Source organism: Halodesulfovibrio sp. (assembly GCF_025210605.1).
Lineage (GTDB): Bacteria > Desulfobacterota > Desulfovibrionia > Desulfovibrionales > Desulfovibrionaceae > Halodesulfovibrio.
On sequence record NZ_JAOARI010000017.1, the window covers coordinates 230,687 to 288,357 of the forward strand.

A 57,671-nucleotide genomic window follows, 5' to 3' on the forward strand; every position below is an offset into this window, starting at 1 on the left:
ATTGTTGGTGGAGACAGAACAGATTTGCAGCTTATCGCTATGGAAGGCGGATGTCCTTGTCTTATTGTGACAGGAAACATCACCCCTAACGAAATTGTACGTGCCCGTTCCGAACAGCTTGGCGTTCCTGTTATTCAGGTTCCAGATGATACCTACTCCGTTGCTCGAAGCATGGAGCTTATTCTGAACAGTCAAAAACTTCGTGAACTGGTCAAAATCAAACGCGGCGCTGAACTTGTTGACAACTCGTTTGATTACAATAAGCTATGTAAAAAACTGGCTCGTCAATCTGAATAGTGCAGACCCTGCCCCACTCAGTTGCCACAAAGCAAGTACGGATTGCACCACTGCATATGCATTTCTTTTCTACCGCAATTCTAGACAAAGGTAGAAAAGGTGAATGTCCGTACGAGCAAAGCTTAGTGTTGCCGCTTTGCTGAATTTGTCCGGAAGACCAAATTCTGTACGACATTCATCCGTTGAGGAGATTCTACAACCATTACGGTTGCTGTTTTGCATGCACGAACCCGCCTGAATATCAGGATGCAGCGGTGGACGGTATGCTCAGCGGTGTTCTTACTGAACACCATAGTTTCAGGAGTGTCACATGAGCGACCTCAAACAGCTTTTTCGCGAAAAAGCAGAATTGGTAGCTGCTAAAGTTACCAGCATTAAATCCATGGACGAAGCATACGCATACGCTGCAAAGTATGTTGCTGAAAAAAATCCATGCGAACTTCTCATTCCTTCCAGCCCTAATGCTCCACAGCCAGAGTTTGCTGCTGAAAAAATTATGGCTGCTCCAGAACTTTCCGATGAACAATACGCTGCACTTGAAAAAGAGTGTGAAGCAAATAACGTAAAGCTCATTAAATCCGGCATGCGTGACTACATGGCTGGTATTGATGCAGGCTTTACCATTGCAAACGCTGGTTTTGTTGAAACTGGTTCTATTGTTCAACAGTCCAACGGAGAAGAACTGCGCCTCGCAACTATGGTTTCAGAAGCACACATTGCAGTGCTCTCTGCTTCCACAATTTATGAGGACTCCATCGCAGCAGAAAAACTTCTGCTCGAGTTGATGAGCGGCGTTGCATACACCGCTGTAATCACCGGCCCAAGCCGTACTGCTGACATCGAACGCACACTTGCTATCGGTGCACACGGCCCACTCGAACTCCACATTCTTCTCCTGGAGGACTAATCATGCATAAAGCTGAAAATCTCAAAGAATACCGCGAAGACATGCAGGAAGCTCTTGATAACGAGTTTCTGCGCAAAGCTATGGATGCATTTGCTGTTGGCTACCGTGAAAACCGTGCAAAAGCATTCGCAGATATCAACGAAAAAGAACTCATTAAGAAAATTGCAGACTGTAAAGACTACGCTGTAAAAAACAATGCAGCACTTTTAAAGCAGTTTACTGAAGAAGCTGAAAAACGCGGTGTTCATGTTCACCTTGCAAAAGATGCGGAAGAGGCTAACTACCTCATCGCTAAAATTGCTAAAGAGAACAACGTTAAAAAAATCATCAAATCCAAGTCTATGACTTCTGAGGAAACTCTCCTCAACCACTACCTCGAAGACGAACGATTTGAAGTTGTTGAAACTGACCTCGGCGAATGGATTATTCAGATGCGCCATGAGGGACCTTCCCACATGGTTATGCCTGCAATTCACCTTTCCCGTTATCAGGTACAGGATCTTTTCTCCAAAAGAACCGGTCAGGAACTTGAGTCCGACCCTGTTAAACTGACCAAAGTTGCTCGCCGCGAACTGCGCCGTGACTTTGCAGATGCAGACATGGGTATCTCCGGTGCAAACTTCTGTGTGGCAGAAAACGGTCACATCGGCATCGCTACTAACGAAGGTAACGCACGCCTTACTACAACAGCTCCTCGTGTACACGTTGCGATTGCTGGTATCGATAAGCTTGTTCCTAAGCTTACAGATGCTCTTACAGCACTTAAAGCACTTCCTCGTAACGCAACCGGTCAGGCTCTGACATCCTACGTTACATGGATTGGCGGTGCTACAGAGTGTGCACTGAATGAAGACCAGAAAAAAGAAATGCACATTGTATTCCTTGATAACGGTCGTTCTAAAATTGCAGAAGACGAAATGTTCTCTCAGATTTTCCGCTGTGTACGCTGTGGTGCCTGTGCGAACGTATGTCCTGTTTACCGTCTTGTTGGCGGTCACCAGATGGGTCACATTTACATTGGTGCAATCGGTCTTATCCTCACCTACTTCTTCCATGGTGAAGACAAAGCTAAAAACCTTGTGCACAACTGCATTAACTGTGGTGCATGTAAAAACATCTGTGCTGGCGGCATTGACCTTCCAGGTCTTATTAAAGAGCTGCGCGCACGTATTAACGAAGATAACGGCATGCCGGTTGAAACCAACCTCCTTGGTAAGGTTCTTAAAAACCGCAAGCTCTTCCACTCTCTCCTGCGCTTCGGTAAATGGGCACAGACTCCTGTAAAACAGGGACCATACCTGCGTCACTTACCGCTCATGTTCATGAAAGATCAGGGCTTCCGTTCCTTCCCGACTATTGCAGACAAGCCGTTCCGTGATCGCTTTAAAGAGATCAAGCCAATGGTACACAACCCAGTGCACCGTGTTGCTCTCTTCTCCGGTTGTGTTCAAGACTTTGTATACCCAGAGCAGATGGAAGCTGCTGTAAAAGTTATGGCACGCCATAACGTTGCTATCGACTTCCCAATGGATCAGAGCTGCTGTGGTCTTCCTGTACAGATGATGGGCGAAAAACAGGCGACCATCGACGTTGCAAAACAAAACGTTGATGCGTTCGAAGGCACTAACTGCGACTACATCGTAACACTTTGTGCTTCCTGTGCTTCCCACTTGAAAGAATCCTATGCAGAGCTGCTTGCTGGTGATCGCAAATACAAAGAGAAAGTAAAACGCTTCTCTGCTAAGATCATCGACTTCTCTTCATATGTTCATGACGTACTTGGTGTATCAGCTGACGATTTCAATAAGTCTAATGAAAAAGTTGCGTACCACGCATCTTGTCACCTCTGCCGTGAACTCAAAGTTGTTGAGCAGCCTCGTAACCTTATCGAAATGGCAGGCGACTACGCTCCTTCCGCAGAAGAAGACGTATGTTGCGGCTTCGGTGGTACATTCACAGTTAAGTTCCCAGAACTGTCCTCAACACTGCTGGATAAAAAACTTACCAATATCGAAGCAACCGGTGCTAAACGCCTTGTAGCAGACTGCCCGGGCTGTCTCCTGCACCTGCGCGGTGGTTCTAATGTTCGTAAAAACGACATGAAAGTAACTCACATCGCAGAACTTCTCGCAGAAAACCTCAAGTAATCTGCGCAGTATCATGCACTATTAAAAAGGAGGACACATTTGTGTCCTCCTTTTTTTATTGCAGCCCTGCCACTGGGTTTTATTCTCCACTAAATACATGCGGACAGACTCTGCAACAAAAGTTCACGTATCTATATCAAGAACTAAAGTAACTTTTGCACCAATGTAACAGAGATACTCCTTACAAAAAAAGTACTACTTTACTCCATATTCCATTCTTTTACGGCTAAATATAAACGCACCCCTTCCAATTCTTCCATACACACAACAAGGGAGTACATATATACACTTACCGTTTTTATTACTTGGAGAATTTTAGATTGTATTTTTCTTTAAATACACTTTAGACAGCAACAACATAATAAAAATAGACTCATATTTTTATACTACTACATAATTTTACTCTGCATTTTTATAAAAATAGATAGTCATTACAGATATTACCTACCCGCAATACCGTATAAAGAAAAACTATAATAAATTATTTGTAACTCAAACTAAAGATACACAACTCACTGTTTTTCTTGATTTTTCATCTACAGGAATATTAATATTTATCCCGTAATGCCGATAAGCATATACCAGCGACAGCCATGACCAGACAGCTAAAGGGGATAACATGTTTAGAAGATTAACAATTCGTGTGCGTGTATTTTTACTTTTATCAGTAGTTTTACTTTTCATTGCAGGCATTCTTTTAATTAATGTACGTTTTGCAATACAATCAAATGAAGCAACAATTCACCATTTACAATCCGTCATGCTTGAAGATGAGAAGCAGACACTGCAAGTTGCAACACATTCGTTAGCACTCACTCTCAGTGCTGAACTTTCCACTATTGACAGCAAAGAAGAGCAACATCGCGTCATCCAGAATGCTCTTGAAAAAATTCGTTTTAAGGAAGATCAGTCAGGGTACTTTTTTGTTTTTGACGATACTACCAACGTAGCGCTTCCCACTAAAAAAACTGCTGTTGGCAAAGACATGGGGCAGTCACAGGACACCAACGGAATATACTACGTCCGTGAGCTCAAAAAAGCTGCATCGGCGGGTGGCGGATTTGTAGAATATGTATTCAACAAACCGGGGCAAGGTGACCAGCCAAAACTTGCTTACGCTGAAAGCATTCCACAAACCTCCTACTGGATTGGAACAGGAAGCTATATCGACAACATAGAGAAACAAGGACAAATCGTTCGAGAAGAAGATGAGCAAATATTGTGGGAAAATATGATGTTGCAACTCTCTATCATCGCGACGGTACTTCTGTTTGTCTTTGCCCCATTTTGTCTTTTTCTTGTGCGTTCCATCGTTACTCCTGTATCAGAAGCAAATTCAGTCGCGCGTCAAATCGCAGCAGGAAACCTTGATGTAGTTGTTGAAGCAACCGGAAATGATGAAATTTCCGCCCTGCAAGCATCACTCGGCGTTATGGCAGAAACACTCCGAAACAATATTGAAGACATGGCTGCAAAAGAACAAGAAGCACAACATCAGGCTTCATTGGCGAGGGAAGCAGCCGCACGAGCAGAAGAGGCTATGCAGCAGGCTGCCGTTGCAACCAGTCAAGGTATCAATACTGCGGCAGAGCGTCTTACAGGGCTTGTAGGAAGCATTAACGCCAACTCCACAGACCTTGCTGCAACCAGCAGACAACTTGAGCACGGGGCGGAAATCCAGCTGAACCGGATCAGCGAAACAGCTACCGCTATGGAAGAAATGAACGCCACAGTCCTTGAAGTTGCACGCAATGCTGGAGACGCAGCTGAGCGTACAGAACAATCCCGTCAACAGGCGGCAGAGGGACAAGCTGTCGTAAACGACACGATTCAGTCTATCGACACACTGCGAGAAATGACAGAGACACTTCGAGAAAACATGAACCAACTTGGCAGCGAGTCTGATGCTATCGGGGAAGTCATGACCATAATTAACGACATCGCCGATCAGACCAACCTGCTTGCGCTTAACGCAGCCATTGAAGCTGCAAGAGCTGGCGAGGCAGGCAGAGGCTTTGCGGTTGTAGCTGACGAAGTGCGTAAGCTTGCAGAAAAAACTATGGGTGCCACCAGTGAAGTTGGCAACAGCATCAGCACAATCCAACAGCTTGCACAAAAGAATATAAAAGGAATGGAAGAATCTACAGCAGCCATGCAATCAACAGCTGAACGCTCGAAGACCTCAGGTGATATGCTTCAGTCAATTGTAGAAATGGCGAACGCAGCCGCAGCACAGGTGCAGTCCATTGCCGCAGCAGCCGAAGAACAGTCAGCGGCATCTGAGGAGATCACAAGGTCTATTGAAGAAATTAATGGCATAGCCAATGAATCACGCTCAATGGCAGGCAATGCAGAACAAAGTGTATCTGCCTTGCACACTGAGGCTAGAAACCTTCAAGAGATTATCCACGAATTGAAAGAGGAAGCCTCTAGCTAACATATAGAAATACAGAAAAACTCAGAGATACGGTCTACACATTCGTACACTTCGAGCATATCCCCACACAACTGGCTGTAAGACGAGTTCTTGCAGCCAGTTTGCATATGCAGCAGCTAACTTGCAATAAATTGAGCCAGAAAAAAGAATCGCCCCATCAAAAAAACGAGAGCAGCTATGAAAAATAAAAGCTAACGAATAGTGCGCCCGCTACTTTTAGCAGCAAACTTTGCAAGAAGGTACATCTTAGTGCCAAGCCAATCTACTACAAGTGGCGGGGATACGAGTGCATTAAGAGAATCCTGACATTCACTCAGTACTTCATCCAACTTGCGCTGACGTCCCATATCAAGCTGTGCAAACAGACGTGCAAGCTCGCCACCTTTTCTACCAGTTATGGCACTTGCAAGCTCATGCTGACAATGCACCAAGAGTTGCATGGCAAGAGTTGCATCCAGCGCACCGCGAGTTCCTGTTTTAGCTAGCAGCCCTGTACCTTCCACCATGAATGTTGCGAGTACATCTGCCCATTCGCGCACTTCTTCTGAACGAGCTGAAGAGTCACCCACAGGCCATGCAAGAGTCACTACCCAACTCCGTGATACCAAAGTAGGCAGCAATCGTTCGCGCTGCGGTGCGAGAAGAAGAAAACTGGTGTTTGGACGTGGTTCTTCGAGGGATTTAAGTAAGGCATTTGCGGATGCAATGCTCAAGGATTGTGCTTCGAACAAAACAACCACACGTTTTCTTTCTGAACGTGGCGGCTCACCAAGAATAGTGCGTAATTCCCGTATCCATTCTATTTTAATAGTTCCGGTAGCATTCGGTTCACCATCATAACCGATGGAACCGGCACGCCCATCGAAAAAAAACAAATCGCGTGATGCTTTGGTAATCATCTGTCTGCATGCACTACAATCCATGCACGGTGCAGGAGAATTCAGACAATTAATACGCGCAGCCCAATAGAGCGCCACGGCTTCGCGTTCTTCGGCGGTTCCACCTTCGAACAAAACAACTTGTGGCGGGTCTTCTGCGAGCTGCTCAATAAAGCCCCGCACTCTGGCATGACGAGCATCCAGAGACGGGGCTATAATATCATGAGGCTCCAGAGCGGACTGGGTGGATTGGTCTTTTGACGTACCCAAACCGTTACCTCCGGTTAGTTAGCGCATGATGGTCTGATCGCGTTCCGGCCCTACGGAGATGATGCTTACACGCACACCAGTAAGGTCTTCAATGCGTTCAATGTACTTCTGACAATTCTCAGGAAGGTCTTCCCATTTGGTTGCCTTCGTAATGTCTTCATCCCAACCCGGTACGGTTTCGTAAATCGGGGTGCAGTCGCCAAGAGCGCCCTGTCCTTGCGGGATTACAGTAACACGTTCGCCTTTGTAATCATATGCGGTGCAAATTTTAATTTCTTTCATACCGCTGAGTACGTCAAGCTTAGTAAGAGCAATGTCAGTAGGACCGTTAAGACGTGCAGTCTCAGCAAGCACTACAAGATCAAGCCAACCGCAACGACGGCGACGACCGGTGGTAGCACCGAACTCGTGACCTTTTTCCTGCAAGTAGCTTCCGTCTTCATCAAAAAGCTCTGTAGGGAAAGGACCTGCGCCTACGCGGGTTGTGTATGCTTTAACGATTGCAATAATGCGATCCAGACGGGTAGCCGGAATACCAGCACCTGCTGAAGCATTACCTGCAACAGTATTGGAAGAGGTTACGAACGGGTAAGTACCGTGATCGATGTCCAGATGGATACCCTGAGCACCTTCAAACATCACGTTTTTACCAGAGTCGAATGCTTCCCAGATTTCACTAGTCACATCGGCAAGGTATGGCACAAGGCAATCACCTGCGGCCACAACTTCTTCGAATACTGCGTCAACGGAAACAGCTTCACGACCGTAAAGAGCTGTAAACAGAGCATTCTTTTCAACCAGAGCTGCTTCGATTTTAGTGCGGAGCAAATCATGATCGGCAAGATCGCCTGCACGAATGCCGATACGCGCTGCTTTATCTTCATAGCACGGACCGATACCGCGACCGGTTGTACCAATCTTATTATCTGCTGATTTATGATCTTCACGAGCACCATCAAGCGCACAATGGTACGGCATGATTAAGTGTGTTTTCTTGCTGATTTTCAGGCGTTCAGGACTTACATCAAGTCCTTTTTCACGAAGCCCTTCAATCTCTTTCCAAAATACGCCCGGATCAAGCACAACACCGTTACCAATGAGGCACTTTTTGCCTTCGTGCAGGATGCCTGAAGGGATGAGATGAAGGATATATTCCTTATCACCTACGATTACTGTATGACCGGCGTTATTTCCGCCCTGAAAGCGGACGATTACGTCGATGTCGCGGGTAAGGAGGTCAACAATTTTACCTTTGCCTTCGTCTCCCCACTGAGCGCCCATCACGATTACGTTTGACATTAGCCTCTCCTTCTGGAATGAAACTGCTTTTTCGCAACCTTGCCTATCCAAGGAACGCAAAAAATGCATCTTCTCTTAATACACTCTTTATAGTGCCGTCAATTGATTCCGAGAGAATTTTTTCACTAGCGACCTGTTAGATTCCTGTTATAATACGTATACGGAGAAAAAATCTGACGGTACGCCCCGTTATCTAACTTCGGAGAATCAATGAAGAGACGCTTTTTCACCTCAAAAGAAGCCTACTTCCTGTTCCTGCTTATTGCAGCGCAAGCGGTAATCATGCTGGGTACAGAAGTTGTGACGTATCTCTACCGGATGCCACCGGTGCGAGTCGTTGTGCCGAACGTCTCTCAATTTTCCTCTCTTGTTTCCCCATATGGTCTTGGTGTCGATGGCGAATTACTGAGTAGCTTTGCCAAAGATAAAGGCTACACCATCGCTATTCTTCGAGCCAAAAGTGCAAATGAAGCATGGACACTGATTGCAAATGACGAGGCAGACATGCTCGTAGGGTTCGGAGGAGAAATTCCAGAAGAATATGCCCATAAAATATCAGCCGGACCTGCATACGACGAATACCGCTCCGTCACCATCCAAGACACAAAACTTACAGACAATAAAGAGCTACAGGCGCTTTGTACCAGTCTACTCAAGACTGTTCCGCATGGTGTAGATCGAGAAATCTACCGCGAAAATGCCACATTCCTGTCTTCGGTTGCCGATGCACTCCCGCAAGTAATGTCTCCTAGAGAAGACAGCGAGCCGTCAGGGCATACACCGTACGCCAAAGAAAAACTCTTTGGTGCGACTGTCAGCGTTGACGCCGACACAAAACAAGAAAAAGCGGCTGTGACCAAACAACTTCCAGCCGATGAAATTCCAGCCACTGAAGCTCCCGAAACAGAATCTCTCGACGACGAAGACTGCGTCGATTTTGACCGATTCCACATGTACCATCTCATGTCATTCGATAATGATAAGAACGGCACTGCGGAAATCGATATCCGCAACTTCACCATGCTCCAGCCATTTTTTCTCGATGTTGTCCCCAAAGCACAGACCAGAGCACCGCGCTCGTATCACTGGTTTTGGCGTAATGTATTCTTTGCCGGAGCAGGACTGCAAAAAGATTTAGCGGAGTTCTGGGAAGAAGTGCAGGCTAGCCATACCGTAGAAAAACTCATCGAGAAACATTACGGATTTTTCCCCGAAAAATTAAACTACTACGTTATTGCTAAACTTAAAAAAGCACTGCGCCGGAAGGTTCCACGATATTTAAAGACAATGCAGACCGCGAGTCAGAAAAACAATATCGACCCGCTTCTTTTAACTGCTGTCATATTTCAGGAATCACATTTTAGAAGCAGTGCGCGCAGCAGAACCGGTGTTCGCGGCTTAATGCAGATAACGCAAACAACAGCCAAAGAGCTGGGCATTAACCGGCTTGACCCGCACCAGTCTATTCTGGGCGGCGCAACTTATCTGCGTAAATTATGGGACAGATTTGAAAAGTACAATCTGGCAGACTGGGACAGATGGTTCTTTACTCTTGCGGCATACAACCAAGGGTTTGGACATGTTACCGACGCGATTAAACTTTCGAAGAAACGCGGCGGCACTGGAAAAACATGGCAGGAACTCAAAGAAATTTTACCGCTTCTGGCCTGGAAGCGTTACTACTCTCAGACCAGACACGGTTATTGTCGCGGCTACGAAGCCGTTACATACGTGGAAAATATTCGGTACTACTATTATCTTCTTAACGGGCTAGTCGCTCTTTCGCGGCCGGAAGGGAAGAACCTTGGCAAGCTTCGGAGCAGCCTTAACCTCACCGCTTCCAGCATTTGATGCAGTTTGTGCATCTGATTTTTTTTCTACAATATCAAATGCTGCCTGTGGCGGCATACTGTGCATATTTGCCTGTTCAGACTCAGCCCAGTTATGATTAAAAAGCTGGTTTTTCCAGCGCAATGCCTGAATCAGAGAAAAAATTAACGCAGATTCTTCCCACTCTCGGGTAGGTTCAAACTCATCTGTTTTATGTGCGTACTTTTCCCACAGATCCATAAGGGATGCTTCATCGAAGCTATTAAGCTGTGAAGCCAGCTTTCGGAGGGCGCGTTCCATAACAGCAAATTGCTCCTTTCTACATGTGAATAATGATGGTACCGAATCCTTACTGCAATCTGCCATTGCCTTCAAATGAAAATTGCCCCCCGTGCTACTGTATGATACTTTCTTGCGCCTCTAGGGGGTGTTGTTGCCGAGTTCTGGCAACTGAACTCGGCGATGCACCACATGTTTGTGTTTTATTTGGGCTACTAACATAAGACAAGCGGAGTCAAAACCTCATGAGCGACTTGAAGAATATGTACAAAACCATTCTCGGTGATCCTTTTCCATCCGAGATGAAAGTTCAACTGGGCGATCAAGAGCTTGTGTATCGCAAGCGCACGTGGGAAATTGACGGGGAAGAAAAAGGGCTTCGTTACGGCGAAAACCCTGACCAGCCAGCAGCTGTGTACGAGCTGGCGGAAGGCTCCCTAACTCTTGGTGGTATGGAGTTTCGTGGACCGGGGAAAGGTCTTGTTTCTGCGTTAACTGAAGAAAATATGATTCAGGCAGGCAAGCATCCCGGCAAAACCAACCTGACAGATGTTGATAACGCCATTAACATTTTGCAGTACCTCACTGCAAAACCGGCTGCCCTCATCTTAAAACACAATAACCCTTGCGGTGCCGCATGGTCAGACAAGGGTGTTGCAGACGCGCTTAACAAAGCGTTCTGGAGCGACCGCATTGCAGCCTTCGGCGGCGCAGTGGTGGTAAACCGACCTATGGATTTAGAGTGTGCCAAAGTTATTAACAGCGCATACTTTGAAGTAGTAGCAGCACCTGCTTTTGAAGAAGGCGTTGTTGAAGAACTGAAAAAACGCAAGAACCTGCGCATTCTCGAAATTCCGGGAATGGCGCATCTTGAAGAACTGGTTAACGTACCTATGCTGGACTTCAAGAGCCTCATCGACGGCGGCATTGTTATGCAGCAGTCCTTCCGTAACCGCATCCTCACAGCAGACGACTTTATTCCTGCAACAGCAGAAAAAGACGGCGTAGAAGTAGCAGCACGCAAACCGACAGCGCAGGAAGCAGACGACCTTCTTTTTGCATGGGCTGTCGAAGCCGGTGTTACCTCCAACTCCATCATTTTTGCCCGCAATGGTGCTACCGTTTCTATCGGCACCGGCGAGCAGGACAGAGTGGGCTGCGTAGAACTTACTATCCACAAAGCATACACAAAATTTGCAGATATGCTGGCGTTTAAAGAACACGGTATTTCTTTGTACGAGCTTAAGCTTAAAGCTCTTGCAGATAAAGAATCGCAGGCAATTCTGGACGACATTGAAGCCCGCACCCGCGCTGAAAAAGGTGGACTGATGGGAACCGCTATGGTTTCTGACGGTTTCTTCCCGTTCCGCGACGGTGTTGATGCAGCACTTGCACACGGTGTAAGCGCAATTGCACAGCCGGGCGGCTCTATTCGTGACCACGAAGTTATCGAAGCTGTAAACGAAGCTTCACCACAGGTAGCTATGGTCTTTACCGCGCAGCGTTCCTTTAAACATTAATATCTTACTTCCCGCAGGTACGGTGTTACCTGCGGGAAGTTACCATATGCTGCATCAAAAAAATTTTGCTTCTTACTTGGAAGCACCCGAAAAATACTCGGTGACTAGCTCACCGCATTGATACAAATGAATACCGGCGCTGTCGGTTCCAAATAAAGCAGGTTATATGAGTGCTTCTTCTCTGGTTCGGTATCCCGGACCGGGCTGTGTTGTAGAGTTCATGCACGGTAACAAGGCTCAGCAAGGCTGGGTACTGGACGAACAAGGTGGAAAACTACGAATTCTGACGATTAACAAACGCGAGATGAAGCTTGCTTCCTCACGCGTTCTTCCTTGGGCAGGACCATCGTACAGCGGTGAGCGCTCCCGACAGGAAATCGGTACGCTGTTAGAAGAGCACCGTGCAAAACGTGATGCTCTAAGCGCAGAAATCGACGCTCTGGAACTATGGGATTTTGCACAGGGCGAAGTCGACAAAGAATCCATCCTGTGGTTCGCAGAACTGCTTTGGGAAGATCCTAGCATAGACCAACTTGCAGGTCTTGGCAGTGCGATGCTGGCTTGCAAAACCCATTTCAAATTTCAGCCGCCTGAATTCGAAATCTATCCTGCTGAAAAAGTTGAAAAGCGCCTCGAAGAAGATCGAAAACGTCAAGAACGTGAAGCACTTGTCACTCAAGGCATGGGCTTTTTCCGCTCCCTATGGGAAAAGCATTCAAAAGGTCGTGCACTTGGTAAAACACCGGATGAAGGTGTTGCAGATCAACTTAAATCTATCATTTTGAACCGCCTTAGTGATCCGGATAGCCACGAAATTGAGCAAGTTTGGAAACAACTCGCCAAAGGTCTACCGGAAGACCCGCATATGGCACTGCACCTTGCCCGCGCATGGGATTTAGTCCCACCGCATCACAACTTCTGGCTCGATCGTGCAGACTATGACGCCACCAACAACTGGGCTGACGAGTTCACTACAGACGTACAAGAGATCAAAGACAAATGTCTTTCTGTTCGCCAGCAACCAGAAGAACGAACCTACATTTCTATTGATTCCGCCACTACCAAGGACATCGACGATGCGTTCAACATTGAGCGCCGTGGTGACGGCGGCTACCGCTTACGAATTTCTCTCGCCTGCCCTGCTGTTGCATGGCCGTTCGGCAGCCGCTTTGATAAAGAAGTGCTGCGCCGTGCCACCAGTGTATATCTGCCGGAAGGCGATTGCCACATGATGCCGACCACGCTCGGTACTGATTTCTTCAGTCTTCATGCTAAGGAAGAACGTCCGTCACTGATTCTTGATATGGAATGCAGCAGCACAGGTGAACTTGAGCGCTGCACGCCGGTTGCTGTCTGGGTCAATCTGGCTGCAAACCTGACCTATATTGATTCCGAAGCTGTCATCAACGGCGGAGGCGAAGATACACCTGCTGCCGAATTTGCAGAGCAAATCAAGCTAGGTGCAGAATTAAGTGATAAGCTGCAAGAACAGCGTATAGCTAACGGTGCGGTTATCATCGAACGCAATGATCCTAAGGTGAAACTTTCCGGCGAAGGAGAAAACACCAAAGTTGAAATGATTCCTGCCGATGAGACACCAAAGGCTATGAAGCTTGTCAGCGAAATGATGATTCTGGCAAATACCGGTGTGGCAGAATGGGCAAAAGAACACGGTATTACCCTGCTGCACAGAACGCAGGACGTAGCTGTGCCAAAAGAATACGTCGGCGTATGGAGTGCACCGCACGATATTGCCCGTGTTGTTAAAGCGCTCTCTTCTGCTATTCTAGAAACAACACCAAGACCGCATAGAGGCATCGGTGTTAATGCATACAGCCCGATTACGTCTCCGCTCAGGCGCTACCCTGACCTTGTCAACGTAGCACAAGTAATACACTATGCTGCTACTGGTGAAGCGCAATGGTCAAACGAAGAAATCATGACAATGCTTCCTCTGCTGAATGCACGACTTGATTCCGTGGGACAAATCCAACGTTTCCGCCCTCGTTACTGGAAGTTGTTGTACTTCAAACAGCAAGGGGACAAAGTCTGGCGTGAATCCATTGTTACTGAAGAAAATGATGCTTTTGTAACTGTATCTTTACCGAACGAGCAAATTTTCGTACGTGGCAGACGTAAGTCTTTTGGTGATAAGGTGAATCCGGGGCAGCATTTCATGGTTCGCATCGGCAAGGTTCACCCGTTAAATAATGAAATCCAGATTCTGGATGCTATGGAAAGTTAACAAACTGTTTTGTGGCTGACACAACTACAGAGTTCACAGAATAGATAGTACGCTATCGCAAGGAGATTGAACATGCTGGCAAAACTTATTTGGCTTGGTATCGCGTATGTTATGGGTTCCATTCCGTTCGGTCTGCTCATCGCTCAAGCTACCTGCGGAATCGATCCGCGTCTTGACGGCAGTAAAAATGTCGGCGCTACCAACGTAGCCCGCCTGTGCGGCTTTAAATACGGCGTAGCAACACTGACATGCGATCTTCTTAAAGGCGCTATTCCGGTGGCAATTGCTTTTGTCATCAGCCACAACTGGTTATTTTTAAGCCTTGTCGCACTTGCAGCACTTATGGGACACGTTTGCTCATGCTTCCTCAACTTTAAAGGCGGTAAAGCTGTAGCAACTACTGTCGGCGTTTTTGTTCCGCTGGCATTTTTCCCATTACTTTTTAGCTGTATTGTCAGCGCACTCGTCATTTGGCGCTCCGGCTTTGTATCTATGGGGTCACTCACTCTTGTAGTAACCCTTCCTGTCTTCCTGTTCCTGTCCGGCCACTGGTCTTTTATTCCTTTGGCTCTCGTAGTGCTCGCACTCGTATTCTGGACTCATAGAGAAAATATTGTCCGCCTTGCTCATGGCGAAGAAAAATCGTGGCTTAAAAAGAAGCACGAGGAACAAGCATAATGAAAAACGCATCAGTATTCCCCGAGTATCGGGGTACAATGGAATATTACTGTCTTGGTTGTGGTAAACGCTTCGGCATTGAAGAACTGCTGTACACCTGTCCTGAATGTGGCGGAGTATTTCTCTTAGACAACCTCGACTTTGAAAAACTTTCCGAGCGTACCGGTGAAGAATGGCGCGAACTGTTCGATACCCGCGCTGCTTCCAAAAACACCGCGCTTCGCGGCATCTTCCGTTTTTACGAGCTGATGGCACCTGTGCTTGAAGAAGAAGACATTGTCTACTTAGGGGAAGGTAACACCCCTATCGTAGAAGCAAATGAACATCTTGCCAAACAAACCGGCATTCGCTTTGCGTTTAAAAACGACGGGCAAAACCCAAGCGCATCTTTTAAAGATCGCGGTATGGCATGTGCCTTTGCGTATCTTAAAGCGCTGGTTCGCAAAAATAACTGGGACGAAGTACTTACCGTATGCGCTTCAACCGGTGACACATCAGCGGCAGCAGCCTTGTATGCTTCACATATTGGCTCCCCGCTTAAATCCGTTGTACTTCTGCCGCATGGCAAAGTTACTCCGCAGCAGCTTTCACAGCCTCTAGGCTCCGGTGCAACCGTACTCGAAATTCCGGGCGTATTTGATGACTGCATGAAGGTTGTAGAAAACCTTGCAGAAAACTACCGCGTTGCTCTGCTCAACTCAAAGAACAGCTGGCGCATTCTCGGTCAGGAATCCTACGCTTTCGAAGTTGCACAGTGGTGTGACTGGGATCTGAAAGGAAAATGTGTCTTCGTTCCTGTTGGTAACGCCGGTAACATCACCGCTGTTATGGGCGGTTTCCTCAAACTGCACCGCCTCGGCATCATCAATGAACTTCCGCGCGTTTTCGGCGTACAATCTCATCATGCAGACCCTGTATACCAGTATTACAGTGTGGAAAATCCTGCTGACCGCGAATACAAGCCTGTTACAGTAACACCATCCGTTGCTCAGGCTGCCATGATCGGCAATCCTGTGTCATTCCCTCGCGTCAAACACTTTGCAGAACAGTTTGAAGCTATCGGCGGCAAAGGTTCTTTCCAAGTACTTCAAGTCACCGAACAGTCAATCATGGATTCCATGATTGAAGCAAACATGAACGGTCACATTGCATGTACACAAGGCGGAGAATGTTACGCTGGTCTCAAGCGAGCAAAAGAACTCGGTCTCATCGCTGAAGATGAATTTGCAATTCTTGATGCGACAGCACATGCACTCAAGTTCTCCGGTTTCCAAGACATGTATTTCAGCAACAGCTTCCCTGCTGAATTTGGTGTTACACCGGATACTTCGCTTGCCAATGCTCCACAGCTTCTTATCGATGAAAAAGTAAAAGCAGAGTTAGCTCCGGAAGCATTTACCGAAGCTGCGGCAAAAACAATTGCTGACAAACTCGGACTTCAGAGCAAATAATTTCTGCCTTCAAGATACGCCAATGGAGCTGTCTTCGATAACCAGAAAAGCGTTGTAGCAACGCTACTACAATACCATTAAAAAAGGCTGTCCTATTGTGTAGGACAGCCTTTTTCTATGCAGAGCAGTCGCAATGAAGCCGCGTAGAAAATAAATTACGGACAGGTATCGCATAATAAAAAATTTGAAAGGGGGTCTGGGGGAAAACTTTCAAAGTTTTCAGCCCAGCCGCCGGAGGCAAAAGCTTTTCATAGCCACCAACAGCCCAACAAGTCTCTTACGCCGCTATTTCCTGGAAAAATATCTACACATCAGTGTAATTTTGAAGCACCTAGCTCCCTTTTTTAGCTCAGTTGTAAAGTGCTATTTTTTGCATTACCGTTGATAACAAATTTGTAACCAACGTCAGGAGCCGCGCCGCATGGGGGATTTTCAAAAAATGGAGGACACTCCACCACAAGATTCTATCGCCTACCCCTCACTACTCATGTGGCAGTGGTATTTTTTAGCATGGTGCGCAGGACTATGGGGCGTCAGGTATGTAACGCCTGCACTGGTTCTGCTCGCGTCCATCATTTTCTTCTACATATTTTCACGTCATCTCAACCACAAAGCTTCACAACGTTACCGCCCCCACAAGCCACTGCAAAGTAGTACACGCCTTGGTGCCTTCTTTATATTCTTTGCTCTCGGCTTACATGTTGGAACAACAGCGCTCATGGAGCCTCCCTTTGATATCAACGCCCCTGACTCACTCCCCAAGGTTGTTCAGGACAAACAAAAAGTACTGGTAACTGGCGTTGTACGCGAAGTAATAACGTCGCCGGACAGACGCATTAAGTTTATTCTGACTGATGCACAGTACAGCCACAACGGCGTGGCTCACCCTATTACAGGGGATATTGTCTGGACATGGGCGAACCGAAAGGATGCGTGGAATAAACAACAAAAAGCAATAAAGCTCTCCCAAACGAGCCAGCAACAAACGGATGCACCAAAGAAAACTGCGGAAACAATTATGCGCCTGCGTCCTATGGTCGGCGAAAAAATTTCTCTGAAAGCAAAACTGTCACCAGTTGTAGGCTTCAGAAACCAAAGCCTTTGGAACAGCAAAGAGTACTGGCAAAACAGAGGAGTTTTCTGGCGCATGTGGACATGGGGGGATAAAGCTATCCCTATGCGCACAGGTGAAGTATCGCTTGTGCACCGGACACGCGAATCCATACGCTTTACCGTATCGCGCCAACTCGAAGAGCTGGTTCATACAGATTTCGGAAAAAAGCTTGCCTCAATCCTTGGAGTCACACCTGTCAGAGATGCTATCCGATTCATTCCGGCTTTAGTCTTCGGTGACAAATACGATATTCCCAGCAGACGCTATACGCAGCTCTCCCGTGCTTCACTTTCCCACTCGTTTGCTCTGTCTGGAATGCATCTGGCAATCGTCGCAATAAGTATTTCACTGTTACTTTCAATATGCATACGGCGTGCAACTATATACGAGGTCATCAGCAAACCGAAACTCCTCGCACTGGGAATTATTCCTGCCGCCGCAATATATGTGTGGATAGGCGGCGGCTCACCTTCACTGATCCGCGCTTTTCTGATGCTTTGCTGCTGGTGTGTATTAGTCATGTTCAACCGCCCAAGAGTCTTTATGGATGGCTTATTCTGGGCGCTTGCTATCATGACCATAGTAAATCCGCTTGTCGTATTTGATCTCCGCCTTCAGCTATCTGCATTAGCTATCGTGGCACTGATTGTTGCTCATCCTATTTTTTCTGCAATTAAAGCAAATAGCTTTCCTGAACAAACGAGCCGAGCACAGAGGATAAAGCGAGCTGCCTTCGACATTTTTTGCATGTCTCTCGCCATTCAACTTGTTCTGTTTCCGGTAACAATCTGGAACTTTAATGAGCTGTCGCTCTGGAATATTTTGAATATCGTTTGGTTGCCGTTACTTGGTGCGTTTATTATGCCGCTCCTACTTATCGGGCTAGGTGTAGCATGCCTAAGCATGCTACTACCTGCACTTACTCCGGCAGCAGAAACTATTTTCATCACAGCTACTACGCCTATTTCCGCTCTTTTTGCTTTTCTGGATGATATGGACAAAGCGGGTTTTTTAGCGCCTGTCATCCTGCAACGTCCAAACTGGCTGGAAATTATCGCATGGTATGGCTGCCTTCTTTCTGGTCTCATCTGGTGGCTGATTGAAGGAAAAAACATTGTCCCTGCTATATATAATTCCGTAAACGAAGGTGCTCCTACATGGGAAAACAAGCTTTTTACCGCAGCTGGATTACCTCTTATCGGAGACGATATCGAACAAAAAAGTGCTCAGCATGCTAGCATACGGAGCACTTCGAATCTGGAAAAAAACACCGACACTAAAACTTCGCACCATTCCCCCGCAAACATACTTTCACGTTGGGCTTCCCGCTTTGCTCTCGGCAGTTTCATTCTTCTTCTCTGCGTACCACAAGTACTGCGAACACAGTTCCCTGAGCAGCGGACTCAGTTAGATGTACTGGATGTCGGGCAAGGACAGGCAATTTTACTCACTTTCCCGAATGGCAAACGCATGCTGATTGATGGTGGCGGGTTTGCTTCCCATTCATTTGATGTGGGACGCGCTATCATCATGCCTTCTATCACACGGCAACACGATGACTCGTTACAATGGGTACTAGCCACGCACCCAGATACCGACCATATTCGTGGACTATTCTACCCCATCGCACATGCTGATGTGCAAGGGTACTTTGCTACTGATGCTGTTCCACACGGTTGGAACAAAAAGAAATTGCACGAAGCGCTCACGCAAGCAAACCTCACAAAAAAGCTACTCGCTGCCGGAGATGTCCTGACTATCTCTGAAAATCTGGAGATGGAAGTTCTTCACCCGCCAAAAACAACTCTTCTGGAAGGCAATAACAAATCACTTGTTTTGCGTCTTGTTAAACATGATGGTGCACACCGCAAAGGGCTGGCACTGTTGACGGGCGATATAGAACTAGAAGGGATTGAAGAATTATTGCGCTCAAAAGCAGACCTGAGTGCAGATGTGCTCATCCTTCCGCATCATGGGTCTGGCTCAAGCTACTCACCTGACTTTTATGATGCAGTTAACCCTGAAATAGCCATCGCGTCTTGCGGTTTCATGAACAAATATCGATTTCCATCAAAGAAAGTTATGAAAACATTGCACAGCAAAGGTATTAGAACACGCACTACTGCTCAAGATGGTGAAGTGAAACTTTACCTAGAGTAGGCTGAGGTATTAGAACAAAATTATTTTATATTAGAATGCGTTAGGAAGGAAAGGCTTAGAATTATTTTTCAGAAAATAACACTAAAAAGGTTGTGCAATATAGGAGATGTGCTAAAAAAAATGAAAGCATGCTGATGGGTTGGTGACAACACGGAACTACCCCTCCGAAGTGTCAGCCAATCAGGTGCTACAGGAGATAGCTTCGGTTATTCCGGACATGCGGCGGCCCTATTCCGCTTAAAAAACAGGGCCGCTACACACATTATCCTGATGCTGAAGAGTGACCAGCTCTTGCAGCAAGTCCCTGAAGGATGACCCCCTTCAAGAGACAATATCTCAAAAAGGGCACGCTTCAGCGTGTCCTTTTTAATTCATATCTAGAAAATAATGCTATTCAAAGAAACTTGCAACCTTCGCTTTCAATTCTGTCAAATCTACCGATTTTACAACATAATGGTCTGCTGCAATCGACTTCATATCATGCTGAAAGCTATCGTAGGCTGTACTCAAAATAACAGGGAGCGTTGTATTGGTACTTCGGATATCCTGTAATAAATCCAAGCCGGTAAGCTTTTGATTCAACCGTATATCCAAAATAACTACATCAGGATTTTCACGGGTAAGCACGTCCAGAATAGGTTCCGCCCCATCTGAAAGAGCTACTTTATACCCGTCCTCTTCAAATGCATCCTTGTATAACAGCCGGATATTCTCTTCGTCATCCACGATTAGCACTTTTTTATCAGCCATCTCATTCTCCCTTAAACCGAAAAAATGAACATTTCTCTACATGGTAATCTCGCGTAGAGGCTGATTGCGCAATGATTAAAACATTGCAAGGCTATCTCTTGGAAATGTTAAACGAGAATTGTGTGCCTTTGAATAATACCGCGTATACTTGGCACACACTGCAACCAAATGCAACGATATTTCTAACCCCTTTATTAAAAAGCAGAAAAACAAGATTACGGCATATTCCTTTATGCTGAACCACATCTCCCAGCTCTACACTCAACATGCTAACATTAAAGATAAAAAAGAGCATAATACAATGTAACCACCTAATATTACATTGGTGGCAACCGGTTGCTGTGCAATTTCTTGTCATGTTGTAAAAAATGAGTAAGGTATGCACGGACTGTTTTGCAACTGTGGCGCACCACTGTAACCATAGTGGCAACAGCCGCATGACACTTATCGTTTAATGTAAACTTCTGCCTCGGATCACAAGAGACAGAAGCCTCCCAGCAATCCTATTTATCCGGATGCCTACTATGCAAGAAGAGAAGGTTGTTTATACCAGACCCTACGGAGTTACTGTTACACTCCAACCGCAAAACGAAACTCGGACACTTAAAGCCCGTTCTGTTCGTCAACTCTTAAACATTATTAAAGCAAGTCCGAGCACTGTGCTTGTAATCCGTAATAACGAGCTTCTTACGTCTGACCGAAAGCTCTTTCACGGCGATGATGTCATCGTCCGCACAGTTGTTTCCAGCGGCTAGCAATGTACTCGGCACAGAACATGTACTATGCCGAATTACCAGCATCTTGACCTTGTGTTTCGGCGCCAGTCACCAGTGCGCCGCATATGATCTATAAGGAAAACACAATATGAAATGTAAAGTATGTAAAGCAACTGCGGTTGTTGCACTTCCCAGTCACAACACAGGTTTTTGTGCCGACTGCTTCATGTCTTTCTACGAACGCTCTGTAGAACGCAGCATCCGACGCCAAAAACTATTTACGTTTGAAGATAAAATTCTTGTGGCACTTTCCGGCGGCAAAGATTCCCTTGCCTGTGCACTTGTACTCAAAAAACTCGGCTACAACGTTCACGGACTCCATATTGATCTGGCAATTCCAGATAGCTCCGCAGCTGCAAGAGGCGTTGTAGAACGGTTTTGTGCTGCTAACGAAATCCCGCTTATCGTCAAAGAAATGGAACAAGAAGGATTGCAGATTCCGCGTGTCCGAAATGTTCTTTCACGCTCAGTTTGCTCTGCCTGTGGTCGAATCAAACGCTATTTCTTCAATAAAGTTGCAATAGATGAAGGGTACACAGCTCTTGCAACCGGTCATAACCTTGATGATGAAATTGCACGCCTTTTTTCTAATACTCTTCGCTGGGATATCCCCCACCTGAGCGATCAAGGCCCATTACTCGAAGCAGAAAATGGTTTTGCCCGCAAAGTGCGTCCACTCTTTAGGCTCACTGAATTTGAAAATGCTAACTACGCATTTTTGAATGATATCGAATACCACTACGCACCATGCCCATACTCACCGGGTGCAACATCAACAGCCTATAAAAAGTTGTGGAACCAGCTTGAAGAAGAAATGCCGGGACGAAAGCTTGCATTCTACACCGCATTTCTTGCACATGGTCGTGAGCCATTCCGCCAGTTTGAAAAAACAGAAGGAACAAAACCTGTTCCATGTGAACGATGTGGATATCCAACCTCCGCAGGCATCTGTGGTGTCTGCCGCACCCGTGATGCAGTTGCCGCAGGGGACGAGTAATTCTTAGACCAGCATGTTGCTCGGCTATCGATCATCAGTAGAAAGTAGAAAAAAAGAATGCTGTTGTAATAGTACGCCGTGCTACACAGCACTTCTTCGCCTACCATGAAAAAAGTAAGGCTGACCGCTATAAACGGTCAGCCTTTTTCATACAAAATCAAGCCAGTCGCTCAACTGAACAGGAACTGCTACACGTTGTTCATTGCTTCAAAAACTTTGTACAATCCCTGAGTACCAAGATCTTCGAGTCCCTGCGCTTTTGCTGCTACATAAAACTGATTCGCCAAGGCAAGCCCCGGAAGGGACAAATTCATCGCAGCTGCTTCTTCAAGAGCAATTCCCATATCTTTCACAAAATGCTTTATGAAGAATCCAGGATCAAAATCCTTTTTCGCAATACGTCTGCCCAGATTATTGATAGACCAGGAGCCTGCTGCTCCGCTGCCGATAACATCAATAACTTCGTCCAAATCCATTCCGGTTTTAGCGGCGTATAGCAAAGACTCCACAGTACCAATCATTGTACCTGCAATTAATATCTGGTTTGCCATTTTGCAGTGCTGCCCAGCTCCTGCGTCACCCATCCGTTTAATATTTTTCCCCATCGCTTCAAAATATGGGAGAACCTCTGCATAGGTTGCAGTATCACCACCAACCATGATGGCCAGAGTGCCTTCACGAGCACCCAAATCACCACCTGACACAGGCGCATCAAGAGCAGCCATTTTCTTAGATGCTGCAACGTCTGCAATACGTTTCGCTAAAGAAGGAGTTGATGTCGTCATATCAACGATAATGGTTCCCTCTTTCGCATGCGCAACAATGCCATTCTCTCCAAGAATAGTTTCTTCCACATCTTTTGGGAACCCAACAATTGTAAACACAATATCACTGTTTGCAGCTACCTCAGCAGGCGAGTTGCACAGCGTAGCCCCAAGCTCTACAAGCTCTTTAGCTTTTTCCGGTGTGCGGTTATATACGAAGGTTGTGCAATTATTTGTAAGTAAATGTTTACACATAGACTTACCCATTACACCTGTACCAATCCACCCGACTTTTTTGGATGCAAGACTCATCTTTCCTCCGTTATGCACTGACTAGATAACAATCAGTTACCATTAAACATATTACTGCAATTGTACCCTATTGATACAAACCGATTTATCACATAAAAGCATGCTGTTTACAGGTATGATTTTTTAATAGTTGATAAGATATAATTATATTCTTACGTTACAATATTTTTAATACATTTGCGGTTCGCGTATTTATTTCTTTACTTTTTTCTTATATAAACCAAAAACAATTTACCTGATGAGCAACTTTTCTATTTTCTCATGCGAATCCACAACACTTATTCGCCAATATTATCATCAGGAATTATTTATCAACTAAGTCCTACACTTGTTAACTGATATTAGCGTCCGATTTTTATTAATCATTATTCTACACAGCACTCTTTAGTAGTCGGATGGGTATTTTTACATCAGTTTATTTTTTAAAACGTATGTTTAACAGATACGAAACAACATAACCAAGTGCATTATCCATGGAACAAACTATTTTAATCATCGATGACGATGCAAAATTGCAAGATTTATTGACTGAATATCTCGAAAATTCAGGCTTCAAAGTAGTATCCTTACTCACAGGTCAGGATGCGCTTTCTACAATCCGCAATGTTGCTCCGTCCCTCATCATTCTGGACGTCATGCTCCCCGGCAAAGACGGACTGGAAGTCCTACGTGATATCCGCACGGAATCTACCATCCCAATTATTATGCTCACCGCCCGAGGTGACGATGCCGACCGCATTGTCGGTCTTGAATTGGGTGCTGACGATTACCTTTCCAAACCATTTAACCCACGTGAACTTCTAGCCCGCATTAAAGCTATTTTACGAAGATTCGACAATAGCACCACCAAAGTAACGTCACATCAAATTGAATGTGCAGGACTTGCTCTTGAAGCAAGCAGACAAATACTCATTATTGAAAATGAACACATAACACTTTCGCCTACTGAAACTAAGCTCATGGCAGAACTCATGCGTAACCCCAACCATGAATTTTCCCGCGATGATCTTATGACAAAAGTATGGGGGCGCGAATTCAACGCGTATGATCGCAGTATTGATGTACATATATCTAAGCTGCGAAACATTTTAAAACCATACACCGAACATGCCCACCGCATACGCACAGTGTGGGGCAAAGGGTACATGTTCCTGAGCGATTAATGCAACTTAAGTCTATTTCTGCTAAGCTGCTTGCTACATTTCTTTTTATTCTGGCGCTTAGCTTGGCTTTCTATGTCATCTTATTTTCAATAACTATGCATCGGGATGCGGAACGCTCTATACAGCGTTCCATCCCGATGATTTCGTCGCTTCTTACCACTGAACTAGCAAGCGTTGCACAATCTTCTGACGGTGAAACAGCAAAAAATACTGCTGCACTAAAAAAGATTATGCCCAAGTTGCAGGAAATTCTTCTTGCTGAATACGTATGGATTATCACTCCAGACGGATCCCGCATTACGGGTGAAGATACAAGTATTCCTGACCACACACTCTCCGTCGTCAAAAATCTTGATGATGATGTTCAGCTTGCGGTGTTCCGCTCTGTATACACAGATCAGTTGCAAGCCTTGAAATTCTCTATTCCTTTTTGGGGCAAAAAAGCAACAGTGGTGATCGCGCAGCAGCCCACTTGGCCTTCACACAAAATACTGCTGGACTTCCTTATCCCTACTGCCGGAACAGGACTGCTTATCGGAATGATCGTTCTGCCCCTCATTTCCAGAACATTACGTCCTCTTAAAGAACTGGAAGCAGCCGTTATTAACTTTGCAACTGGCGACCTATCAAAACGCGCAGTACCTGTTCATAATGATGAAGTTGGACGCCTATCACGCACGTTTAACATTATGGCAGACAACTTGGAACAGATGACACGATTCCGGCACGAGCTGACAGCAAATATTTCCCATGAACTACGAAGCCCGCTCACTCGTATTCAGATGTCAGAAGAGTTAGCTTTCCTCAGCTGCGAACAACAGAACTATCAGAATGTTAAAAAGCATCTCAATGCTGTCCGCACAGAAGTAGCAGAACTTGACGGGCTAATTGAAGAAATTTTGCGCCTTTCAAAACTGGAGCTGAATACACAAATAGGTGAAGTAGGGGCATGTGATATTACCAATACCCTGCAACGTCTTATACGTAAAAATGCACCAATTATTGAGCGCAAAAAACTCACCGTGCAGACAGAATATTCCCACGACTGCGTTATTACTTGTAACTACCCGATGGTGAACCTTGCTATAAGCAACCTTGTTTCCAATGCTCTGAAGTTTTCTCCAGAACGAGGACTCGTTCGCATTGCAACAATCTCGGACTCAACAACAGTCAGCATTGAAATATTCAACACCTTCTACCGTAATTTAACCTACACAGAACAAGCCGCGATATTCGAGCCTTTTGCTCGTGCAGAAGGCGAAAACATCCCCGGAACAGGTCTCGGGCTTGCCCTCGTAGCAAAAGTGGCAGAACAACATGAGGGGCGTGTAAGTGCACATAACCGAGTCGGTGGTCTTCTTTTCCGGCTTACCCTTCCTCGCGTTCTCGCATCACACAAGCAAAGAAAAGCGTAGCAAGAGCTTACAACAGCCCTGTAGCTGGCGCGTTATTTCTATAAAGCTCATTCAGTAGACTGTTCATTCATTTTCCCAAATACATCTGCGAAACACCAAGCAGCTTGTCATTTCACATCCTAACCCTTTACGCTTTTATGGGGATACTAGCCTGCGGCATTGCCGTACCTAGAGCGTTTTTCTGAAGAGCAGGCATAAAAAAAGGGAGAGATATAATCCCTCCCTATATACACTCTGTTCGAACGACTTATTCAGCTACGGAAACAAATTCAGCTGAATCTAAGCCGAAGGAGTTAACCAGACCGCCGCCTAACGCGATAAGTCTGTATGAAGCAATAAGTACATTTACTTTAGCTGTTACAAGACGCCCACGAGTTATAAACAGCTCGTTCTCGGCATCAAGAACATCCAGCAAGGTACGCTGTCCAACAGTAAACTGCTGTGCGTATACATCGCGAGTTTCAACGTTGAAGCCTACAGCTTTATTGTACTGCTCAACCTGTTCAAAAGCAGCATTCTGCTCGCTCCATGTAGAGGCTACTTCGCGGTACAATTCGTTTTCTGTATCACGGTATTCATCAAGAGCTTTAAGCTTACGTGCCTTTGCAGCGCGGGTTAACGCAAGGTCGCTTCCGCCATTAAATAAGTTCCATTTACCGACAACAGCAAAGCGCAAATCGGTGTTGTAATCATCAACACCAAGCATGTCTTCAGCGTAACGGTACGAACCTTCACCGGTAATTCTTGGGTAGTAGAAAGACTCACGCTCGTTCACGAGACCATCAGCCACTTCAACTTCATATTTACGAGTATCAAGACGCGGGTTCTTGCTACGCATACGCATAAATGCTGTTTCGAGATCGACAGGGGCAGCATCAGAAAGCTCAACATCTTCAAGCTCATCTGGGTCCATACCAGTCAAACGCTTGTATTTTGCAATGGCAAGTTCCAAGTCGCTACGTTGCTGAGCAAGTGTAGCCAATGCGCGGGCAAGACGCCCCTGAGTAAGGGTAAGGTCAGAAACACTTCCGCCGCCAGCATCCACAAGCTCCTGCATTGAAACAAGGATATCGCGGTACTGCTGAGCATTCTCTTCTGCCAATTCAACTAATGCTCTGTCACGGATAACAGTGAGGTGAGCAATTACGGCATCAAGCCCAAAGCGTTCACCAGCATCAACAACCTGACTCAGTGAAGATTTATATGCAGCTTCAGTGCCCTCTACGCGGCTCTGAGTAAATCGACCATCATAAATGAGCTGAGAAATAGAGACATCGCCCTCAAAAGCACCCTTCCAGTCATATTCTGTACCGTTACTACGGGTAGTCAGACTACTATGGACTGTTGGACCATAAGAACCGGATGCATTCACGTCTGGAAGATAACCACCCCATGCAGATCGATTATCTTGCTTTGCAGCCTTAGTTTCATTTTGCAGTGCAGCAATACGAGGGTATGTTTTCAATGTAGCAAGAACACTGTCCTTCAGCGAAATCCCTGCGGAAGCGATGCTCGTACATCCTAAAAGTACCGACGCAGCTACTACTAATGCGCACATTCTTTTCATAAACCACTCCTGAATTGTTCACTCGTCTGCTTCACAAAAAGCAGACCCCCTACTACTCAGACATGATATTGTACGTTCCCCCCAATATCATGCTCGCAATCTCCTGCATATACTCTGTTCACTATAACTTCTCAAGAAAAAACAGCTTTTACAGAAAATGCAACCCCGTTTTACGTACTAAAAAACATACAAAATACGTCCAACACACCTAAACTATGAACAATACTTTCAGCCGAATTTTACAAAGATGATGCAACTGATACGACCATCCTCCAGCAGTAAAACCAACCAACAGTACATTTAGTGCAACTACGCGTTCTTCTTGCACAGTGTACACAACAAAACATCAAAGCAAGCACTTCAGAACAGCGCTAACTTTGGCGCTCCATAGCAACCATGGATGCATGGAGTATCAATACGCTGCCACATGTTCACTACAGGCAATGATACACCCTACCTCCTGTTATCATAACCCTTATATGAAACATGCTAAAAACAGCTCTTCTCTCTAACCAGATTTCATCTGCGGGCAAATGATAAACACAACAAATAAACTCATTCAATTGAACAAGTTAAAGTGGCTCACCCAATCTCCCTTGCACCAGAGAGAGCTGCTGCTCTGTCTATACTTTTCAAAAGAATTATGGGAATAAGATGAGAAACATTACTACACGTTATCAATATTTTTTGTGCAACCAATACAAAAAATATGGTCATAAGGGGTGCTCATGACTGACTCGAATCCAAAACAGCCAATTCCGGACACTGCACCGCAGCCTGAACCGGAAAGCGTGGAACATCCTTCTGGTGAAAAACACGCTTATTCCTCAAGAACACCACGTAATTCTGTTGATGCAACATCAAAAAAACAGTCACCATCCCCAAAAAAAACGGTTGTTGATCCCCCCTTACCGTCAGATGTGGATTATGAATCCCCATTGCTGCGTTCACTCGTACAGTTGTTCGCCTTACTAGGAAAACCGCTGACGCTGGAACAGCTGAAGACAGGTTTGCCGGAACACGGTGTACCTTCCCACACCTCAGCCTGTCTGCGTGCAGCACTTCAAGCTGGCATGAAAGCAAAGGTAGCACGTCGCGAATCCCTTTCTGAAATATCCAACCTCACGCTTCCATGTATCATTCTGTTAAAGAATAAAGGGGCTGGCGTTCTTACATCGCTTACAGAAACACATGCCAAAATCATTTTTCCAGAAATGAGCAACACGCCTATTTCTGTACTCCGCGATAAGCTTAATGAAGAATATGCTGGCTACGTCATTTTTGGACAAATCGACGGACGACTGGATAAGCGCGCAAGCCAGCTGAAGCTGTTAAAAACAAAACGCTGGTTTTGGGACACCATCCTTTACTTTTTCCCGATATACAAACACGTCGGGCTGGCAAGTATCATTATCAACCTGCTTGCGCTTGCCTCGCCACTGTTTTTTATGAACGTCTATGACAGGGTTGTACCGAACAACGCTGTCGATACCTTATGGGTGCTCGCTGCGGGTATCGGCATCGCCCTTGTTTTCGATTTTATTCTTCGCAACCTGCGTAGTTATTTTTGTGACGTTGCAGGCAAAAATGCAGACGTCATTCTTGCATCACGCCTGATGCAGCACATCATGGCTCTGCGCCTTGATGACAAGCCGGACTCCACCGGTACAATGGCAAATAATCTGCGTGAATTTGAATCGCTGCGTGAATTTTTCAGTTCAACAACCTTACTTGCCATTATCGATCTGCCATTTTTATTCGTCTTCCTCGGACTTATCCATTTCATTGGCGGTCCAATGGTATTCATCCCCGGTGTTGCCGTTCCTGTCGTTATCCTTTGCGGCTTACTGCTCCAGTACCCGTTCCAGCGAGCAATTGAAGCCGGATATAAAGAAGGGGCGCAAAAACACGCACTGCTTATCGAGATTATAAACGGCATTGAAACCGTCAAAACAAGCATGGCAGAAGGTCACATGCAGCAACTTTGGGAAAAAGTTGTAGGCATGAGCGCAAAGTCCAGCAATCACGCTAAAAGACTGGCAAACTTCTCCATGACATTCACTATGTTTGCTGCTCAGGCAGTTTCAGTATTCACTATTGTTGTGGGGGTTTACCGCATCAGCGATGGCGAACTGACCATGGGTGGATTGATTGCATGTAACATTCTCGCAGGTAGAGCCATGGCTCCGTTAAGCCAGATAGCTGGCATGCTCTCACGCATGCAGCAATCCCGCATGGCATTGAAATCCCTTGATCTTATCATGCAACTCCCGACAGAAGCGCAGGACGAATACACAGGTATCAGCTACGAAAAACTTGATGCATCTATTACCTTTGATTCTCTTGCCTTCAAATATCCAGAAGCAGAACGTTTTGCCCTTGAAGATATTCACTTGAAAATCCGCAAAGGAGAACGGGTGGGCATTATCGGCAGAATGGGTTCCGGCAAAAGTACTCTGGGTAAACTGAGTGTAGGACTGTATCGTCCAACAGAAGGTGCTGTGAAACTTGGCGGTGTTGATATCCGCCAAATGGACATAGCTGATTTACGCTCACGTACTGGCTATGTTTCGCAGGATAACTACCTCTTCTACGGTTCCGTGCGCGACAATATCGCTATCGGCAATCCGCAAGCCGATGAAAATGCCATTCTACGTGCTGCGTCTATCGCAGGTGTTACAGATTTTGTTCAATCTCACCCAGCCGGATTCGGCTTACAGGTTGGCGAACGCGGTATGGCTCTCTCCGGTGGACAACGACAATCCATCGCACTGGCTCGTGCATTGTTAACTGACCCTGACATTATCATTCTAGATGAACCAAGTTCCAATATGGACAACGGTTCCGAATACACATTCAAGCGCAAACTCGCACAGATTGTGTCGGGCAAAACCCTGCTACTCATCACACACAGACTGAGCATGCTGGATGTTGTAGACAGACTCATTGTAATGGATAACGGAAAAGTTGTTGCCGACGGTCCTAAAGCTGTCGTTCTTGACGCATTGAAGAAAGATCAGATCAAAAAAGCACCGACAAGAGCGGCGTAGGAGTCCGTCCCATGAAAAAAGCACCATACAGACTGGAAGATATCGAATTTATGAGCGAGGTAGACGCAGCATTGCGCCACCGCGGTCATCCTAAAGCATATCTACTCTCCGTTTTCATTTTTCTGGTTTTCACAGCGTTTCTGGTGTGGGCACACTATGCAGTGCTGGATGAAGTAACCAGAGGCTCCGGCGTTATTGTTCCTTCACGAAAAATTCAGGAACTGCAAAACCTTGAAGGTGGTATCCTCAGCGAACTGCTTGTAACGGAAGGACAGATTGTAGAAAAAGACCAGATTCTTGTCCGTATCGATAACGAACAAGCAGAAAGTGTTGTGCGCGATGCCGAATCCAAAACACTCGAGCACAAAGTAGCTATTTTGCGTCTGCTTGCAGAAGCCAATGAGACCCCGCTGAACTATCCAGAAAAATTAAAAACTGAAGCACCGCAAATGGTGGCTGACCAGATTGCTATCTACAATGCCAGAAAAGCCCAGCTGAAAACCGAGCTAAGCGTTCTTGCATCACAAAAATTCCAACGAGATCAAGAAATCTCGGAAATGATTGGCAAGCGCAAACAACTTATATCAAGCCATAAGATTGCAAAAGAGCGACGCGACATTGCACGCCCGCTCATGAAAAAGAATGTGTACCCAAAACTCGACTACCTCCAGCTGGAAGAACATCTTATCCAGCTGAAAGGCGACATTGAAGCCCTTTCTTTGGCTATACCGCGTATCCGCAGGGCAGCAGAAGAGGCAGGCGAGCGGACAAAGCAGCGCCTTGCAGAATTCAAAAATGAAGCGCACCGCGAAATCAACCAGCGGCGCGTTGAAATGCGCTCTCTTAAAGAGGCAATGGCAGCCGGAAACGACAGAGTAACTCGAACCGACCTGCGTGCACCTGTGCGGGGTACAGTTAAGCAAATTGCTGCAAATACACTTGGCGGTGTTATCAGACCCGGTGACACTATCCTTGAGATTGTACCATTGGATGATACATTGCTTATTGAAGCCCGTGTGCGCCCTGCCGATATTGCATTTCTCCACCCCGGACAAAAGGCAATGATCAAAATCACAGCGTATGACTTTTCCATTTACGGCGGGCTTGAAGGGGTAGTGGAACAAATCAGTGCGGATACTATTGAAGATAAACGCGGAGAGAGCTTTTATCTTGTAAAATTACGCACAAAAACCAATACTATTGTGTATCGGGGAGAAAACCTGCCGATTATCCCCGGCATGACAACTTCCGTAGATATCCTTACAGGCAAAAAATCTGTGCTGGACTATCTGCTGAAGCCAATTTTAAAGGCTAAACAAAACGCTCTGAGAGAACGGTAATTGCGTCACCGGACACATTCTATAGTATTTCGTGCAGCTATTGCTTGCAGTATTTGTTGCTTTCTTATTGCAACACTACTTGTGCAAGCATCTGCGGAACCTAAAAAGAATTTCCCAAGAGCATCTGTCAGTACAAAAGGGGCATCTCTTTCCACCGGAAAGAAAAAATCAGCATTTCGTATGCTGTTCAAAACCCCCGCTGTAAAAAAAACGAGACCCAAGCGAAGAAAAAAAGCTGTTTCCAGCTCCGGCCCGCTCAAAGATAAAAACGGGAACATTCGCCTGTTCCGCACTATTGAGCTTAAGGGTAAAAACAAAACTCTGGCGCGCTGGCAACGCATTGTTAATGCAATGGCTGCACACAAGCAGCAATATCTTTCTAATTCGCTGCCTACCTCTGGTAAAAACCAGAAAAAGCGATGGAAACAATTCAAAAGCACGGTTGTTTCCAAACCGCGTATGCAGCAGCTGCGTATGGTCAACTCCTACTTTAACAAGTGGCCGTATCGCCTTGATAAAGAAAACTGGGGAAAACGGGAATACTGGGCAACACCGCCTGAATTCGTCAAAAAATCAGGTGACTGTGAAGATTATGCTATAGCAAAATACTATGCATTACGTGAATTGGGGCTCCCTGCTTCCTCAATGCGCATTGTTGCTCTTATGGATAACATCCGCCGTCTCGGTCACGCCGTGCTGGTTGTGTACCACGGTGGAGATGCATGGGTACTGGATAACCAGACAAAGCTGGTACTCTCGCATTCCAAGTTCTCTCACTATGTTCCACAGTTTTCTGTAAACGAAACTAATCGCTGGGCACATATCCCTGCGAAGAAAAATCAACTGGCTTCCAAGCCGAAAAAATGATTCCGGAGCTGATAATGCCTAAAACAAATGACTATGAGCTTCCTGTTACGCAGGACAAACGCTCTCGTCTCAAATGGTTCGGCATCGCTGTGCTTTCCGCTATTGTCGCCATCGCTGCGACATTATGCTTCTTCCACATTCAAAATGAAGAAGCAGAGCTTACCATTAGACTCGAAAAACAGCAGAAGCTTTTGGCAACATCCCGTCAGGAAAGCATAAAAAACTGGTTACAGACTATGGCGGAGCAAGGGGACAGACTCATCAACGCCGATCTGTTCCGTTTGTTTGCTTCTGAAGTAAACCTGCTCGGGGATAATATCGGCAGCTTGTATGCAGAAGAAGCAACACAGGCAGACGACTCCACGCTTGCCCAGCAGCTGCCAATGATGCGCAATCTACTTGATGAATTTTCCAGCTACGCTGGTTTCTCCGGTGGTCGAATTATCAACCGCTTCGGTCAAACTTATATTGCAACCAATGCAAACACTTCTGCATTAACTCAGCAACAGCTTGATCTGATTCACCGTGTGCTGCGTAAGCCCGATGTATACTTTTCACCTGTCTATACAAGTAATAACGGGCTGACCTTTGATATGTTCCTGCCGATCTATCCTCCAGAATTCGAAGGGGACAACGCTAAACCTATTTCGGTTCTTATGCTTTCAAAGCTCATCTCCGGCAAAATTACAGAAATCATTTCTGCATCACCACTTGCAGAACAAGGCAACACGACACACCTTATTCAGAAAAAAGAGACTATGCTTCAGGATATCCTGCCATGGCAGCCGGACGGCTTGGTTGCAATCAACGCCTCTTTCGGCGCTGTTTCAGGAGAAGTCCTGCCGTTTGCTATCCGTAGCAATTTAGGCAAATCCGAAAAAGCATACTCATACGGACTCAAGATTCCTAATATTGACTGGTGGGTTGTTGAAGAAATTGACTACGACCTCGCCCGTGCAGAGCTTAATTCCACTATTCAGACAACAATAATTATCGCTGTTCTTACTATCGGTGCATTTACATTGATTATAGTTCTGCTCTGGTGGCTGCTTGTGTCACAGGATAATAAAAAAGTTGCCGACAACTTCCGCCAGCTTGCCATGACGATCAAAGAACAAAAAATGTTTCTGGATTCTATCAACAACACTATTCCAGACTACATTGCACTTAAAGATCAAGATGGAGCATATCAATATGTAAACCCATCCTTCGCAAGCGCAGTGGGACGTTCCGTTGAAGAAATGAAGGGACTGGATGATACAGCAGTGTTCGGCTATGCAACGGCAAACCGCCTTGCCTCTTCTGATGAGCTGGTCAACATGTCCGAGCAGCCTATCAATATTACGGAAACTATCTTCTTACAGTCAAAACGGTATGTAATGCAGATTTCCAAGGCTCCATTCTTTGAAGCTGATGGTACTGTATCCGGCATTGTATCTGTATTTCGAGATATTACCGCAGCTGTGGAAGCAGAAGAACAGCGCAAGCTCACAGAGCAGCAAACAATTGCTGCGCTGGCAACAACCATTGAACATATTGACCCGTACCTTGGCGGTCATACCAGAATGCTCGAGGCATTATCCATTGAGCTTGCGCGTAGCATGAACATGACAGAGGCAGAAATCTCTACAATTGAAGCCGCAGCCAACCTGTCGCAGATTGGTAAACTCTTTGTGCCACGCGATATCCTTCTTAAACCGGGCGCTCTGACTCCAGAAGAAAAGCAGGAAATTGAAAAGCACGCTACGCATGCACAAAAAGTTCTGGGCAACATTGACTTCGGTCTTCCTGTTGTAGAAACCGTCGTGCAGATGAACGAAAAAATGGACGGCTCCGGCTATCCAGACCAGTTAGCGGGTGACGACATTATTCCTCCGGCAAAGCTACTCGGACTTACCAACACGTTCTGTGCTCTTATTAGACCGCGTGCATACCGCCCTGCGCTTTCTGTGGATAAATCACTCGATATTTTGCGCGATATGGAAAAATTCTACGACCCAGAGATGTTTGCAGCACTTGAGCGTTTGCTCACAACACGCTTTGGAGAAAAATTTATGGAAGAAGTAACCGCAGCATAACAGCAAGCATTACTACAAACCATAACCGTCAACACAGCAAGGGGTGAGCGTTTCGGGCGTGATTTTCGGGTGTTTTTAAAAAAAATGCATTTTTTTTAAAAAAGTACTTGCCAACGCGCCGGTCTTTCTCTAAACCTTCCACCTGTGCCGCGATAGCTCAGTTGGTAGAGCAGGGGATTGAAAATCCCCGTGTCCGCAGTTCAATTCTGTGTCGCGGCACCATCTTCAAGAAGATGGCTGCAAATTTTTACTTGCAACAAACGCCGCCTTCCTGTAGAAGTTTCCTCGTCGTGCCGCGATAGCTCAGTTGGTAGAGCAGGGGATTGAAAATCCCCGTGTCCGCAGTTCAATTCTGTGTCGCGGCACCACTTGAAAAATTATGACCCGCTTTTAGCGGGTCTTTTTTTTTGCCTATTCCCTTTTCATCTAAAATGGGCATCACCGTATCCAAAACGATAACTCCCACTTTATCCTGTGGTAAAAGCCAGCCTCCCTCTACTCAGCATGTGGCGTTGCCATCCGCATATAGTTCATCGCTTCATCAAACGTCTGTTCATCAAGCAGCCCGTCCTCAAGAACAACTTCTCTCAAAGACTTATGCTCTTCAAACGCTTTTTTTGCGACTTGAGCAGCGTTATCATACCCGATAACCGGAGTCAGTGCCGTCACCAGCATGAGCGACGATTCAAGATACCCTTCAATTTTTTTAACATTCAACTCTAACCCTTTCACAGCAAACTCTGTGAACATACGAGTCGAATCAGTTAGCAAGCGGATAGATGTCAAAAGATTGTATATCATGAGAGGACGATAGACATTCAGCTGCATCACCCCCTGCGAGCCTGCAAAACTCAGAGAAGAGTCAAGCCCCATAACTTGTACACACACCATCGCTAGGGCTTCGCACTGAGTGGGGTTCACCTTTCCCGGCATAATGGATGATCCGGGTTCATTTGCAGGGAGAATATATTCACCGATACCCGCACGAGGACCGGACGCAAGAAGAGCAATGTCGTTTGCAATCTTTAGCAGGCTGCCCGCAAGCGTCCGCACAGCACCCGATGCTGCAACAATTTCATCACTTGCTGAAAGCCCTGCAAAAGCATTGTCCATTGGGGTAAAAGGAATACCTATGTATTCTGCAAGATGCCCTACCGCTCTCTCTGCAAAGCCCTTAGGAGCATTCAGCCCCGTGCCTACAGCAGTCCCGCCTAGAGGCAACCGGTGCAAATGAGGTAACGAATGTTCCAACCGCTGTATATCTGCCTCAAGCTGGTATACATACGCTGAAAGCTCCTGCCCGACTGTCATCGGTACAGCATCCTGTCTATGCGTTCTTCCAAGCTTCGGGACATCTTTCCATAATGCAGCTTTTTCTTGGAATACCTTAACCAGCCCTTCTATGACCGGAATTAGATAATATTCAATGGCAATCGCAGCCGCCACATTCATGGCAGTTGGAAATACATCGTTAGAAGATTGGGAGCGATTTACATGGTCGTTCGGGTGCACTGGAGATTTGCTTCCAAGCGGACTCCCTGCCAGTTCATTGGCACGATTGGCAATAACCTCATTCAGGTTCATGTTTGTCTGCGTTCCGCTTCCTGTTTGCCAAACATGAAGCGGAAACTCGGCATCATGACCTCCGTTGCTGATTTCGTCCGCAACTTCAATAATCAGCCTGCCAATGTCTTCCGGCAATACCCCCAACTCAACGTTAGCATGTGCTGCGGCTTTTTTTATATGAGCAAGAGAAACTATGACTTCCAGCGGCATGCGCTCCGCACCTATTGCAAAATGCTCTAGCGAGCGCTGGGTCTGTGCGCCCCAATAACACGTATCGGGAACTTCTATACTACCCATCGAATCTGACTCTATCCTGATGCCTTGCGTCATACTCACTCCCAGATAACAGGTTTCATCAACCACACTGACAGATACGCTGCCTGTACAAGCCACATTCTACAAGAATCACACAAAAGCCATGCTGCTACAGCACGATACTAGGCGCTTTTCTGCTGTTCTTCATTAGGTGTATACTCACACCCAAGCTCATTAAGTGCCCAGTCATACACCATTTTTAAAATGGGAAATGCACTATGCCCAAGCTCGGTTAAAGCATACTCCACACGCGGCGGAACCTCTGGATACACAGTACGGATAATCAACCCGTCGCGCTCCATTTCTTTCAACTGCTGCGTCAGCATTTTTTGACTCACACCATGAAGAATTCTTTCAAGCTCTTTATAGCGTTTTTCTCCATGATGCAGATGCCAGAGAATAAGACTTTTCCATTTTCCACTAATAACATCGATGCCGACTTCAACAGGGCAACGATACTCTTTACCGTTCCAATTAATCATAAAAAAATATTCCTCAGAAACTCGCTATTCCCAATAAAACTTACCAAAAGGTTTGCAGTAGAGAAAAAAGTGCCTTCTTGAAGGAAAAAAATAACAGGTTATATTTCTACCATGAAGCAATATGGATATGCACGACGCACAATCAAACATATTCACATACTTTTTCCATATCAGCACAGCAAATGCTGCCGCCTAAACAGCAAGCGCATTTTATAGTAAAATACCCCATTGGTACGTTATTATACATCCACCGAATGACGCATTCTTAAACAACAAAATGCGTAGATACAAAAAACATGGATGAGTGTTACGTAAAAACTCACCATTTTGATACCATAACGTAATAATAACAATATAATATTTACTTACGAGACAACGTGCATCTCAGGGCAACCTGTAAGACTCCTGCGCCCCGACGCTGTCGGTGTCGCCTACTACTAACCCCTTTTTCAGGAGACAACATGAACGTACTTGAAGCTATTGCAACCCGTCGCTCTATTCGCAAATACACCGCTGAACCTGTCAGCGAAGAACATATCAACACTATGCTCAAAGCAGCTATGGCAGCTCCGAGCGCAGGCAACCAGCAGCCGTGGCAGTTTGTTGTTATTGACGACAAAGAGCAGCTTGAAAAAGCATCCAAGCTCAGCCCATACGTTGGTATGATTGCCAAAGCTCCACTTGCAATCATGGTACTTGGTGACCCGAGTGTAGAAAAATACCCGGGTAACTGGATGCTTGATTGCTCCGCTGCCATACAAAATATTCTACTTGCCGCTCACAGCGAAGGTCTTGGTGCAGTGTGGTGCGGTCTGTGGCCAGAAGAAGATCGCGTAGCAGCAGCCCGCGACATGGTAAATGCTCCAGAACACACTGTTCCACTTGCAGTTATCGCTGTAGGACACCCAGACCAAAAGCTGGGCACACAGGATAGATACGATACATCCCGTGTTCACACAAATTCATGGTAAGTTTGAAAATACGTTTCTTTCACATATACGCTACTGAAAGAAACGTTTAGTTTCTGGGTGGGGAAGTCGATGCTCCCAAATACGCAAACACGCTTCCCCACCCATTACTTGAGCGATTTTATAGCATTGTATTTCAAAAGGTTAAACACCGTTCCTCGTGTATTTTTCCTATTTTTTGAAATTTCGTATTGACAGAAATCGCATCGCATCTCTATGCTTCATGCATCGAATTTAACAATTTCATTGAAGGAAATAGAAAACTCCATGAACGCAATTTTTGCCAAACCAGCTTCTTTTGAAACCAATTTTTATTTTTGGTGCTTCTTTAGCTATGGCAAAGCCCGTGGCCTGTTTTCTGGTGCCTTACGATAAAAAAACAATTCGACACCAATGAGAAAACAAAGAGCCGCGGCACAGCCTGCGGCTCTTTTTTTTATGCGCAAGCTGTGGCGGATAACCCGAAAAAAACATCGAGCTACCCGATAAAAAAATGTGAAATTAGCAACTATGCCAAATGCCCAAAGGTTGATAAAAGACCGGCAAGCAAAGCAATTATTTTGCAGCATACATGCTAACCACAGTGCATTCACACTTACCGGGTGAGAGTTTTACCAAGTACACGTTAAGGAGAATACGATGGAAATTGGCAAGAAGATCCGCATGGAGCGCATTATCAACAGGCTCACAGGACGAACTATCATTGTTCCCATGGATCACGGTGTATCTGTAGGCCCTATTGATGGACTGGTCGATATGCGCGAAGCAGTCAGCAACGTTGCAGAAGGCGGTGCAGATGCGGTACTCATGCATAAAGGACTTGTCCGATGCGGTCACCGTGCAGGCGGGCGTGATGTCGGACTTATCGTCCACCTTTCCAGCTCTACAGCCCTTGCTCCTTCACCAAACGCAAAAATACTGACAGCAAGTGTTGAAGATGCCATCAAACACGGCGCTGACGGCGTATCCGTTCATGTAAACCTCGGCGATGAAACAGAAAGCCAAATGCTTTCCGACCTCGGCAAAGTTTCCGCAATCGCCAACGAATGGGGCATCCCGCTTCTGGCTATGATGTACGCCAGAGGACAGCATATTCATAATCCCTTCGATGCAAAAAATGTAGCCCACTGTGCCCGTGTTGCGGTAGAATTGGGCGCAGATCTCGTAAAAGTTTCCTACCCCGGTGACATTGATTCATTCTCCCGCGTTGTTGACGCCTGTTGCGTTCCTGTTGTGATTGCAGGCGGTGAAAAAATGAACTCAACGCGCGAATTCATCACCATGGTTCACGATTCAGTACGCGCAGGCGGTGCAGGTCTTTCAGTAGGTCGCAATGTCTTCCAGCACAAAAACAGCGCAATGCTTGTTAAAGCACTTCGCGGCGTAGTGCACGAAGACTGGGATGTTGAACAAGCAATGGAACTTGTTGGAAACGATTAATCAATTTTTATCCGGACTAGAAAAATGAAAAAAGTTCTCTTCGCAAGCGTACCATTCAATAAAGACCACGTAACCCTAGCTCTGGAATCAGGCGTTGACGGTGTTATTGTACCGGAAAAAGAAATGGCAGGAGTTGCCAGTCTATCCCGCTGCACCGTACTTGCAGCAGAGTCCATGCCTGTTATTACGCTTACAGAAAAAAGTGACGAAGAAGAGGCGGCAAAGCGCCTGACAAAAGGCGAGCAGGTCATTATCGGTCACGGATGGGAAATTATCCCGATTGAAAATTTATTGGCGCAGTCTGACAATGTTCTGGTTGAAGCCAACACCGTTGAAGAAGCACATCTCGCCTTCGGTATTCTGGAAAGAGGCGTGGACGGCATCGTTGTAACAGCAGACGGGGTGACACAGTTGAAGCAGATTGTAGCAGAATGCAAACTCTCCATGGGCAAGCTGGATCTTGTTCCGGCAACTGTTACAGAAGTCCGGCTCTCCGGCTTAGGACATCGAGTTTGTGTTGATACCCTCTCCGTTCTGAAACGCGGACAAGGTATGCTCGTGGGAAATTCTTCCGCGTTTACATTCCTTGTTCATGCAGAAACTGAGAATAACGAATATGTTGCAGCACGCCCGTTTCGCGTTAATGCCGGTGCAGTGCATGCATACACACAATTGCCGCACGACAAAACAACATACCTCGAAGAACTTGCTTCCGGTGATGAAGTGCTCATCGTCAACCATGACGGCTCAACATCAACAGCTATTGTAGGACGCTGCAAAACTGAAGTACGTCCAATGCTCTTGATTAAAGCTGAAGTAGATGGCGTTGAAGGCGCAGTATTTCTGCAAAATGCAGAAACTATCCGCGTAGTGGACACCAAAGGAAACCCGATTAGCGTTGTCAATTTGAAAAAAGGCGACCAGATTCTTGTTCGTACTGATATTGCAGGACGCCACTTCGGCATGCGTATCGAAGAAGAGATCAAGGAAGGCTAACATGGCTGACTCAAAAAAAGTAGATGCAAGCGGTGCAGATACTGACAACTGCGTAGACAATCTGCCACGCCTGAAAGAGGTTCGTTCACAGATTGACGCAACAGATCTGGAGCTTCTTGAACTGCTCAACCGCCGTGCTTCCCTTTCTCTCGAAGTAGGCAAGCTTAAGCGCGGCAAGCAGGACGTAGTATTCAAGCCGTTCCGCGAAAAAGAGGTTCTCGACAATCTGCGTTCTAACAACGAAGGCCCTATTCCAATTGAGCACTTAAGGTATATTTACCGCGAAATATTCTCTTCCTCCCGTGCGTTGCAGCGCCCTCAAAAAATTGCATATCTGGGGCCGGAAGGAACATTTTCCTACTTTGCCGGAGTCGAATTTCTGGGTCGTTCTGTAGATTATATTCCGCAAAAAGACCTCACTGCCGTATTCCGTGCAGTCGCAAATAAGGATTGTGAACTGGGAGTTATTCCACTGGAAAACTCACTGCATGGCTCAGTCGGGCAAAGCCTTGATCTTTTTATGGAGCATGATCTCTATATTGAAGCTGAACTGTTTTGTCGCATAAGTCACAGCCTGCTGACACGCGAAAAGCTGCTTGCAGATATCCACACTGTGTACTCGCATCCGCAGCCTCTCGGACAATGTTCACACTGGTTACGGGCAACATTGCCAAACGCGCGCATTATTCCGACAGAAAGTACTGCCGCAGCTGCTCGTAGAGTGCAGAATGAAAAGGGAGCCGCTGCCATCGGGCACGGAAGCCTTGCAGACTTACTCAAGCTGAACATTCTGGCAGAACATGTTGAAGACATGCAGGATAACTGGACCCGCTTTGTCATTATCGGTTCCAAGCCAAGCGACGGGGAAGGACAGGATAAAACTTCATTGCTTTTCACAGTACCGGATAAGCCGGGTGCGCTTGCAAGTGTACTTAATATAATGGCGCGTGAAGGGCTAAATATGAAAAAGCTTGAATCACGCCCGATGCGCGGTGAAAAGTGGCGTTACGTCTTCTTTGTCGATATCGAAAGTAATATTTCTACAGAAGATTACGAACAATTTTTAATCGAACTGCATGCAGAATGTCAGTCACTGCGCATCCTCGGCAGCTACCCTGCCGGACAATACATGGACTTTACCAAAGGCAGTGACATTGCCACCGCTACAAATGAGCAGAACAAATAATATATAGTTAACTGGAGACTCTCATGATCGCCATCACAGCCCCTGCTTCTAAATCAGTATCCCACCGTATGATTATCGGCGCCGCTATGGCAGCCGGAGAATCAACCGTGTCCGGTGTACTTGAAAGCGAAGATTTAGCCCGCACCATCGGCATTTTTAACGACTGCGGCGCAAAGATATATCGAAAGGGTGCAGGCGAATATACCGTCTCCGGCTGCTGTGGTACTCCAGCGGGCGGCATGAGCGAACCTGTTTCCTGCGATGTGCACGAATCCGGCACAACGTGCAGACTTCTGACAGCTGTGCTTGCAGCCGGACTGGGCAGATTCCGCATCCATGGCGCACCACGCATGCATGAACGACCAATTAAAGAGCTTGGTGATGCGCTGCAAACTCTTTCCGTGGACGTAAGTTACGAAGGTATCGAAGGCTGCCCCCCTGTTGTTTTAGATACAGACGGGCTTAAAGGGAGTGAGGTTTCTATCTCTCTGGAAGAATCAAGTCAGTACCTCTCTGGCTTACTGCTGGCTGCACCTTCTACACGCGGTCTCACCATTAATCTTGTTGGTAAAAAAGCAGTAAGCTGGCCATATGTAGGGCTTACTCTGGATGCCATGGAGCAGTTCGGCATTACCTTTACGGTAGAAATGCTGGAAGGCTCCGAATGGATCAAAAAAGACTGGCGAACCTTTGAAACCGCCATTCCTGAAAAGACCCGCTTCATCGTTAAACCGGGCATGTACCGCCACGGTTCCTACACGGTTGAAGGCGACTGGTCGAATGCTTCGTACTTTCTTGCAGCAGGAACCCTCGGCACAGAGCCAGTGCACATTGCCAATCTCCGCCCTAACTCTTTACAGGGTGACAAAGCAATGTTCACAATTCTGCAACAAATGGGTGCTACTATTGAACTGCAAGACAACGGCGTAACCGTGCATCCAAGTCAGCTTAAAGGAATTGATGTTGATATGGGCAATTGCCCCGACCTCGTTCCGACGGTTGCAGCACTTGCTGCATACGCAGAGGGCGAAACAGTTATACGCAACGTGGCACACTTACGCATCAAAGAATGTGACAGACTTGCTGCTCCTGCTACGGAATTACGCAAAGCCGGTGTCGATACCGAGGTAACCGAAGACGGAATTATCATTCGACCAGACAGAGCCGCCATGACTGCTCCTGCTGGAACAATCTTCAACACCTACAATGACCACCGTATGGCAATGAGCCTTTCCTTGCTTCAGTTTGCACTTGGTGACATTGAATTTGATAATAAGGCATGTGTTGCAAAGTCATTCCCTGCCTTCTGGGAAGAATGGGAGAAAGTATCACCATGCAGGAGATAGACTTTACACTCAAAAAAGTAGCCGTTGTTGGCGCGACAGGGAAAATGGGTGCTATGTTCTGCTCCCGTTTTTCCGCAGCCGGTCTTGATGTAATTGAGATAGACCAACCATTGACAGAAGAAGTGTTACAGGCGAAGATACCGGACGCACAGATTGTGTTACTCTGTGTGCCCGCTGCCGTTTTTCAAGACGTAGTGAATCGCGTTGCAGCACATATGAAACCACCGCAAATTTTAGCGGATATTACTTCCGTAAAGGTTCAACCCATGATGCAGATGCAGAAAACATACACAGGTCCCGTGGTGGGGACACATCCTCTCTTCGGTCCAGAACCGAAGGCTGATGACGTGCGTGTTGCCATCACCCCTTCTGAAGGGTGCGATGCAGAGTCTGCCCGCATGGTTGAAGACCTCTTCACACGCATCGGCTGCGAACCGTTTTGTTCTTCCGCAGAAGAACACGACAAAGCCGCTGCCCTTATCCAAGGATTAAATTTTGTTACGTCTGTTTCCTATCTTGCTCTTCTTGCAGATAAGGAAAACGTAATGCCGTACCTTACTCCGTCTTTTGAACGCCGTCTGAAAGCTGCTGAAAAAATGATCACCAAAGATGCAGAACTCTTTGAAGGCTTATTTGAAGCAAACCCAAGCTCTCAGGATGCTGTGCGCTCCTATCGTTCTATCCTTAACATTGCTGCTGGTGGCGATATCAACGTAATTGTTGAACGTGCTCTTTGGTGGTGGCGATTTACGGATTCTACGGGAGAAGTGCATCAATAGACTACTATTGTACCCCATATACTCAGCAAAGTAATAAGCCGCACTTCTTCCGAAGTGCGGCTTTTTTTATGACCCCGAACCATTAAACGAGAGACAGAATGCCATGAACATCACGTTACAGCAGACAGGCCAATGGTTGGCAGCAGATATTCAGACCCCCATAAGTCTTTTTCTAGGACTGGTCGGAACCAGTCAGGGATTTCTTCTTGAAAGTGCGGAAGTAGACGGAAGACGCGGCAGGTACAGCGTTATCGGCTTTAACCTGTTACTTCGCCTTGGATGCAAAAACGGCAAGCTGGAAGTAGCCTCCCGCGACAGCAGACTGAACAAGCTGAAAGAATACGAAGGCATGGATTTCATTGAAGGCGCACGCAAAGTAATGGATGCCATACACATTGAACCACAAGGGGATATGAAAGAGCTTCCTGCCATTGCCCGCGGCATGTTCGGGTACTTCGGCTACACAACCATTGGCATGTTTGAAAAGAAACTGGAAGAAGTATTGCCACCGGAAAACAGCGACGCATGCCTCATGCTTCCCGGTACAATTGTGTTGTTCGACCATCTGTACAACAAGCTCTGCATGCTCAACCTTGCTGACAACCTGCCTATCAAGATGGACAGAGCAGCTATTGAGCGCAAACCTGAATCACCATGCATTGGTGAAGTAAAAAATATACCCGACAAAACCTCGTACATGCGTAACGTGCAAAAAGTACAGGAACAGCTCAGACAGGGTGAAGCAATTCAGGTCGTTCTTTCTACCAGATTTCAGGCTTCGTTCGAAGGTGATCCGTTCACACTCTATCGCAGGTTGCGACAGATTAACCCGTCTCCGTACATGTTCTTCATGCGTCTTTCACACATTACGCTCATTGGCTCCTCACCGGAAACCATGGTTCGCTGTCAGGAAAATGTTGTGGAAGTCTGCCCTATCGCAGGAACACGCCCACGAGGCAAAACAGATGCGGAAGATACACAGCTTGCAGAAGAGCTGCTGGCTGACCCTAAAGAACGTGCAGAGCATGTAATGCTTGTTGATTTAGGAAGAAACGACGTGGGACGTATCGCTAAAGCCGGTACTGTCTCTGTAGAAAAATTTATGCAGGTGGAACGGTTCAGCCACGTAATGCACATGACCTCATACGTGAAAGCACAGCTTAAGGATGGGTATGACGCATTAGACGTACTCGGTGCAACCTTCCCTGCCGGAACCGTAAGCGGTGCACCTAAAATTCGCGCCATTGAAATTATTGAAGAAACAGAAGCAATCTCTCGAGGTGCTTACGCCGGAACCATCGGCTGGCTTGGACTGGATAAGGATTCCGTCAACCTTGATACAGGCATCCTTATCAGAACCATGTGGGTCAAAGACAACACAGTCCAGTGGCAGTGCGGTGCTGGCATTGTTCACGACTCCGTCCCGGAAAAAGAATGGGAAGAATGCCAGAACAAAGGGCGTGTACTCAAAGTGACCTTGAACTCCACAGATGAAGCAGATGTTTTTTCTGGGCGCTAGATAACAAGGCGCTGTCATAGCAAAAAGGGACTCATCGGCTTTCCGTCCCTTTTGCACACAAAAATATCAATCCTGTGGATGCAGATTTTTAACTAACTTTATTGGCAAGCACGTTTACAATGGAACACTAACGAACTTGCTGTGGAGCTACTATGTTTCTTCTTATCGATAATTACGATTCCTTTACCTTTAACTTGGTACAGGCATTTCAGAAAACCGGACGATATCCGCATGTTGTTCGAAACGACAATCCAGAATTACTGGAACTTGCTACAAGCGGAAAACTGGAAATGGTTTGTATCTCTCCGGGACCCGGCAAACCGGAAAATGCAGGATTATGCTTAGAATTTCTTGCTCTGCTCCCTAAGGAAGTTCCTGTTCTGGGTGTCTGCCTTGGGCATCAGGTTCTCGCCCATTATGCAGGAGCGACTGTGGATGTTGCACCGCGCATTATGCACGGCAAACATTCCGATATCGAGCACAATGGTGAAGGACTATTTCACGGGCTTGAATCCCCAATGCAAGTAGCCCGATACCATTCACTTATCATAATAAAAAATGATGAAACAGTAATTGTTCCAACATCTTCCACACAGACACCGGATGGTGAAAAGGAGATTATGAGTATTAAATATGCTGACCGCCCTTGGGTTGGAGTCCAGTTCCACCCTGAATCAATCCTGACCCCACAGGGCGAAGCAATGCTTAAGAATTTTCCCGAAAAAATCTTAGCAACAAACTCATAATTACATCCCTCACCCCCAAAAGAAGGGAGACTGCACAATGACTAAAAGGAACAATTCAATGAATACAGCACAAATTCTGGAACATCTGGCAGACGGCAAACATTTGAATGCAGATGTAGCACATTGCGTCTTTACCAAACTGATGGATGGCAACATGACATCAGGTCAGGCAGGTTCATTGTTAATGGGACTGCGTCAAAAAGGCGAGACTGCGGAAGAAATTCACGCTGCTGTCCGTGTATGCCTTGAACGCGCAACTCCAGTCGCACCAATCAAAGGTGCTACTATTGATCTGGTAGGAACCGGTGGTGACGGCAAAAATTCTTTCAACTGCTCAACGGCTACAGCACTTACTCTTGCGGGCATGGGCTACACTGTAACCAAACACGGAAACCGCGCGGTGTCCTCTTCCTGCGGCAGCGCGGATGCTGTCGAAGGACTTGGGTTGCCGCTACGCCTGTCACCGGAAGAAATCCCCGCTGAACTGGAAAAACGCAACTTCGCCTTTCTATTCGCACCGGATTATCACCCTGCATTCAAACACGTCATGCCAGTTCGTCAGGAATTAGGTTACCGGACGCTCTTCAACTTACTGGGTCCATTGCTCAATCCGGCACGACCAACCCATATGCTTCTTGGAGTCGCCAAACCTGAGTTCATGGAAATTATGGCAGAAGTACTGGCACAGGCAGGTGTTGAACATGCCGCGGTCGTGCACGGCGCAGGCGGGTACGACGAACTGACAACAAACGGCATTGCAAAAGTAATTTTTGTTGAAAACGGATCAATCCGCCATGCGGAGCTTGATCCGGCAGAATACGGGTTTGAGCCATGCGCTGAAGAAGACTTAGCCGTGCATGGTAAACAGGAAGGACTCGCTGTTCTGCGTGACCTGCTGGAAGGAAAAGGATCAAAAGCTATGCTGGATATGCTGGCGTTAAATACAGGTATGGCACTGCATTTAATTACAAATAAACCACTAAACACCTGCATGGAACGAGCACGCGAAGCCGTTGCAGCAGGAGCCGGAAGGAAAGCCTTAGATGCTTAATAAGTTTCTTGCAGCAAAACATGCTGAGATTGCACGACTTGTACAGTTACAAAAAAAAGATGCACTGCCGGAACCCTACAAAGGTGAACGTATTCCCTTTGCTGCAACACTACGTGCACATAAATTAGCTTGCATAGCAGAATATAAACGTGCATCACCTTCGCGCGGTGATATTGCACCGCATCTTTCACCAGAAGATGTAGCAGAACAATATGCAAAAGCAGGCGCAACAGCACTTTCCGTGCTTACTGAAGAAAAATACTTTAAAGGGAAGCTGGAATATCTGGAACGCATGCAATTTGTCGGACTGCCGATGCTGCGGAAAGACTTTATCGTGCATCCATTGCAAGTCGTTGAAACAGCTTCTACTCCTGCATCTGCCCAGCTGCTTATTGCCCGCATGTTCAAAACAGCTTCAGAGCTGAATGAACTTATTGAGCTTGGCAAATCATTTGGGCTGGAAAGCGTTGTAGAAGTTTTCAACCATGCAGATTTAGTTCTTGCACGGCTTGCAAATGCTACTATTATCCAAGTTAATAATCGAAACCTCGATACACTGGAAACAGACCTTGCCATATGCGAGCGGATGATTCCTCACCGCAGAACTGCCGAAGTATGGATAGCGGCCAGCGGTATTTCGTCGTCCACGCAACGACGCCACGTTGAAGCGGCGGGATACGATGCGATGCTGGTCGGCACAGCGCTTATGCAGGGTGGAAACCCGCAAAAGGCGCTTAACCGGCTACTCGAATAGCCTTTAAAGGAGAAGTTAATGCCGCACAAAGAAACCTTTGTGAAAGTTTGTGGCATTACCACACAGCAAGATGCTGACATGTGCATAGAACAGGGTGCAGATTTTATCGGATTCATATTCGATGAAAAAAGCCCCCGAGCTATGACAGTGGAAAAAGTTAAAGCCATTGAAACAGAAAACGTTATGCGCGTAGGTGTATTCACTCACCAAACGGCAGATGAAGTTCGCCTGATAATGCAGCGCGCCAGACTTCATCTTGCCCAGCTTCATAACGATCAAGATATAGAATTTGCGACCAGAGTCGGTAAACGAAAAGTCATGAAAGTGTTCTGGCCTGACCGTTACGACACACGGGAAGAGCTTGAAGCAGATATGCAGCGCTTTGTAGATTGCTCCCGTTTTTTCCTTATGGATGCCGGAACCTCCGGCGGCGGACACGGCAAAGCACAAGACTGGAGCTTCCTTAACGGATTGCGCGGATACAAAACATGGTTCGTTGCTGGCGGCATTAACCCCGATAATGTGCGTGATGTGCTGACAGGGTGCGCCCCCTGCGGCATAGATATCAACTCAGGTGTCGAATCCGCACCCGGAAAAAAAGATCCAGAAAAATTACGAACCGTTATGGAGGCGCTTGCGGCTCCTATATTACCATAAAATTTCAACAGCCTTTGGCGTAAGGCTGATATAAGAGAGAATAGTATGTCCAAAGGATACTTCGGCGAGTTCGGTGGTCAATTTGTTGCGGAACTTCTTATTCCGCCCCTTAAAGAACTGGAAGATGCGTTAGAAAACATCGTTCCTTCAGAAGCATTTCAAAAAGAGTTTGCTGAATATCTGAAGAATTACGTGGGACGCGAAAGCCCGTTAACACACTGCCCTACTCTTTCAGCAGATCTTGGGTTTAACCTGTACCTCAAACGTGAAGACCTGAACCATACAGGCTCACATAAAATTAACAACGTGCTTGGTCAGGCGCTGCTTGCCAAACACATGGGTAAAAAAGCTCTGCTCACAGAAACCGGTGCAGGTATGAACGGTGTTGCAACCGCAACCGCAGCACGCGCACTCGATATGGACTGCATTGTCTTTATGGGCGCTGTTGATGTTGAGCGGCAGTCGCATAACGTGCGCCGCATGAAGTTGCTGGGCGCTACTGTTGTGCCCGTTGAAGCTGGCTCCAAAACCTTAAAAGATGCCATCAACGAGGCGTTACGCTTCTGGATTAAAGAACAGGAAACCTACCACTACTGTTTCGGGACTGCGGCAGGTCCCCACCCGTTCCCGACACTGGTTCGAGAATTCCAGTCTGTTGTAGGTAAAGAAGCGCGAAAGCAAATTATTGAACGCACTGGTGCACTTCCACACTCAGTGCTTGCCTGTGTCGGTGGTGGTTCTAACGCTATCGGTATTTTTTCAGGATTCATTGATGACTGCTCAGTAAACCTTATTGGCGTAGAAGCAGGCGGAACCGGCGAGGAAGGATGTACAAACTCAGCACCGTTATGCCTTGGTACTGGCGGAATCCTCCACGGTCAAAAAACCATGCTTCTTCAGGATAAAGACGGACAGATTATGCCATCCCATTCCATTGCCGGTGGACTGGATTACCCTGGGGTAGGGCCTGAACATGCTCATTTGCAGCACTGCGGCAGAGCCACCTACGGCAAGGTCAACGATATGCAAGCACTCCATGCATTTAAAGCGCTCACCAGAGCAGAAGGCATTATACCTGCGCTTGAAAGCTCACATGCCGTTGCATATGTGCTCGAAAACAAAGACCAGTTCCCGAAAGGCTGCAACGTTATTGTAAACCTTTCAGGACGCGGCGATAAAGACATGGATATCGTTGAACAATACACCGAACTGTTTGATTAAGGGGCTGTCATGACATCACTTACACAACGCATCAACGCTGCTAACAAGGCAGGTCGCAAGGCTATTATCCCGTTTCTTACTGCTGGATTTCCGACAAAAAACGATTTCTTCACGCATCTGGAAGAACTCGATGCAAACGGTGCCGATATTATTGAAATCGGTGTTCCATTCTCTGACCCTGCTGCGGATGGTCCAGTGGTTGAAGCCGCTTCCCTCAAAGCACTGGAACAGGGTGTAACCTTGCAGTGGATTATAGAAGAGCTTACCAAACGCAAAGGACAATATCAGGCTGAACTGGTGCTGATGGGCTACATCAACCCGTTTTACCAGTACGGATTTGAAAAATTTGCACAGGATGCTGCCAATGCAGGGGTCTCCGGTCTTATCGTGCCGGACTTGCCGCTTGATGAAGATGATGACTTCAAAACTATTCTTAAACAGCACGGCATCACTCTGATTTCGCTTATCGGGTTAAACACCCCGAAAGAACGTATGCAGGCATATGCGGAAAAAGCTGAAGGGTATGTTTATGTCGTTTCATACATGGGCACTACAGGGGCAGCGGTTGCCTTCCCGCCTGAATTGAAAAAAACGCTCAGCGAAGCGAGAGAAGCATTTAACATTCCCCTTGCATTAGGATTCGGCATTAAGGAACCAAAACAGCTTGAACCATTTGGCGATGCCATTGACGCTGTTGTTTTCGGCAGTGCACTTATCAAAGATATTGAAAAGAAAGGGTCTGCTATTCCATTTATGGAACGGTGGAAGTAGACAAACTGCTCATCTTTCTTCAAAGCTCTCTCAATACATTGAGAGAGCTTTTTTGTTTGCGTATCAATATATCGTAAATTAATTTACTGGTATATTTTCTTTTTCTCCTCATAATGATAATCCTGACCACGCCGATAAGATTTAGATTCTTATAGTAACCAGCTAGACTCATACGCCGTTGCACAACAAGTTAGATGGGGAGATTTCACATGAATCTTAAAGCACGAATGCTTTGTTCTTTCATTTCTATATTCATGGTCATTGTCGCCATGTTCTCAAGCACGTTTTATGTTACTAACATGCAAAAACATGACGGGCTTGTTATCAACCTTTCCGGCAGACAACGTATGCTTAGCCAGAAAATAGCCAAAGAGGCTTTGAAGCTTTCGTTTGCAAAAGACAAAAGTGCTGCTCAAAACGATTTGCAAACCTCCATGACTCTTTTTGAAACAACGCTCAATGCGCTTATTAATTCCGGCTATGCTCCTGTTACATTAAACCCTAGCGGCGCAAAAAAACATTTACCTGCTGCCACAGGCGCTGTTCTCACGCAACTCCACAAAGTACAAACCAACTGGACTGCATATAAAAAACTCGTAAATGCTTCCTATAACGGCAATGAAGCGACCTTAAATGATCTATCTGCCCAAAGTATGGTTGTCCTCAAATCCATGAACAAGGCAGTGGGTATGTTGCAAAAAGAAGCCGATGAGCATGTTCAGACATTAATGCTGCTCCAAATCACATTTATTATTATCGGCAGTGCCCTGCTTTGCATTGTAGTAGTAAACTTACGCAAGCACTTATTCCACCCATTGGATGACCTGCGAGCATTTGCGAATAAGATATCCAGCGGTGAGTTACACGCAACCATTAATGCTACCTATCTGCACGAATTCGAAAATCTCAAAAATGACACCGTATCCATGGTTGCAACACTTAATTCGCTCATGGAAAAAGCAGAAGAATCCAGCACTGAAGCAAAACATAATGCACAGCTCACAGAAGATGCACTTGCAACTGCACAGGAAAAAGAACACCGCATATCCAGCATCGTGAGTACTATTCGCACTGTTGCAGAGAAAGCAAAACATATTTCAACACGCGTGGACGAATCTATTCACACGCTTACCACAGAGGTCAGCGGCGTAAATAATGATGTTGAGATACAACGTGAGCGCATGCGTGAAACTTCCACAGCCATGTCACAAATGAACTCTACAGTAATCGAAGTTGCAAGCAACGCATCCAATGCTGCACAGCTGGCAAATGACTCTAAAGAGCGAGCAGAAGAAGGTGCTGCGGGCGTTCAGCAGGCAGTCAATTCTATTGGATTAATTCAAGACAGCATCGTCGCACTCAAAGAATCTATGCTGCAACTTGGCAAGCAAACTGACTCTATTTCAGAAGTAATGAACGTTATTAACGACATTGCAGATCAGACAAATCTGCTGGCGCTCAACGCTGCTATTGAAGCGGCACGCGCAGGCGAAGCAGGCAAAGGATTTGCTGTTGTTGCCGATGAAGTTCGCAAGCTGGCTGAAAAAACCATGATGGCAACCCATGACGTGGGAGACGCTATCACACAGATTCAAGCTCAAGCACATACTAATATTGAAGCTGTAGAAAACGCGGCAATAGAAATTACCGCATCCACAGATGCCGCTGATTCAGCGGGGCAATCTATGGAGCATATTGTTTCCATTACCTACGATACAGCACAGCAGATTACGTCCATTGCTACAGCATCAGAAGAGCAGGCTGCTGTTTCGGAACAAATTGAACATGCGGTGACTACAGTAGCTGGTATTGCAGAAGAAACAGCCACCGGTATGGCAAAAGCCTCTGTTGAACTGGAAGAAATTTCTGCACTGACAGCCGAACTCGACCATTTGCTGGATGACATGCAGCAGGAAGCTGCACCTTCGAATGCGTAATCCCTGTTCTTTGCTGCCTATTTGCTTATAAACAGATCACCCTCCCCTCGCAAAAAAGAAAACGGATGGACATTATGTCCATCCGTTTTCTTACCAAAACAATCTGCTGCTGCAAGTCCCGAATAATCTTGCAGTAACAGAACACGTAAGCCGAAGCTACAAAGCTCCCATGAGCTTCATATCACTAGAACTTAAGTGTGCCCTTAAAGGACTGAGCAAGCGATTCGCAAGTATCTGCAACCAGCACAGTTGCACCGGAAGCAACAATAAACTGCTCATCGCCTGTAACTTCGCCCAGACAGCCATAGGTCTGTCCGTCAAATATAGTTTCAAAAGCTTCTACTTTATCTTCCGGTACGGATACCACCAGACGGGAAGCAGATTCTGAGTAGAGAACTTCAGTTGCATTCATTTCTTCAGTGACAGGTACGGCATCAAGATTGATGAGTGCCCCTGTGCGTCCGGCAAGAGCCATTTCAGCAAGAGCCACACCAAGACCACCGTCTGAGCAATCGTGACAAGCGTTAATCACACCTTCACCGATTGCCTTATGCACTGCACGGTATCGTGCAAGCGCTGAGTCAGCATCGACTTTAGGGAACGCAGCAGCGCTGATTCCTAACTCTTCTGCAACCTCGGAGCCTGCTAATTCGCGGGCAGTTGCACCAAGCACGTAGATTTTGTCACCGTCATTTTTAAAGTCAGATGTGGTTGTTTTGTTCACATCGTTAATAACACCCATGACAGAGAATAACACCGTTGGCGGGATAGAAATCTTAACACCGCCGCCTGTGTAATCATTTTTCATAGAGTCTTTACCGGAGATACATGGAACTCCGTATGCGATACAAAAATCTGAAAGAGCTTTGTTAGCGCGAACAAGCTGAGCAAGCTTGTAGTGACCGTCAGGAGTCTTTTCAGACTGTACAGGGTCACACCAGCAGAAGTTGTCGATACCGGACATGAAGTCCACGTCACCACCGACAGCAACAGCGTTTCGTACTGCTTCGTCGATAACGTTCGCCATCATCCAGTAGCTGTCGTAGTCACTTAATGTTGGGTTGATGCCGTGGGAAAGAACAATGCCGCTTTCAGAATCAAGGATAGGTCGAACAACACCAGCATCGGAAGGTCCGTCACACTTCACACCGACCATCGGTTTAATAACACTGCCGCCCTTAACCTCGTGGTCATACTGGCGAACAACGTATTCTTTAGAACAAATATTAAGGCGGGCAAGCATGGATTTGAGCAAGTTGCCCTGCTCTGCATCTGCAACATTCACTACGTCATCAGCGTGTTCTGGACGCTCCCACACAGCTTTGAGCTGCATCTGTGGAACGCCGTCGTGCAGGAACTCCATATCCAAGAATGCAACAGGCTTGTCACCGTAAGTCACATGGAAGTAGCCGCTGTCTGTAAATTCACCAAGAGCAGATGCTTCAACGTCCATACGCTTTGCAAGCGCCATAAATTCATCCAGCTTATCAGCAGGTACAGCAAGCGTCATACGCTCCTGTGCTTCGGAAAGAAGAATTTCCCACGGACGCAAGCCATCATACTTCAATGGAGCTTTTGAAAGATCGAGACGGCAACCGTTGGTATCTTCCGCCATTTCACCGACAGAAGAAGACAAGCCGCCTGCACCGTTATCTGTGATGGCGTTGTACAAGCCCATGTTACGGGCACGCATAATAAAATCATATGCTTTGCGCTGTGTGATAGGATCACCAATCTGCACAGCCGTAGCAGGAGACTCTTCGTGCAATTCTTCAGAGGAGAAGGTTGCACCGTGAATACCATCTTTGCCGATACGACCACCGACCATCACGATGATATCGCCAACCAGTGCAGCTTTTTCATATCCCGGTTTTCCGGCAACCACTTTAGGAATCATGCCGACAGTACCGCAATGAACAAGCGGCTTACCGAGGTAGCGTTCTTCAAAAACGATAGAGCCGTTCACAGTAGGAACACCGGATTTGTTACCGCCATGCTCAACACCTTCGCGCACACCTTCAAGCACACGGCGAGGATGAAGAAGGCGCGGAGGCAGTTCGCCTTCATGGAAAGGAGAAGCAAAACAGAAGACGTTTGTATTACACACAAGGTCTGCGCCGATACCTGTTCCCATTGGGTCGCGGTTAACGCCAACAATGCCTGTCAGTGCTCCACCGTATGGATCAAGCGCAGAAGGTGAGTTATGTGTTTCCACTTTAATGCATACATCGTGGGTTTCGTTGAAGTCGATAACACCGGCATTATCCTTAAAAACAGAGCGGCAGAAGTCATCTTCACCTTTGTTTTTACGAATAGTTTTGGTGGAACCCATTACGTATGTTTTGTAGAGACTATCAATAGTTTCCTGCTCACCGGTTTCTGTATCGGTGTAATCAATTTTGGAAGCGAAAATTTTATGTTTGCAGTGCTCAGACCATGTCTGTGCGAGTACTTCTACTTCTGCATCACTCGGCTCTGCTGTTAATCCTGCTTTTACACGTTCTGCAACGATTTCAGGATTCGTGTAGTAATCGCGGATGGTATGTAATTCTTCCAAAGACAGCGCGAGCGTATTTTCACGGGAGAATGCCATCAACTCATCGTCTGACATTGTAGAAAACGGCAATGTTACTACTTCGTCATTAGCTTCACCGGATACCCGTGCAGCTACAGCCGCAAAGCCCGGCTCTTTTTGCCAGTCTGCTTTGCTTTTGTATTCAAAACGCTGAATCAGCTCGTTTGCCAAAACATCCCGTCCAATGGACACAATGTCTTCTTCCGTAAAGTCACCATAAATATGGTACTGATCTGCAACATACACAGAAACCGTTTCACGGTTTGCAAGATCAAGTACAATTGCGATGGTTTCCCGTGCTGTACGACCTTCGTTATCAGTTACACCCGGACGGAACCCAACTTCGAGAATCCAGTCAGCCTGACTGGATACCGGAGAAAGTGCCGCGTCCTGAAGTACGGGATCATGCAGAGCAGCCTCACTCACAACTGTATCAAGCTGTTCATCGCTAAGACCGTCCACAGTAAACACCTTAACCTGACGTACGTCTTTTACGTCAAGCCCGAGAGCTTCCCTGATCTTGTTAGCAGTTTTGATACCCTGAGTATCAACAACACCTTCTCTAAGACCAGCTTCAATGCGCCGCAGCATGTATTTTCTCCTGATGCTTGCTTAATATTAACGGATGCCGACTTTACCGTCGCCACCGCTTCTGTACACCAACACAGTTTTCCGGCTGTGATGGCGGGGGTTATATCTCCATTCTATTCTAAAGCCCAATACTGTCCACTTGAGACAACTCGGTACAACCCAAGACAGTACGCACTGCGAGTAGGCTCAATACCCAGCACCACCGCAATGTGCAGGTGATATCGAGTATCACCGCATATCCCGCTGGAACCAAGTATGTGCAGTGCAAGGAACAAGAAAAAGCCAAGGTCGCAGTGTAGCCCACCTACATAAGAGTTTGGCTTTTTTGAAGTGACGCCGCAATGTGCATGCTTGGTTCCAGCGGGATGCCTCCGGCGGGCAGGCGGGCGTCGCCCCCTGCACCCCCACAAGGAGACGCGTCCCCTTGACCCCTTTTAAGGGTGGGGAATTTGTAATGACCATACAATTAGTTACGCAGTATTACCTACGCCACAAATCAGCCGAATACGACTTTTCAGTACATTCTATCATAAACGAAAAAAGCCGCAGAGTTTCCCCTACGGCTTTGAATTTTTTATGCGCTACGTGACTTAACGTAGTCCAAAGTTTGCAACAGTATCTTTCGCTCAGGACACTCTGGCAGAACATTCAATGCCTGCTGCGCCTTATCCAGATACGAATTTGCAAGCTCACGGGTTGCATCATCTAACCCGAGTTTGCGAATCTGTTCTGCAACAAAACAGACCTCTTCTTCAGAGAACGTTCCTGCTTCGAACTTAGTCACAAAACTTTCGCGTTCTGCGCCCTCAAGAGTATCAAGGTACATATGCAACGGTGGAGTCAATTTACCTTCGCGCAAATCCCCTGCTACTGGCTTGCCGATAGACTTAGTAGAAACAGAAAAGTCCAACGCATCATCAACAATCTGGAAGGCAATCCCAAGGTTCATACCAAAATCAGATGCTGCTGCAATCTGTTCTTCAGTACCACCTGCTTTAATTGCACCCATAATACAGGAAGCCTGCAATAAAAAGGCAGTTTTCCCTTTAATGATGTTTATGTAGGTTTCCTGAGAATGATTTGTTGAATTAAGGTATTCAATCTCTTCAATCTCACCGGTTGCGGTTTCTACAATTGCCTCTGCAATGCACTGTGTAAGCCGTGCGTCATTATATCGTGCAACCACGAGGTTTGCCTGTGCAAGCAAAACATCACCAGCCAGCACGGTTTTAGTATTACCGAATTGCGTATGCGCTGCCGGTTTCCCGCGGCGCAGTTCTGCGTCATCAATAATATCATCATGCAGCAATGTTGCGGAATGAAGCAGCTCTACAGAACAGGCAAGCGGGTAGATATCATCATCTGTATACCCGAGAGATGCAGCAGTAAGCAGAGTAAGCAAAGGACGAAGCCTTTTTCCTCCGGCAGTAAGCACATGAGAAACAACAGGCTGAACTAGTGTATTAAGCTGAGCAGTCTCTGCCGCCAACGTCGCATTAATCTGCGGTTGTTTTAACGTAAGGTACTCTAAGAGTTCTTGCATAGAAAAGCTTCCATCGAAAAAAAACGTGAATCCAACGTCTTAGAAACCATTGTAAAAGTAGTGCCGATGCTATCGACACATAGTTTTAAAATGCCTTCTAAACAAAAAGCTCTCTGGCTTTTTCGCCAAGAGCTTGAAGCGCATCGTCCAGCTTCCAGTGTTCCGGTTTTCGAGATCCCACCAAGTTAGAAATAGTGCGAAGCTCAAGGAAAGGTATTCCGGCTTGCAAACAGGCAAGCGCAAGAGAAAAGCCTTCCATATTTTCAGTAAGCGGCTCGTAGCGCTCTATAAGCATGCGGGCGCGCTCTTCTGTTCCGGTGACGCCGGATACTGTCATGCTTGCGCCTTTGAGTAAATCCTTAGGGACAGATAAATTAAGCATGCGGCACGCTTTTTCCGGTTCTAGTGCAATTCTGTCCCACACAGAAACCGTGCCGGTAACTCCGGTATATTCCAAGATAGGAAATGTAATGCCTTCAGGGTCAATACCTTCCGCAGTATGCAGACCATACTCCGGCCAAATTTCTGAATCTGCAACAACCGCACTGCAAAGCGGAGCTTGCTCTAAATCAAAGCTCCCTGCAACCCCGAGGTTTAAGACACCGGTAACATCCTTGCGTTCACCAAGAATTCTACC

At 46.4% G+C, this 57,671-nt stretch carries 43 protein-coding genes and 2 tRNA genes (2 of these 45 running past the window's edge); 34 read left to right on the forward strand and 11 right to left on the reverse strand.

Annotation, left to right across the window (positions count from 1 at the left end):
* The 4 genes from N4A56_RS06470 to N4A56_RS06485 form a co-directional block, all read left to right on the forward strand.
* Positions 1 to 297 carry the end of a DRTGG domain-containing protein gene (locus tag N4A56_RS06470; RefSeq protein WP_295545900.1) on the forward strand. Its footprint begins 777 nt before the window's first position, so only the last 297 of its 1,074 coding nucleotides appear in the window; its start codon lies off the left edge, out of view; its stop codon occupies positions 295 to 297.
* A 310-nt stretch (positions 298 to 607) separates the two neighbouring features.
* On the forward strand, positions 608 to 1,204 hold the full coding sequence (locus N4A56_RS06475; protein WP_295545902.1) for a lactate utilization protein: 597 nt from the start codon (positions 608 to 610) through the stop codon (positions 1,202 to 1,204).
* A 2-nt stretch (positions 1,205 to 1,206) separates the two neighbouring features.
* Complete coding sequence (gene ldhH, locus N4A56_RS06480; RefSeq protein ID WP_295545904.1) at positions 1,207 to 3,351, forward strand: L-lactate dehydrogenase (quinone) large subunit LdhH; 2,145 nt, start codon at positions 1,207 to 1,209, stop codon at positions 3,349 to 3,351.
* 619 nt (positions 3,352 to 3,970) lie between these two features.
* A complete protein-coding gene (locus tag N4A56_RS06485) occupies positions 3,971 to 5,788 on the forward strand; it encodes a methyl-accepting chemotaxis protein (RefSeq protein ID WP_295545906.1) in 1,818 nt (605 codons plus the stop codon).
* A 191-nt stretch (positions 5,789 to 5,979) separates the two neighbouring features.
* Here the strand turns inward: N4A56_RS06485 and N4A56_RS06490 are convergent, their stop codons facing one another.
* Together N4A56_RS06490 and N4A56_RS06495 are read right to left on the reverse strand one after the other, a co-directional pair.
* The gene (locus tag N4A56_RS06490; RefSeq protein ID WP_295545907.1) at positions 5,980 to 6,936 is read right to left on the reverse strand and encodes a DNA polymerase III subunit delta'; all 957 of its coding nucleotides are present in this window, start codon (positions 6,934 to 6,936) and stop codon (positions 5,980 to 5,982) included.
* A gap of 18 nt (positions 6,937 to 6,954) precedes the next feature.
* On the reverse strand, positions 6,955 to 8,235 hold the full coding sequence (locus tag N4A56_RS06495) for an adenylosuccinate synthase (protein ID WP_295545911.1): 1,281 nt from the start codon (positions 8,233 to 8,235) through the stop codon (positions 6,955 to 6,957).
* A 210-nt stretch (positions 8,236 to 8,445) separates the two neighbouring features.
* On the opposite strand from N4A56_RS06495, the gene N4A56_RS06500 reads away from it, so the two are divergent.
* Positions 8,446 to 10,086, forward strand: a complete 1,641-nt coding sequence (locus tag N4A56_RS06500; protein WP_295545914.1) for a transglycosylase SLT domain-containing protein — start codon at positions 8,446 to 8,448, stop codon at positions 10,084 to 10,086.
* Here the strand turns inward: N4A56_RS06500 and N4A56_RS06505 are convergent.
* The gene (locus N4A56_RS06505) at positions 10,006 to 10,365 is read right to left on the reverse strand and encodes a hypothetical protein (protein WP_295545916.1); all 360 of its coding nucleotides are present in this window, start codon (positions 10,363 to 10,365) and stop codon (positions 10,006 to 10,008) included. The two genes, N4A56_RS06500 and N4A56_RS06505, sit on opposite strands and share 81 nt — an antisense overlap.
* 224 nt (positions 10,366 to 10,589) lie before the next feature.
* Between N4A56_RS06505 and N4A56_RS06510 the strand changes: the two genes are divergently transcribed.
* The 5 genes from N4A56_RS06510 to N4A56_RS06530 all read left to right on the forward strand — a co-directional run bounded on the left by N4A56_RS06510 (position 10,590) and on the right by N4A56_RS06530 (position 19,512).
* Positions 10,590 to 11,864 (forward strand): IMP cyclohydrolase, encoded by a 1,275-nt coding sequence (locus N4A56_RS06510; protein WP_295545919.1) that lies wholly within the window; start codon positions 10,590 to 10,592, stop codon positions 11,862 to 11,864.
* Between the two features lie 166 nt (positions 11,865 to 12,030).
* Entirely contained in the window at positions 12,031 to 14,109 is a 2,079-nt protein-coding gene (locus N4A56_RS06515) for a ribonuclease catalytic domain-containing protein (RefSeq protein WP_293670762.1), read from the forward strand.
* Positions 14,110 to 14,181: 72 nt separating this feature from the next.
* Positions 14,182 to 14,787: a glycerol-3-phosphate 1-O-acyltransferase PlsY gene (plsY, locus tag N4A56_RS06520; protein WP_295545922.1), complete on the forward strand. Its 606-nt coding sequence runs from the start codon at positions 14,182 to 14,184 to the stop codon at positions 14,785 to 14,787.
* Complete coding sequence (gene thrC / locus N4A56_RS06525; RefSeq protein ID WP_295545925.1) at positions 14,787 to 16,238, forward strand: threonine synthase; 1,452 nt, start codon at positions 14,787 to 14,789, stop codon at positions 16,236 to 16,238. Before plsY ends, thrC begins: the two co-directional genes overlap by 1 nt.
* A 421-nt stretch (positions 16,239 to 16,659) precedes the next feature.
* Positions 16,660 to 19,512, forward strand: coding sequence for a ComEC/Rec2 family competence protein (locus N4A56_RS06530; protein ID WP_295545927.1), 2,853 nt, complete (start codon positions 16,660 to 16,662; stop codon positions 19,510 to 19,512).
* A gap of 390 nt (positions 19,513 to 19,902) precedes the next feature.
* On the opposite strand, the gene N4A56_RS06535 is transcribed toward N4A56_RS06530, so the two are convergent.
* Positions 19,903 to 20,262, reverse strand: coding sequence for a response regulator (locus tag N4A56_RS06535; protein WP_295545930.1), 360 nt, complete (start codon positions 20,260 to 20,262; stop codon positions 19,903 to 19,905).
* 524 nt (positions 20,263 to 20,786) lie between these two features.
* On the opposite strand from N4A56_RS06535, the gene N4A56_RS06540 reads away from it, so the two are divergent.
* On the forward strand, positions 20,787 to 21,017 hold the full coding sequence (locus N4A56_RS06540) for a hypothetical protein (RefSeq protein WP_293670769.1): 231 nt from the start codon (positions 20,787 to 20,789) through the stop codon (positions 21,015 to 21,017).
* 109 nt (positions 21,018 to 21,126) lie between these two features.
* A complete protein-coding gene (locus N4A56_RS06545) occupies positions 21,127 to 22,035 on the forward strand; it encodes an ATP-binding protein (protein WP_295545932.1) in 909 nt (302 codons plus the stop codon).
* 188 nt (positions 22,036 to 22,223) lie between these two features.
* Here the strand turns inward: N4A56_RS06545 and N4A56_RS06550 are convergent, their stop codons facing one another.
* Positions 22,224 to 23,111 (reverse strand): NAD(P)-dependent oxidoreductase, encoded by an 888-nt coding sequence (locus N4A56_RS06550; RefSeq protein WP_293670772.1) that lies wholly within the window; start codon positions 23,109 to 23,111, stop codon positions 22,224 to 22,226.
* A 473-nt stretch (positions 23,112 to 23,584) separates the two neighbouring features.
* On the opposite strand from N4A56_RS06550, the gene N4A56_RS06555 reads away from it, so the two are divergent.
* Together N4A56_RS06555 and N4A56_RS06560 are read left to right on the forward strand one after the other, a co-directional pair.
* Entirely contained in the window at positions 23,585 to 24,274 is a 690-nt protein-coding gene (locus N4A56_RS06555; protein WP_293670774.1) for a response regulator transcription factor, read from the forward strand.
* A complete protein-coding gene (locus tag N4A56_RS06560; RefSeq protein ID WP_295545936.1) occupies positions 24,274 to 25,689 on the forward strand; it encodes a HAMP domain-containing sensor histidine kinase in 1,416 nt (471 codons plus the stop codon). Before N4A56_RS06555 ends, N4A56_RS06560 begins: the two co-directional genes overlap by 1 nt.
* 247 nt (positions 25,690 to 25,936) lie before the next feature.
* Here the strand turns inward: N4A56_RS06560 and N4A56_RS06565 are convergent, their stop codons facing one another.
* Positions 25,937 to 27,256, reverse strand: a complete 1,320-nt coding sequence (locus N4A56_RS06565; protein ID WP_295545939.1) for a TolC family protein — start codon at positions 27,254 to 27,256, stop codon at positions 25,937 to 25,939.
* Between the two features lie 728 nt (positions 27,257 to 27,984).
* Between N4A56_RS06565 and N4A56_RS06570 the strand changes: the two genes are divergently transcribed.
* From N4A56_RS06570 to N4A56_RS06595, 6 genes are all read left to right on the forward strand, one after another.
* Positions 27,985 to 30,306, forward strand: coding sequence for a type I secretion system permease/ATPase (locus N4A56_RS06570; RefSeq protein WP_295545941.1), 2,322 nt, complete (start codon positions 27,985 to 27,987; stop codon positions 30,304 to 30,306).
* An 11-nt stretch (positions 30,307 to 30,317) separates the two neighbouring features.
* A complete protein-coding gene (locus N4A56_RS06575; protein WP_295545943.1) occupies positions 30,318 to 31,646 on the forward strand; it encodes an HlyD family type I secretion periplasmic adaptor subunit in 1,329 nt (442 codons plus the stop codon).
* A gap of 180 nt (positions 31,647 to 31,826) precedes the next feature.
* Positions 31,827 to 32,513 (forward strand): transglutaminase-like cysteine peptidase, encoded by a 687-nt coding sequence (locus tag N4A56_RS06580; RefSeq protein ID WP_293670783.1) that lies wholly within the window; start codon positions 31,827 to 31,829, stop codon positions 32,511 to 32,513.
* Positions 32,514 to 32,527: 14 nt separating this feature from the next.
* Complete coding sequence (locus N4A56_RS06585; RefSeq protein WP_295545945.1) at positions 32,528 to 34,591, forward strand: HD domain-containing phosphohydrolase; 2,064 nt, start codon at positions 32,528 to 32,530, stop codon at positions 34,589 to 34,591.
* A gap of 146 nt (positions 34,592 to 34,737) precedes the next feature.
* Positions 34,738 to 34,813: transfer RNA gene (locus tag N4A56_RS06590), tRNA-Phe, on the forward strand.
* Between the two features lie 70 nt (positions 34,814 to 34,883).
* A tRNA-Phe gene (locus tag N4A56_RS06595) sits at positions 34,884 to 34,959 on the forward strand.
* Between the two features lie 127 nt (positions 34,960 to 35,086).
* On the opposite strand, the gene N4A56_RS06600 is transcribed toward N4A56_RS06595, so the two are convergent.
* Both N4A56_RS06600 and N4A56_RS06605 read right to left on the reverse strand, forming a co-directional pair.
* Positions 35,087 to 36,487, reverse strand: coding sequence for a class II fumarate hydratase (locus N4A56_RS06600; RefSeq protein ID WP_295545946.1), 1,401 nt, complete (start codon positions 36,485 to 36,487; stop codon positions 35,087 to 35,089).
* A 107-nt stretch (positions 36,488 to 36,594) separates the two neighbouring features.
* Positions 36,595 to 36,954: a helix-turn-helix domain-containing protein gene (locus N4A56_RS06605; RefSeq protein WP_293670788.1), complete on the reverse strand. Its 360-nt coding sequence runs from the start codon at positions 36,952 to 36,954 to the stop codon at positions 36,595 to 36,597.
* A 461-nt stretch (positions 36,955 to 37,415) separates the two neighbouring features.
* On the opposite strand from N4A56_RS06605, the gene N4A56_RS06610 reads away from it, so the two are divergent.
* The 14 genes from N4A56_RS06610 to N4A56_RS06675 all read left to right on the forward strand — a co-directional run bounded on the left by N4A56_RS06610 (position 37,416) and on the right by N4A56_RS06675 (position 52,325).
* Positions 37,416 to 37,925, forward strand: coding sequence for a nitroreductase family protein (locus N4A56_RS06610; protein WP_295545948.1), 510 nt, complete (start codon positions 37,416 to 37,418; stop codon positions 37,923 to 37,925).
* Positions 37,926 to 38,561: 636 nt separating this feature from the next.
* Positions 38,562 to 39,362, forward strand: a complete 801-nt coding sequence (locus N4A56_RS06615; protein WP_293670791.1) for a 2-amino-3,7-dideoxy-D-threo-hept-6-ulosonate synthase — start codon at positions 38,562 to 38,564, stop codon at positions 39,360 to 39,362.
* 24 nt (positions 39,363 to 39,386) lie between these two features.
* Entirely contained in the window at positions 39,387 to 40,358 is a 972-nt protein-coding gene (locus tag N4A56_RS06620; RefSeq protein WP_295545950.1) for a 3-dehydroquinate synthase II family protein, read from the forward strand.
* Between the two features lies 1 nt (position 40,359).
* Positions 40,360 to 41,544 carry a prephenate dehydratase gene (pheA, locus tag N4A56_RS06625; RefSeq protein ID WP_293670794.1) on the forward strand — a complete coding sequence of 395 codons (1,185 nt, stop codon included), beginning with the start codon at positions 40,360 to 40,362 and terminating at the stop codon, positions 41,542 to 41,544.
* 23 nt (positions 41,545 to 41,567) lie between these two features.
* Positions 41,568 to 42,890, forward strand: coding sequence for a 3-phosphoshikimate 1-carboxyvinyltransferase (aroA, locus tag N4A56_RS06630; protein ID WP_295545952.1), 1,323 nt, complete (start codon positions 41,568 to 41,570; stop codon positions 42,888 to 42,890).
* Positions 42,878 to 43,669, forward strand: a complete 792-nt coding sequence (locus N4A56_RS06635; RefSeq protein ID WP_295545954.1) for a prephenate dehydrogenase/arogenate dehydrogenase family protein — start codon at positions 42,878 to 42,880, stop codon at positions 43,667 to 43,669. The genes aroA and N4A56_RS06635 overlap by 13 nt, the downstream gene beginning before the upstream one ends.
* A 103-nt stretch (positions 43,670 to 43,772) precedes the next feature.
* Positions 43,773 to 45,188 carry an anthranilate synthase component I family protein gene (locus N4A56_RS06640; protein WP_293670800.1) on the forward strand — a complete coding sequence of 472 codons (1,416 nt, stop codon included), beginning with the start codon at positions 43,773 to 43,775 and terminating at the stop codon, positions 45,186 to 45,188.
* 152 nt (positions 45,189 to 45,340) lie between these two features.
* Positions 45,341 to 45,934 carry an aminodeoxychorismate/anthranilate synthase component II gene (locus N4A56_RS06645; protein ID WP_295545957.1) on the forward strand — a complete coding sequence of 198 codons (594 nt, stop codon included), beginning with the start codon at positions 45,341 to 45,343 and terminating at the stop codon, positions 45,932 to 45,934.
* Positions 45,935 to 45,992: 58 nt separating this feature from the next.
* Positions 45,993 to 46,985: an anthranilate phosphoribosyltransferase gene (gene trpD, locus N4A56_RS06650; protein WP_295545960.1), complete on the forward strand. Its 993-nt coding sequence runs from the start codon at positions 45,993 to 45,995 to the stop codon at positions 46,983 to 46,985.
* The gene (locus tag N4A56_RS06655; protein WP_293670805.1) at positions 46,978 to 47,739 is read left to right on the forward strand and encodes an indole-3-glycerol-phosphate synthase; all 762 of its coding nucleotides are present in this window, start codon (positions 46,978 to 46,980) and stop codon (positions 47,737 to 47,739) included. The genes trpD and N4A56_RS06655 overlap by 8 nt, the downstream gene beginning before the upstream one ends.
* Positions 47,740 to 47,757: 18 nt before the next feature.
* Complete coding sequence (locus N4A56_RS06660; protein ID WP_293670807.1) at positions 47,758 to 48,396, forward strand: phosphoribosylanthranilate isomerase; 639 nt, start codon at positions 47,758 to 47,760, stop codon at positions 48,394 to 48,396.
* A gap of 45 nt (positions 48,397 to 48,441) precedes the next feature.
* The gene (trpB, locus tag N4A56_RS06665) at positions 48,442 to 49,617 is read left to right on the forward strand and encodes a tryptophan synthase subunit beta (protein ID WP_295545963.1); all 1,176 of its coding nucleotides are present in this window, start codon (positions 48,442 to 48,444) and stop codon (positions 49,615 to 49,617) included.
* A gap of 9 nt (positions 49,618 to 49,626) precedes the next feature.
* On the forward strand, positions 49,627 to 50,388 hold the full coding sequence (trpA, locus tag N4A56_RS06670; RefSeq protein ID WP_295545965.1) for a tryptophan synthase subunit alpha: 762 nt from the start codon (positions 49,627 to 49,629) through the stop codon (positions 50,386 to 50,388).
* A 209-nt stretch (positions 50,389 to 50,597) separates the two neighbouring features.
* Entirely contained in the window at positions 50,598 to 52,325 is a 1,728-nt protein-coding gene (locus tag N4A56_RS06675) for a methyl-accepting chemotaxis protein (protein WP_295545967.1), read from the forward strand.
* Positions 52,326 to 52,509: 184 nt separating this feature from the next.
* Here N4A56_RS06675 and N4A56_RS06680 read toward each other — a convergent pair whose 3' ends face one another.
* The 3 genes from N4A56_RS06680 to mqnB all read right to left on the reverse strand — a co-directional run.
* Complete coding sequence (locus N4A56_RS06680; protein WP_295545969.1) at positions 52,510 to 55,491, reverse strand: AIR synthase-related protein; 2,982 nt, start codon at positions 55,489 to 55,491, stop codon at positions 52,510 to 52,512.
* A 574-nt stretch (positions 55,492 to 56,065) separates the two neighbouring features.
* Positions 56,066 to 57,034 (reverse strand): polyprenyl synthetase family protein, encoded by a 969-nt coding sequence (locus tag N4A56_RS06685; protein ID WP_293668162.1) that lies wholly within the window; start codon positions 57,032 to 57,034, stop codon positions 56,066 to 56,068.
* A 97-nt stretch (positions 57,035 to 57,131) separates the two neighbouring features.
* Positions 57,132 to 57,671: the 3' portion of a futalosine hydrolase gene (gene mqnB / locus N4A56_RS06690; RefSeq protein WP_295545972.1), read on the reverse strand. Its footprint extends 186 nt past the window's final position; 540 of the gene's 726 nt are visible here — the last part of the coding sequence; its start codon lies off the right edge, out of view; it ends in the stop codon at positions 57,132 to 57,134.

What these genes read in the sequence shown, in the direction of transcription:
- thrC (WP_295545925.1), top strand. Translation starts at nt 14,787, where the DNA reads ATGAAAAACGCATCAGTATTCCCCGAGTATCGGGGTACAATGGAATAT.
- N4A56_RS06510 (WP_295545919.1), top strand. Translation starts at nt 10,590, where the DNA reads ATGAGCGACTTGAAGAATATGTACAAAACCATTCTCGGTGATCCTTTT.
- N4A56_RS06555 (WP_293670774.1), top strand. Translation starts at nt 23,585, where the DNA reads ATGGAACAAACTATTTTAATCATCGATGACGATGCAAAATTGCAAGAT.
- N4A56_RS06605 (WP_293670788.1), bottom strand. Translation starts at nt 36,954, where the DNA reads ATGATTAATTGGAACGGTAAAGAGTATCGTTGCCCTGTTGAAGTCGGC.
- N4A56_RS06550 (WP_293670772.1), bottom strand. Translation starts at nt 23,111, where the DNA reads ATGAGTCTTGCATCCAAAAAAGTCGGGTGGATTGGTACAGGTGTAATG.
- N4A56_RS06685 (WP_293668162.1), bottom strand. Translation starts at nt 57,034, where the DNA reads ATGCAAGAACTCTTAGAGTACCTTACGTTAAAACAACCGCAGATTAAT.
- trpB (WP_295545963.1), top strand. Translation starts at nt 48,442, where the DNA reads ATGTCCAAAGGATACTTCGGCGAGTTCGGTGGTCAATTTGTTGCGGAA.
- N4A56_RS06580 (WP_293670783.1), top strand. Translation starts at nt 31,827, where the DNA reads ATGCTGTTCAAAACCCCCGCTGTAAAAAAAACGAGACCCAAGCGAAGA.
- aroA (WP_295545952.1), top strand. Translation starts at nt 41,568, where the DNA reads ATGATCGCCATCACAGCCCCTGCTTCTAAATCAGTATCCCACCGTATG.
- N4A56_RS06530 (WP_295545927.1), top strand. Translation starts at nt 16,660, where the DNA reads ATGGGGGATTTTCAAAAAATGGAGGACACTCCACCACAAGATTCTATC.
- N4A56_RS06540 (WP_293670769.1), top strand. Translation starts at nt 20,787, where the DNA reads ATGCAAGAAGAGAAGGTTGTTTATACCAGACCCTACGGAGTTACTGTT.
- N4A56_RS06545 (WP_295545932.1), top strand. Translation starts at nt 21,127, where the DNA reads ATGAAATGTAAAGTATGTAAAGCAACTGCGGTTGTTGCACTTCCCAGT.
- N4A56_RS06570 (WP_295545941.1), top strand. Translation starts at nt 27,985, where the DNA reads ATGACTGACTCGAATCCAAAACAGCCAATTCCGGACACTGCACCGCAG.
- N4A56_RS06535 (WP_295545930.1), bottom strand. Translation starts at nt 20,262, where the DNA reads ATGGCTGATAAAAAAGTGCTAATCGTGGATGACGAAGAGAATATCCGG.
- N4A56_RS06575 (WP_295545943.1), top strand. Translation starts at nt 30,318, where the DNA reads ATGAAAAAAGCACCATACAGACTGGAAGATATCGAATTTATGAGCGAG.
- ldhH (WP_295545904.1), top strand. Translation starts at nt 1,207, where the DNA reads ATGCATAAAGCTGAAAATCTCAAAGAATACCGCGAAGACATGCAGGAA.
- trpD (WP_295545960.1), top strand. Translation starts at nt 45,993, where the DNA reads ATGAATACAGCACAAATTCTGGAACATCTGGCAGACGGCAAACATTTG.
- N4A56_RS06645 (WP_295545957.1), top strand. Translation starts at nt 45,341, where the DNA reads ATGTTTCTTCTTATCGATAATTACGATTCCTTTACCTTTAACTTGGTA.
- N4A56_RS06615 (WP_293670791.1), top strand. Translation starts at nt 38,562, where the DNA reads ATGGAAATTGGCAAGAAGATCCGCATGGAGCGCATTATCAACAGGCTC.
- N4A56_RS06600 (WP_295545946.1), bottom strand. Translation starts at nt 36,487, where the DNA reads ATGACGCAAGGCATCAGGATAGAGTCAGATTCGATGGGTAGTATAGAA.
- N4A56_RS06585 (WP_295545945.1), top strand. Translation starts at nt 32,528, where the DNA reads ATGCCTAAAACAAATGACTATGAGCTTCCTGTTACGCAGGACAAACGC.
- N4A56_RS06505 (WP_295545916.1), bottom strand. Translation starts at nt 10,365, where the DNA reads ATGGAACGCGCCCTCCGAAAGCTGGCTTCACAGCTTAATAGCTTCGAT.
- N4A56_RS06560 (WP_295545936.1), top strand. Translation starts at nt 24,274, where the DNA reads ATGCAACTTAAGTCTATTTCTGCTAAGCTGCTTGCTACATTTCTTTTT.
- plsY (WP_295545922.1), top strand. Translation starts at nt 14,182, where the DNA reads ATGCTGGCAAAACTTATTTGGCTTGGTATCGCGTATGTTATGGGTTCC.
- N4A56_RS06680 (WP_295545969.1), bottom strand. Translation starts at nt 55,491, where the DNA reads ATGCTGCGGCGCATTGAAGCTGGTCTTAGAGAAGGTGTTGTTGATACT.
- N4A56_RS06610 (WP_295545948.1), top strand. Translation starts at nt 37,416, where the DNA reads ATGAACGTACTTGAAGCTATTGCAACCCGTCGCTCTATTCGCAAATAC.
- pheA (WP_293670794.1), top strand. Translation starts at nt 40,360, where the DNA reads ATGGCTGACTCAAAAAAAGTAGATGCAAGCGGTGCAGATACTGACAAC.
- N4A56_RS06635 (WP_295545954.1), top strand. Translation starts at nt 42,878, where the DNA reads ATGCAGGAGATAGACTTTACACTCAAAAAAGTAGCCGTTGTTGGCGCG.
- N4A56_RS06620 (WP_295545950.1), top strand. Translation starts at nt 39,387, where the DNA reads ATGAAAAAAGTTCTCTTCGCAAGCGTACCATTCAATAAAGACCACGTA.
- N4A56_RS06640 (WP_293670800.1), top strand. Translation starts at nt 43,773, where the DNA reads ATGAACATCACGTTACAGCAGACAGGCCAATGGTTGGCAGCAGATATT.
- N4A56_RS06655 (WP_293670805.1), top strand. Translation starts at nt 46,978, where the DNA reads ATGCTTAATAAGTTTCTTGCAGCAAAACATGCTGAGATTGCACGACTT.
- N4A56_RS06515 (WP_293670762.1), top strand. Translation starts at nt 12,031, where the DNA reads ATGAGTGCTTCTTCTCTGGTTCGGTATCCCGGACCGGGCTGTGTTGTA.
- N4A56_RS06485 (WP_295545906.1), top strand. Translation starts at nt 3,971, where the DNA reads ATGTTTAGAAGATTAACAATTCGTGTGCGTGTATTTTTACTTTTATCA.
- N4A56_RS06660 (WP_293670807.1), top strand. Translation starts at nt 47,758, where the DNA reads ATGCCGCACAAAGAAACCTTTGTGAAAGTTTGTGGCATTACCACACAG.
- N4A56_RS06495 (WP_295545911.1), bottom strand. Translation starts at nt 8,235, where the DNA reads ATGTCAAACGTAATCGTGATGGGCGCTCAGTGGGGAGACGAAGGCAAA.
- N4A56_RS06675 (WP_295545967.1), top strand. Translation starts at nt 50,598, where the DNA reads ATGAATCTTAAAGCACGAATGCTTTGTTCTTTCATTTCTATATTCATG.
- N4A56_RS06565 (WP_295545939.1), bottom strand. Translation starts at nt 27,256, where the DNA reads ATGAAAAGAATGTGCGCATTAGTAGTAGCTGCGTCGGTACTTTTAGGA.
- trpA (WP_295545965.1), top strand. Translation starts at nt 49,627, where the DNA reads ATGACATCACTTACACAACGCATCAACGCTGCTAACAAGGCAGGTCGC.
- N4A56_RS06475 (WP_295545902.1), top strand. Translation starts at nt 608, where the DNA reads ATGAGCGACCTCAAACAGCTTTTTCGCGAAAAAGCAGAATTGGTAGCT.
- N4A56_RS06500 (WP_295545914.1), top strand. Translation starts at nt 8,446, where the DNA reads ATGAAGAGACGCTTTTTCACCTCAAAAGAAGCCTACTTCCTGTTCCTG.